Annotated in this window: 48 protein-coding genes, 16 tRNA genes, 3 rRNA genes and 1 other annotated feature (2 of these 68 only partly in view); of the genes, 9 read left to right on the forward strand and 58 right to left on the reverse strand. The window is 31.1% G+C overall.

The window, feature by feature from the left end:
• A protein-coding gene (locus tag L6653_RS04610) for an ABC transporter substrate-binding protein (protein WP_236785725.1) crosses the window boundary here: on the reverse strand, positions 1–1006 show its 5' portion. 110 nt of this gene lie to the left of the window's left edge; only the first 1006 of its 1116 coding nucleotides appear in the window; it begins with the start codon at positions 1004–1006; its stop codon lies beyond the left edge, outside the window.
• Positions 1007–1058: 52 nt separating this feature from the next.
• Positions 1059–1279: a binding site (T-box leader), on the reverse strand.
• Positions 1280–1446: 167 nt separating this feature from the next.
• Here L6653_RS04610 and L6653_RS04615 point away from each other — a divergent pair.
• Positions 1447–3567: a metallophosphoesterase family protein gene (locus L6653_RS04615; RefSeq protein WP_236785726.1), complete on the forward strand. Its 2121-nt coding sequence runs from the start codon at positions 1447–1449 to the stop codon at positions 3565–3567.
• Between the two features lie 132 nt (positions 3568–3699).
• Here the strand turns inward: L6653_RS04615 and L6653_RS04620 are convergent, their stop codons facing one another.
• The 8 genes from L6653_RS04620 to L6653_RS04655 form a co-directional block, all read right to left on the reverse strand.
• Positions 3700–4290, reverse strand: coding sequence for a putative periplasmic lipoprotein (locus tag L6653_RS04620; RefSeq protein ID WP_236785727.1), 591 nt, complete (start codon positions 4288–4290; stop codon positions 3700–3702).
• Between the two features lie 239 nt (positions 4291–4529).
• On the reverse strand, positions 4530–5306 hold the full coding sequence (locus tag L6653_RS04625) for an enoyl-CoA hydratase-related protein (RefSeq protein WP_236785728.1): 777 nt from the start codon (positions 5304–5306) through the stop codon (positions 4530–4532).
• 375 nt (positions 5307–5681) lie between these two features.
• A complete protein-coding gene (locus tag L6653_RS04630) occupies positions 5682–7160 on the reverse strand; it encodes a DUF1846 domain-containing protein (RefSeq protein ID WP_236785729.1) in 1479 nt (492 codons plus the stop codon).
• Between the two features lie 86 nt (positions 7161–7246).
• Positions 7247–8395, reverse strand: coding sequence for an FAD:protein FMN transferase (locus L6653_RS04635; protein ID WP_236785730.1), 1149 nt, complete (start codon positions 8393–8395; stop codon positions 7247–7249).
• A gap of 2 nt (positions 8396–8397) precedes the next feature.
• Positions 8398–8868, reverse strand: coding sequence for an acyl carrier protein (locus L6653_RS04640; RefSeq protein WP_236785731.1), 471 nt, complete (start codon positions 8866–8868; stop codon positions 8398–8400).
• A complete protein-coding gene (gene glgB / locus L6653_RS04645) occupies positions 8861–10666 on the reverse strand; it encodes a 1,4-alpha-glucan branching protein GlgB (protein ID WP_236785732.1) in 1806 nt (601 codons plus the stop codon). Before glgB ends, L6653_RS04640 begins: the two co-directional genes overlap by 8 nt.
• 1 nt (position 10667) lies before the next feature.
• Positions 10668–11282 (reverse strand): uridine kinase, encoded by a 615-nt coding sequence (gene udk / locus L6653_RS04650; protein ID WP_236785733.1) that lies wholly within the window; start codon positions 11280–11282, stop codon positions 10668–10670.
• Position 11283: 1 nt separating this feature from the next.
• Positions 11284–12228 (reverse strand): NAD(P)-dependent oxidoreductase, encoded by a 945-nt coding sequence (locus L6653_RS04655; RefSeq protein ID WP_236785734.1) that lies wholly within the window; start codon positions 12226–12228, stop codon positions 11284–11286.
• An 89-nt stretch (positions 12229–12317) separates the two neighbouring features.
• Here L6653_RS04655 and L6653_RS04660 point away from each other — a divergent pair, with 89 nt between their 5' ends.
• Positions 12318–12716 (forward strand): VOC family protein, encoded by a 399-nt coding sequence (locus L6653_RS04660; RefSeq protein WP_236785735.1) that lies wholly within the window; start codon positions 12318–12320, stop codon positions 12714–12716.
• 37 nt (positions 12717–12753) lie between these two features.
• On the opposite strand, the gene L6653_RS04665 is transcribed toward L6653_RS04660, so the two are convergent.
• The 5 genes from L6653_RS04665 to L6653_RS04685 all read right to left on the reverse strand — a co-directional run bounded on the left by L6653_RS04665 (position 12754) and on the right by L6653_RS04685 (position 16280).
• Positions 12754–13218, reverse strand: coding sequence for a nucleoside deaminase (locus tag L6653_RS04665; RefSeq protein WP_236785736.1), 465 nt, complete (start codon positions 13216–13218; stop codon positions 12754–12756).
• A gap of 75 nt (positions 13219–13293) precedes the next feature.
• A tRNA-Arg gene (locus tag L6653_RS04670) sits at positions 13294–13370 on the reverse strand.
• A 184-nt stretch (positions 13371–13554) separates the two neighbouring features.
• Entirely contained in the window at positions 13555–14781 is a 1227-nt protein-coding gene (locus tag L6653_RS04675; protein ID WP_236785737.1) for a D-alanyl-D-alanine carboxypeptidase family protein, read from the reverse strand.
• 8 nt (positions 14782–14789) lie between these two features.
• Positions 14790–15623: an aminoglycoside 6-adenylyltransferase gene (locus L6653_RS04680; protein ID WP_236785738.1), complete on the reverse strand. Its 834-nt coding sequence runs from the start codon at positions 15621–15623 to the stop codon at positions 14790–14792.
• A 75-nt stretch (positions 15624–15698) separates the two neighbouring features.
• Positions 15699–16280, reverse strand: a complete 582-nt coding sequence (locus tag L6653_RS04685; protein ID WP_236785739.1) for an NUDIX hydrolase — start codon at positions 16278–16280, stop codon at positions 15699–15701.
• Positions 16281–16384: 104 nt separating this feature from the next.
• On the opposite strand from L6653_RS04685, the gene mscL reads away from it, so the two are divergent.
• Positions 16385–16792 carry a large conductance mechanosensitive channel protein MscL gene (gene mscL / locus L6653_RS04690; RefSeq protein WP_236785740.1) on the forward strand — a complete coding sequence of 136 codons (408 nt, stop codon included), beginning with the start codon at positions 16385–16387 and terminating at the stop codon, positions 16790–16792.
• Positions 16793–17034: 242 nt separating this feature from the next.
• On the opposite strand, the gene topA is transcribed toward mscL, so the two are convergent.
• From topA to ylqF, 5 genes are read right to left on the reverse strand one after another with little or no spacing between them, the layout of a single operon-like run.
• A complete protein-coding gene (topA, locus tag L6653_RS04695; RefSeq protein WP_236785741.1) occupies positions 17035–19092 on the reverse strand; it encodes a type I DNA topoisomerase in 2058 nt (685 codons plus the stop codon).
• Positions 19093–20172 (reverse strand): DNA-processing protein DprA, encoded by a 1080-nt coding sequence (dprA, locus tag L6653_RS04700; RefSeq protein WP_236785742.1) that lies wholly within the window; start codon positions 20170–20172, stop codon positions 19093–19095.
• Positions 20173–20529: a YraN family protein gene (locus L6653_RS04705; protein WP_236785743.1), complete on the reverse strand. Its 357-nt coding sequence runs from the start codon at positions 20527–20529 to the stop codon at positions 20173–20175.
• Complete coding sequence (rnhB, locus tag L6653_RS04710; RefSeq protein WP_236785744.1) at positions 20526–21158, reverse strand: ribonuclease HII; 633 nt, start codon at positions 21156–21158, stop codon at positions 20526–20528. The genes L6653_RS04705 and rnhB overlap by 4 nt, the downstream gene beginning before the upstream one ends.
• The gene (ylqF, locus tag L6653_RS04715) at positions 21145–21981 is read right to left on the reverse strand and encodes a ribosome biogenesis GTPase YlqF (protein WP_236785745.1); all 837 of its coding nucleotides are present in this window, start codon (positions 21979–21981) and stop codon (positions 21145–21147) included. Before ylqF ends, rnhB begins: the two co-directional genes overlap by 14 nt.
• 394 nt (positions 21982–22375) lie before the next feature.
• Between ylqF and L6653_RS04720 the strand changes: the two genes are divergently transcribed.
• The 4 genes from L6653_RS04720 (at position 22376) to L6653_RS04735 (ending at position 27281) form a co-directional block, all read left to right on the forward strand.
• Positions 22376–23035, forward strand: a complete 660-nt coding sequence (locus tag L6653_RS04720) for a response regulator transcription factor (protein ID WP_236785746.1) — start codon at positions 22376–22378, stop codon at positions 23033–23035.
• Positions 23028–24005 carry a sensor histidine kinase gene (locus L6653_RS04725; RefSeq protein WP_236785747.1) on the forward strand — a complete coding sequence of 326 codons (978 nt, stop codon included), beginning with the start codon at positions 23028–23030 and terminating at the stop codon, positions 24003–24005. The genes L6653_RS04720 and L6653_RS04725 overlap by 8 nt, the downstream gene beginning before the upstream one ends.
• Before the next feature lie 101 nt (positions 24006–24106).
• Positions 24107–24796: an ABC transporter ATP-binding protein gene (locus tag L6653_RS04730; RefSeq protein ID WP_236785748.1), complete on the forward strand. Its 690-nt coding sequence runs from the start codon at positions 24107–24109 to the stop codon at positions 24794–24796.
• Positions 24783–27281, forward strand: coding sequence for an FtsX-like permease family protein (locus L6653_RS04735; RefSeq protein ID WP_236785749.1), 2499 nt, complete (start codon positions 24783–24785; stop codon positions 27279–27281). Before L6653_RS04730 ends, L6653_RS04735 begins: the two co-directional genes overlap by 14 nt.
• Positions 27282–27389: 108 nt before the next feature.
• On the opposite strand, the gene rplS is transcribed toward L6653_RS04735, so the two are convergent.
• The 13 genes from rplS to L6653_RS04800 form a co-directional block, all read right to left on the reverse strand.
• A complete protein-coding gene (gene rplS, locus L6653_RS04740) occupies positions 27390–27737 on the reverse strand; it encodes a 50S ribosomal protein L19 (protein WP_040396696.1) in 348 nt (115 codons plus the stop codon).
• Positions 27709–28428, reverse strand: a complete 720-nt coding sequence (gene trmD, locus L6653_RS04745) for a tRNA (guanosine(37)-N1)-methyltransferase TrmD (protein ID WP_236785750.1) — start codon at positions 28426–28428, stop codon at positions 27709–27711. The genes rplS and trmD overlap by 29 nt, the downstream gene beginning before the upstream one ends.
• On the reverse strand, positions 28421–28906 hold the full coding sequence (rimM, locus tag L6653_RS04750) for a ribosome maturation factor RimM (protein ID WP_236785751.1): 486 nt from the start codon (positions 28904–28906) through the stop codon (positions 28421–28423). Before rimM ends, trmD begins: the two co-directional genes overlap by 8 nt.
• The gene (locus L6653_RS04755; protein ID WP_058990098.1) at positions 28903–29127 is read right to left on the reverse strand and encodes a KH domain-containing protein; all 225 of its coding nucleotides are present in this window, start codon (positions 29125–29127) and stop codon (positions 28903–28905) included. Before L6653_RS04755 ends, rimM begins: the two co-directional genes overlap by 4 nt.
• A 4-nt stretch (positions 29128–29131) precedes the next feature.
• Positions 29132–29377 (reverse strand): 30S ribosomal protein S16, encoded by a 246-nt coding sequence (rpsP, locus tag L6653_RS04760; RefSeq protein ID WP_236785752.1) that lies wholly within the window; start codon positions 29375–29377, stop codon positions 29132–29134.
• Positions 29378–29392: 15 nt separating this feature from the next.
• Complete coding sequence (gene ffh, locus L6653_RS04765; RefSeq protein WP_236785753.1) at positions 29393–30730, reverse strand: signal recognition particle protein; 1338 nt, start codon at positions 30728–30730, stop codon at positions 29393–29395.
• Positions 30731–30741: 11 nt separating this feature from the next.
• On the reverse strand, positions 30742–31065 hold the full coding sequence (gene ylxM / locus L6653_RS04770) for a YlxM family DNA-binding protein (RefSeq protein ID WP_236785754.1): 324 nt from the start codon (positions 31063–31065) through the stop codon (positions 30742–30744).
• A gap of 286 nt (positions 31066–31351) precedes the next feature.
• The gene (locus L6653_RS04775; RefSeq protein ID WP_236785755.1) at positions 31352–32320 is read right to left on the reverse strand and encodes a peptidase; all 969 of its coding nucleotides are present in this window, start codon (positions 32318–32320) and stop codon (positions 31352–31354) included.
• A 198-nt stretch (positions 32321–32518) separates the two neighbouring features.
• Positions 32519–33739 (reverse strand): S1C family serine protease, encoded by a 1221-nt coding sequence (locus L6653_RS04780; RefSeq protein ID WP_236785756.1) that lies wholly within the window; start codon positions 33737–33739, stop codon positions 32519–32521.
• A 161-nt stretch (positions 33740–33900) separates the two neighbouring features.
• A complete protein-coding gene (locus L6653_RS04785; protein ID WP_236785757.1) occupies positions 33901–35406 on the reverse strand; it encodes a YfcC family protein in 1506 nt (501 codons plus the stop codon).
• A gap of 9 nt (positions 35407–35415) precedes the next feature.
• The gene (arcC, locus tag L6653_RS04790; RefSeq protein WP_236785758.1) at positions 35416–36351 is read right to left on the reverse strand and encodes a carbamate kinase; all 936 of its coding nucleotides are present in this window, start codon (positions 36349–36351) and stop codon (positions 35416–35418) included.
• Between the two features lie 26 nt (positions 36352–36377).
• Positions 36378–37382 carry an ornithine carbamoyltransferase gene (gene argF, locus L6653_RS04795; protein ID WP_236785759.1) on the reverse strand — a complete coding sequence of 335 codons (1005 nt, stop codon included), beginning with the start codon at positions 37380–37382 and terminating at the stop codon, positions 36378–36380.
• A 59-nt stretch (positions 37383–37441) separates the two neighbouring features.
• On the reverse strand, positions 37442–38668 hold the full coding sequence (locus tag L6653_RS04800) for an arginine deiminase (RefSeq protein WP_236785760.1): 1227 nt from the start codon (positions 38666–38668) through the stop codon (positions 37442–37444).
• A 297-nt stretch (positions 38669–38965) separates the two neighbouring features.
• Here L6653_RS04800 and L6653_RS04805 point away from each other — a divergent pair, with 297 nt between their 5' ends.
• Together L6653_RS04805 and L6653_RS04810 are read left to right on the forward strand one after the other, a co-directional pair.
• Complete coding sequence (locus tag L6653_RS04805; RefSeq protein ID WP_236785761.1) at positions 38966–40228, forward strand: helix-turn-helix domain-containing protein; 1263 nt, start codon at positions 38966–38968, stop codon at positions 40226–40228.
• 11 nt (positions 40229–40239) lie between these two features.
• Positions 40240–40944, forward strand: coding sequence for a B3/B4 domain-containing protein (locus tag L6653_RS04810; protein ID WP_236785762.1), 705 nt, complete (start codon positions 40240–40242; stop codon positions 40942–40944).
• A 311-nt stretch (positions 40945–41255) separates the two neighbouring features.
• Here the strand turns inward: L6653_RS04810 and L6653_RS04815 are convergent.
• From L6653_RS04815 to L6653_RS04940, 26 genes are all read right to left on the reverse strand, one after another.
• Positions 41256–41332: transfer RNA gene (locus L6653_RS04815), tRNA-Arg, on the reverse strand.
• Between the two features lie 20 nt (positions 41333–41352).
• A tRNA-Arg gene (locus L6653_RS04820) sits at positions 41353–41429 on the reverse strand.
• Between the two features lie 26 nt (positions 41430–41455).
• Positions 41456–41532 (reverse strand) — tRNA-Arg (locus L6653_RS04825).
• Between the two features lie 27 nt (positions 41533–41559).
• Positions 41560–41636 (reverse strand) — tRNA-Arg (locus tag L6653_RS04830).
• A 91-nt stretch (positions 41637–41727) separates the two neighbouring features.
• A tRNA-Gly gene (locus tag L6653_RS04835) sits at positions 41728–41801 on the reverse strand.
• 7 nt (positions 41802–41808) lie between these two features.
• Positions 41809–41883: transfer RNA gene (locus L6653_RS04840), tRNA-Gly, on the reverse strand.
• Between the two features lie 85 nt (positions 41884–41968).
• Positions 41969–42044 (reverse strand) — tRNA-Thr (locus L6653_RS04845).
• 50 nt (positions 42045–42094) lie between these two features.
• Positions 42095–42171, reverse strand: a tRNA-Asp gene (locus tag L6653_RS04850).
• A gap of 29 nt (positions 42172–42200) precedes the next feature.
• A tRNA-Val gene (locus L6653_RS04855) sits at positions 42201–42276 on the reverse strand.
• Positions 42277–42279: 3 nt separating this feature from the next.
• A tRNA-Glu gene (locus tag L6653_RS04860) sits at positions 42280–42354 on the reverse strand.
• Positions 42355–42545: 191 nt separating this feature from the next.
• A tRNA-Glu gene (locus L6653_RS04865) sits at positions 42546–42620 on the reverse strand.
• 44 nt (positions 42621–42664) lie between these two features.
• Positions 42665–42741 (reverse strand) — tRNA-Met (locus L6653_RS04870).
• Between the two features lie 3 nt (positions 42742–42744).
• Positions 42745–42821 (reverse strand) — tRNA-Met (locus L6653_RS04875).
• Between the two features lie 64 nt (positions 42822–42885).
• Positions 42886–42960 (reverse strand) — tRNA-Asn (locus L6653_RS04880).
• Positions 42961–43023: 63 nt separating this feature from the next.
• A 5S ribosomal RNA gene (gene rrf, locus L6653_RS04885) occupies positions 43024–43140 on the reverse strand.
• Between the two features lie 49 nt (positions 43141–43189).
• Positions 43190–46251 (reverse strand): 23S ribosomal RNA (locus L6653_RS04890).
• Positions 46252–46492: 241 nt separating this feature from the next.
• A tRNA-Ala gene (locus L6653_RS04895) sits at positions 46493–46568 on the reverse strand.
• A gap of 100 nt (positions 46569–46668) precedes the next feature.
• A 16S ribosomal RNA gene (locus L6653_RS04900) occupies positions 46669–48194 on the reverse strand.
• The 16S, 23S and 5S rRNA genes sit together here with 15 tRNA genes alongside, the layout of an rRNA operon.
• Before the next feature lie 361 nt (positions 48195–48555).
• Positions 48556–49011, reverse strand: coding sequence for a redoxin domain-containing protein (locus L6653_RS04905; RefSeq protein WP_236785763.1), 456 nt, complete (start codon positions 49009–49011; stop codon positions 48556–48558).
• A gap of 11 nt (positions 49012–49022) precedes the next feature.
• The gene (locus L6653_RS04910; RefSeq protein WP_039920558.1) at positions 49023–49397 is read right to left on the reverse strand and encodes a RidA family protein; all 375 of its coding nucleotides are present in this window, start codon (positions 49395–49397) and stop codon (positions 49023–49025) included.
• A 99-nt stretch (positions 49398–49496) separates the two neighbouring features.
• A complete protein-coding gene (locus tag L6653_RS04915; protein ID WP_236785764.1) occupies positions 49497–50597 on the reverse strand; it encodes a tetratricopeptide repeat protein in 1101 nt (366 codons plus the stop codon).
• Position 50598: 1 nt separating this feature from the next.
• Positions 50599–51300 (reverse strand): hypothetical protein, encoded by a 702-nt coding sequence (locus L6653_RS04920; RefSeq protein WP_236785765.1) that lies wholly within the window; start codon positions 51298–51300, stop codon positions 50599–50601.
• Positions 51300–53000 carry an arginine--tRNA ligase gene (argS, locus tag L6653_RS04925; protein WP_236785766.1) on the reverse strand — a complete coding sequence of 567 codons (1701 nt, stop codon included), beginning with the start codon at positions 52998–53000 and terminating at the stop codon, positions 51300–51302. The genes L6653_RS04920 and argS overlap by 1 nt, the downstream gene beginning before the upstream one ends.
• A 13-nt stretch (positions 53001–53013) precedes the next feature.
• On the reverse strand, positions 53014–55359 hold the full coding sequence (locus tag L6653_RS04930) for an endonuclease MutS2 (protein ID WP_236785767.1): 2346 nt from the start codon (positions 55357–55359) through the stop codon (positions 53014–53016).
• Entirely contained in the window at positions 55359–57575 is a 2217-nt protein-coding gene (locus tag L6653_RS04935; RefSeq protein WP_236785768.1) for a peptidase U32 family protein, read from the reverse strand. The genes L6653_RS04930 and L6653_RS04935 overlap by 1 nt, the downstream gene beginning before the upstream one ends.
• On the reverse strand, positions 57575–57671 hold the 3' end of the coding sequence (locus L6653_RS04940; protein WP_236785769.1) for a cell division protein ZapA. Its footprint extends 428 nt past the window's final position; 97 of the gene's 525 nt are visible here — the last part of the coding sequence; its start codon lies beyond the right edge, outside the window — the gene reads right to left on this strand; its stop codon occupies positions 57575–57577. Before L6653_RS04940 ends, L6653_RS04935 begins: the two co-directional genes overlap by 1 nt.

The raw sequence follows: 57671 nt of genomic DNA on the forward strand, positions 1-57671 counted from the left end.
ATTTTAAAGTTTTTTCTGCAAGTTCATTTTTTACAGAATAATCATAAGATTTTATAAGCTCAAGCCCTGCGTCAAAATCTCCACTTGCAAGCTTATTATCATATAATTTTTGAGTAGCTTCTTTCGGATTATTTTGCATATAAGAATTTGCTTCTTGGATAGCAGATGCTACTTTTTCAGCTATTAATGGATTTTCTTTTGCAAATTTTCCATTAAAGGCAAGGACACAGCAAACTTCTTTTCCAAAATCTTCATCGTGAGTCATAGATCTTATCGCTCTAATTTCTCCCTTATCAACAAATTTTTTTGCAAATTGATCATCCAAAACTGCAGAATCAATCTCTCCATCTTTCATTGCTTGGATAATTGCTGCATTATCAACTTGTTTGTAGCTAATCTTGTCAGGATCTACATTATCGTGGTTGAAAAATCTTAGGGCTGTATTGTGGTTTGAATTTCCTATTCCATTTGTAATTGCAAGATTTTTTCCTTCAAGCTCTTTTGTTTTTGTAATTTTGCTTTCATTTAAAACATAAAGTGATTTACATCCTGTGTGAGATGCTGAAGAAAATACTATATCAAGTCCTTTTGTTGCAGGAACAACCATTCCTGCAAATTCTCCAACTAAACCGTCAAGCTTTCCACTTCCAAGGGCATCTTTTGGATTTTTTGTGTTTACAAATTCAACTTCAATATCACGATCTTTAAAATATCCATTTAAATTTGCAATATTTGGTCCTCCCAAGCACAAGTCACCAGAATATCCTAATTTTATTTTGTCCTTGTATCTTGGTTCTTCTTTTATATCCTTTTTTGCATTTTCATCTGCAATTTTTTGTACATCTTCAAATTTTTTATCTTTTTTACTTTTTTTATTTGAAAATGTGCTTTTGTTTTCGGATAAATTATTTGATGAATTTTCTCCGGTATTTATTTGACTTTGGCATCCTGTAAATATAAGAGATCCAATTAGTAACGCTCCAACAATTTTTGATTTGATTTTCATAAATCCTCCTAAAATTTTTTATATAAAAAACAATAGAAAAAGCCCGTCCCAAACAAAGGACGAGCTACCGTGATTCCACCTTTTTATTTTCATTAAATAATAAAAACCTCTCAGGGTCTATTAACCCTTATCTCTATAACGGGAGAAGCCGCTGCAGCCTAATATCGGTGCAGAACTCAAAGATGCATTTCAATTTGTTTTAACTTGGTTAATCTCAGCAAATAACCTCTCTGTAAAGTATGACAAATCTACTCTTCTTTTCATTGTTTTTTTATATTACGAAACTATTATACAAATTCATACTAATTTAGTCAAGATTAGATCCGAAATTTTAAAAAATTTTTTTCAATCTTTTTTCATTTCAAAACACACATTTTAAATATATTTTATTTGCTTATATAGGGTATATTTAAATTAAGAAGAAGAGGGAAGTGAGATTTATGGAAAATGAAAAAAATATAAAATTAAGCATTATCTCTGATACTCATATTTTGGCAAGGGAATTGATGGCTGATAATAAAGAATTCAATATGGCTATTAAATATGATAGAAAATTTTTGGTTGAAGGAAAAGGACTTTTGAAAGAAGCTTTGAAACTTTCTAGTTTAAATGACAGCAAATATATACTAATTCCAGGAGATTTGACAAAAGATGGGGAAAAACTTTCTCATTTAGAAACAAAAGAAATTTTAAAAGCTTGGATAGATGAAGATCCTTCAAGAAGAATTTTTTTAATTCCAGGAAACCACGACATAAACAATAAGCAAGCTTTTGACTATAAAAATTTAAAAAATACAGATTATATTAGTCCAAAAGATTTTTTTGAAATTTATGATTTTTTATACCAGGATAAAGTTTTAGAATTTTATAAGGATACAGATATTTTTAAATCCTATCTTGATTTTATTAATAAAAAATACAACAGAAATTTCGAAAATTCTTATTATGGACAAGGATACGGATCTTATCTTGCAAGAATAAACACAAATTTGAAAGAAAAAAACTCCCTATCCTTAATTTTTCTTGATACTTCAATTTATTCTTGTGATTATGAACAAAATCACAAAGACGCAAAAAATAATGTAGTTGGAGCCCTTGATAAAAATTTAATAAAATGGGCAATAGAAAAAATAGACGAGGCAAAAAAAAGAGCTGACATGGTTTTTGTAATATCTCACCATGCCTTTATTCCAAATTTTAGAGATCAAAGACTGGTTTTGGGACCATTTATTATAAAAAATTGGAATGAAAAATACAAAGACTGTGACCCAAGAATTAACAACAAACTTCCAATAGAAGTTTTGGCAGATATGGGAGTAAAATTTTTGTTCACTGGTCACTTACACGAAAATGGAACTGCAAAATATAAGTCAGTTTTGGGAAATGAAATTTTTAATATTCAAACGGGATCAACTGTGACCTATCCCCTTCCAATAAGACACCTTAATGTTTTAGATGATGTAAAAGAATTTCAAGGCTTCTCCCTTGATTCAAAAACTCAATTAATCAAATCCTTTACCTTTACAAATTTATCGGGCGAGAAAATAAAAATTGATAATTCAATTGCATATGCCCTAAAAAATCAATTATCCTTAAAGGATGTTTTGTTTAATTATGTTCATTCAATGGCAAAAAATCCTTTAATTTCTGAAATGGATATAAAAAAATTTGCCCTTGAAAGGCTAAATTCAAATTTAAAAATAAAGCTTCCGGAAAATGGCTATATAAATGAACTTCTAAAAATTTATAAAAATAAATTTCCTATTCACGTAAAAAAATTAGGTTTTATAAATATCCTTGAGGCTAATGGAGAAATTTTTATAAAAATAGATTCATACAAATCCCATGCCTTGATTAAGGCAAAAAATTTGGAAGAATGTTTGGAAATTTTGATAAAACAATTTGAAGAAAAAATTATGACCACCGATAATATGATTTATTATTACGATAAAATCATGAAAAAAGGGCTTTCTATGAAAATTTCAGAAGATGGCCATACTCTTTACAATTTCGCAAATTATATTTACCAATACAGGGCTCTTGATGAGAAGACTACTCCTTCTTTTGTAGTTGAATTTATGGCAAAATTAAATAATCCACAATATTCAATCACAGATGAAATTATAAATTATTGCCATGATGAAATAAATGAAATTTTTGAATTTTTGACAAAAAATATAAGATTTGAAATAGACGGATCAAAAGATGATTTTTTTGATAAACTTGTTTCAATAAAAGGATTATTCTTTAGAAGCCTAATAAGGTATTTAAAAAGAAAATCAAATACACTTTTTGATCTTTTGACCTTTATATCAAAATTTATTCTTAAAAAAAGAAATGTTCAAGGCGTTGACCTTGCAAGATATATAGTAAATTATAAAAAAGTAACGAGCATCAAACAAAATATAGGCAAAAAAATGTTTGGTAGGGCAAATCTAAGATCATATATAATAGACTTGGTAAAATCAATCAACAATGAAGTAATAGAAACTTACGAAAATGAAGATTTAAACGAAAGAGACCACTACTTTTCATATGTGGAATATGAAGATGAAAGATAAAATCCTCTTGCAAAAATAATAATCATTTCAAATTCTTAAAAAAATTCTACTAGGATTAGAATCAAAAAATGCAATATATGCAAAAATCCTAGTAGAATTTTTTATTTCTAATAATTTTTTTATACATCTTTTTTAACTTGCTATAATAATTTCTTTTGCAAGAGAATCTTCGACATTTATAATAAATTCAAGACCATTTCCCATACATTTATTTACATAATCCAAAAATTCCTCTTGGTCCATATACATAGGATCTGCCAAGCCACTTCTTGCAAATAATTTCACATTATCATCAAGTTTAAATTTGTACTCACCTCGATCTAGAACTGTATCTCCACTTCCTTCATTTATATTTTCATTATAATTTAAAACACCAGTGAAAATTAAATACCCATCTTCAAATTTTACATGGTCAATAAAACCAAATCTAGGATCTGCTTTAGAATTGTCAATTAAAACCGCTGAATAAGATCCTGAATCAGTCAAAATATTTAAATCTTCTTTTTGATCTTCATTAGCCTTATTTTCAGTTTTTTTAGATGAATTTTTTTGAATATTATTACTTTTTATCGAAGACTTATCATCTGAAATATTTTCACTTGAAATATTTGAAATGATTTTTTCATTTATATTTGAATCATTTTCTATAATTCTTGTAGATTTTTTTGAACATCCAGATAAAATAATGGATAAAAAAAGTAAATATATTAATTTATTTTTCATAATTTTTCCTTTAAAAAAAGCCCAGCTAAACTGGGCTCAGGCTGTTGACAAACTCAAAAATTCCCCATTTCGACCGAGTGAAACGAGCGGAGAAATCTCATGAGATCTCTCCGTGCGTTCGTTTCACTCGCTTAGTCGAGATGGGTTTTAACTTAATTTTATTTTTGAATTGTTAATGAATTATTAAACTGACTTTGTCTACGCTCTGAGCTCAGCTAAACTGGGCTAATAAATTTCAATTAAAAATCAGATAAATCTGCTTTTCTTTTTTCTAAAAAGGCTGTCATGCCTTCTTTTTTGTCGTGAGTTTCAAAAGTTGATGCAAAAGTGTTTGCTTCTAATTGGATTCCTGTGTGAAGATCAGATTCTAATCCAAGGTTAATAACTTGTTTTGCAAGAGTTATTGCATATGATGCTTTTGAAATAATTTTTTCTGCCATTTTTGTACAATAATCCATTAATTCTTCTTTTTCAACAACATGGTTTACAAGACCAATTCTGTAAGCTTCATCAGCTTTTATAGAATCTGTTGTAAAAATTAATTCTTTTGCAATTCCTTTTCCAACAAGTCTAGGAAGTCTTTGAGTTCCACCAAATCCTGGAATAATTCCGAGACCTACTTCTGGTTGACCGAATAGAGCATTTTTAGATGCTACTCTGATATCACAAGCCATAGAAATTTCACAACCACCACCAAGAGCAAATCCATTTACAGCTGCAATTGTAACTTGTGGCATCTCTTCAAGCATATTAAAAGTTTCATAAGCAAGCATACTCATTGCTCTTCCTTCTTGAGGTGTAGCATTTACCATTTCAGAAATATCAGCTCCAGCTACGAAAGATTTTTCTCCACCACCTGTAAGAATTAAAACTTTTACATCTTTTCTATCTCTTATATCGGAAAAAGTTTCATTTAATTCTTTTAAAGTTTCTGAATTTAAAGCATTTAAAGCTTTTGGTCTATCAATTGTTACATAAGCAATTTCATTTTTTACATCTACTTTTACGTTATTCATATTTTCTCCTTTTAGATTTTTTTAAAAAACGCTTTCTATAAAATCATCTTATAACATTGATTAATTTTTGTCAAGCAAATATAGTAAATAGAATTGAAATCATTTGAAATTTTCAAAAAAACTTTACAAATAAAAAATCCCCTTTTTGGGGAAATCAGACTGTTGACAAAGTATACAAATCCTCATGCTAAGAATATCATACGGAAAAAATTGATTTGATTTCAAATTTTAAAATTCGTCAAAAAAACGCACTGTTTGAGCGTTAGCGAGTTTGCGTTTTTAGAATTTTGGAATTTAGAAATCAACAATTTTTGAAGTCCGATATTCGTGCTTGAGGGTTTGTCTACGCTCTTAATCCCCTTTTTGGGGGAATTTTTAAATATTTAAATGTTCTTGTGATAAAACTGGGTCTTGGGTGAAATTAAAATGCATTTTTAATAAAGTTTTTTTGTCACTTTCATCCAAAATTATTGTTGAATGAGCGTCAAGTCCCTTTAATTTATTTAAATTTTCAAGTGCCAAGTGACTTACTGGATTGGTTGTCGCCGATATTGAAAGAGCAATTAAAACATCATTTACAGAAAGGGATTCATCTCTTTCTTTTAATATATCTTCTTTTAGTTTTATTACAGGCTCTAGGATATGTGGAGATATTAATGGTATTTCATCATTTATTCCAGAAATTTCTTTTAATGCATTTAAAATGCATGCTGCAGGTGATGACATTAGTTTTGATTTTTTTCCTGTAACAATTCTTCCTTCACAAAGTTCAATTGCAAAAATTTCTGCATTTTTTTCTTTTTGTTTTTCTCTTGCTTTTTCAGCAACTTGTCTGTCGCTTTTTTCAAGATTTAAACCACTCATCAAAATTTCAATTTTTTCTACTGGTTTATAATCTGATTTTGCAAGCTTATAGTCGACAAGAGCATTATAATATCTTCTTATAATTTCGTTTTTACAAGCTTTTATAGTTTTTTCTTCATCGTCAATACAAAAACCAACCATATTTACTCCCATATCAGTTGGTGATTTGTAAGGGCAAGATCCAGAAATTTTTTCAAACATTTGTTTTAAAATAGGAAAAGCCTCAACGTCTCTATTATAATTTACAGTTGTTTTTCCATAGGCTTCAAGATGATATGGATCAATCATATTTACATCATTTAAATCTGCTGTTGCAGCTTCATAGGCAATGTTTACAGGATGTTTTAAAGGAAGATTCCAAACTGGAAAAGTTTCAAATTTTGCATAACCAGCGTTTACTCCTCTTTCATTTTCAAGATACATTTGAGAAAGACAAGTTGCAAGTTTTCCACTTCCTGGTCCTGGGCCTGTCAAAACTACCAAGTCTCTTGTGGTTTCTATATAATCATTTTTTCCAAATCCATCCTTGCTTATAATATGAGGAATATTATTTGGATAGCCTTCTATATCATAAGTTTTATAATTTTTTATATTTAAACTATCAAGATACTTTCCATATTTTATGGCTGATGGTTGATTATCAAATTGAGTAATGACTACAGAATTTACAAAAAATCCCAAGTCTTCAAAAGAATTTTTTAGTCTTATTACCTCGCTGTCATAACCTATATCAAGATCTGATCTTATTTTATTTGATTCAATATCATTTGCATTTATTACAATTACAATTTCTGTAATATCTTTTAATTTTTTTAACATTTGTAATTTAGAATCAGGCAAAAATCCTGGCAAAACTCTTGATGCGTGAGCATCATCAAATAATTTTCCACCAAATTCCAAGTATAATTTATCAAATTCTTTAATCCTCTCTTCAATTCTTTCTGATTGGATTTTTATATATTTATCGTTATTAAAAGCATTTTCTACCATTCTTACCTCCTAATATAGATAATATTATATACTAGTTGAAAAAAATTTTGAATATCTAAATAAAAAAAGATGCGAATTTTCGCACCTTAATTTTCTTCATCTATTTCATATTTATCCCAATTATCAGTTTTAAATGTATTTCCGTCTTGATCAATCCAATAAGCTTCTGCCTTGAATTTTTTAGCTAGTTTTTTTCCTTCTTCTAAATCTTTTATAAAAAGAGCTGTTGAAAGAGCATCTGCTTCGGCAATATTATCGGTTATTACAGAAACTGATTTGAATTTTGTTGAAGGATAATTTGTTTGTGGATCAATTATATGGTGGTATCTTTTACCATTTAATTCAAAATATCTTTCATAATCTCCGCTGGTTACAACTGAAGTATTTTTTACAGAAACTATTGAAGCGTATCGGTGATCTTCTGAAAGAGAAGGATCCTTTATTGCAATTTTAAAAAGTCCAGATTTTCTCGTTGGGTTATCTCCAATTATTGCAACATCTCCACCAACTGACAAAATTCCTGTTTTAAGTCCTTTTTCCATTAATTCTCTTTTTATTAACTCTGTTGCGTAGCCTTTTCCAATTCCTCCAATATCAATTTGAACTTCCTTGTCATTGATATAAGCAGTTTTGTTTTCCTCATCAATTTCAATTGCATCAATGTTTTTGTGCTTGGCAGCTTCTTCTAATTCTTTATCGCTTGGAAGTTTTATATTATCTTTGTCTTTTTCATAAGCTTCTCTTAAATCTAGCCAAATTTTCAAAACTCTTCCATATGCAATATCAATATCCCCATCAGTTGCTTCGTACCATTTTTTTCCTTCTTTTAATAAATCTATTATTTTTTGATCAACCTTAACTTTTTCTTTTCCAGCATTTTCGTTTATAGTTGTAAAATTATTTACATTATCAAATTTATCATAATTATTGAAAAGTTTATGGTATTCTGCCATTCTTTTATCAACTAAATCCTTGTACTTATTAAATTCTTCTTCATTTTCACAATAAGCAGAAAATGTTGTAATTGTGTCAAAATAATTATAAATTGTTACATCGTATTTTTTTAGTCCCTCTTCATTTGAAATATTAGAACATTTAATATTTTCTTGACTAGACTCGCTTTTTATATTGCTTTTTGCCTCTGGTTTCACTTTTTCAATTTTTTTATTACAAGATGAAAGTGCTAAACACAAGCCTAGCACTAATACACTAAATTTTATTTTTTTATTTTTCAAAACTAATTCCTACTATATAAATCTATTACTTCCATATCTTTGTTTACTTTTATATTTTCTTCATTAGCCCAGTTTAAAAGGATAGCTCCAGCTATTTTTTCCCTAAATTCTTGAAGTTTATTTTCAAGACCTAGTTCATAAATTAGATCCAAAAATTCTTCGTCAGCTGAGTATTCATTGTAATTTTCAAATAGCCTGTCCTTATCAACACTATCCAAATAATCCATAAAAACTTCTCTGGCAAGTTTTTTATTCACGGCCTCACGACCAGGCATACAAACAAATTCATCCATATTATTTTCAATATCAATATAGGATTCTTCTATATCTTCATTGTCACTAATATCGTCATTAATTCTAACCAAATCCAAAGTATCAAGATTTAGCCAAATATTTTTCAAATATGAATTATCCCAAATTGTCCATTTTTCTACCAACCAAGAAAGATTGATAGCTTCCTTATTCCTACTCATTTTTTATTATTTCAAAAACCACAGCTTCATATTCCCAAAGCTCTAGCTTAAGATCTTCCCCCTTACTAATTTTTATATTTTCTCTTTTATATTTATCTCCGCCATATTTTTCACCCAAATTATTTATTTTTTCTACAAAAATTAATTCTTCATCATAAAAAATAGGATAAGATTTTTTGTAAGTATTCGTCATATTTAATACTATCAAAAATCTTTGATCTTCTGCAAGTCTTTCATAAGCAAAAACAGAATTTTTATTATCATCAACTACCTTCCACAAAAATCCTTTTTGATCAAAATCATATTTATAAAAACCAGGATTTTCCTTGTAAAGATGGTTCAAATCCTTTACAAAATTTTTGAAAGCTGAATGAATTGGAAATTTTAAAATATCCCAATTTAAAGATTTATTTTCATCCCACTCATCAAATGTCGCAAATTCATTGCCCATAAAATTTAATTTTTTGCCAGGGTGGGTCATTTGATAAACGTTTAATAATTTCAACTGTTTAAACCTATCTTCATAGAAACCATTCATCTTATTTATCATAGGTTTTTTTAAGTGAACTACCTCATCATGGCTTAATGGCAAGAGAAAATTTTCCCTATAATAATAAAACATAGAAAAATTAATTTTTTCTTGATACATATGCCTATTTATTGAATCAATTTCAAAATATTTACAAGTGTCATTCATCCATCCAAGATCCCACTTATAATCAAAACCAAGACTATCTTTAGAATTTTTACAAGTTACAAACTCATAATCGGAAGAATCTTCAGCAATTTTCATAAAATCAGGATAGTCTTTTGAAAGATTGTGGTTTAAGTCTTTCAAAAAATTAATATTATTTGGATTTTCTCCCCTAAATTTATTTCCATCATAAAAAATCATATTTGAAACCGCATCAATTCTTATTCCATCAAAATGGCATTTTTCTATCCAAAAATTTATAGCCGATTTCATAAAGCTTCTCACATGACCCTTGGAATAATCAAAATTCAAACTACCCCATTCCGAATATTGCAAATCTTCATAATCAGATTCATAAAGGCTGTGTCCATCAAAATATTTTAAGGCATAATAATCTTCTGCAAAATGAACTATTACAAAATCAAAAATAACTCCTATATCATTTTGGTGGCAAAGGTCTACAAACTTTTGCAAATCATTTATAGAACCATACCTTGATGATGAGGCAAAAAATCCAGAAACTTGATAGCCCCAAGATGGATAATATGGATGTTCTGTAATTGGCATAAGTTCAATATGAGTATAGCCCATATCCTTTACATAAGAAATTAATTTATCAACTATATCCAAAAAATTCGGGCTAGAATTATATCTTAACCAGCTTCCAGGATGGATTTCATAAATATTTACAGGCTTATCCAAATTTTTTTCTCTTTTTTTCATCCAATTTTCATCAGAAAATTTATAGGAAGTATCAATAATTTTTGTGGCAAATTCTGGCGATTCGTCAAAAAAATTTCCATATGGATCAAACTTTTCAAATTTATAACCATTATTTTCTATGACATACTTATAATAATCGCCTTCTTTTGCTTTAATAAATTTATAAAAATATCCATATTTTTCATTTTTAAACATAGGAATATCTTTCCAATTAGAAAAATCTCCCTTTATATAAACCATATCAGCTCTAGGTGCATATAATCTAAAAAGATAACCATCATCTTTTTTTATTGCCCCAAATATTTTGTGGCCTTCTTTGGAATTTCCATTTAAATAGGATTCAATTTTCCCATAATTTACATCAAATAATTTCACATCCATATCATTCCTCAATCAAATCTTCAATGTGTTTTATCAAAATTTCAATTCCTCTTGTGTTTTTTGCACCTCTAGGAATTATAATATCAGCATATTTTTTTGTTGGTTCAACATATTTTTCATGCATAGGCTTAACTTGCTTTATATATTGGGTCAAAACAGATTCCAAACTTCTTGATCTTTCCTTGGTATCTCTTAAAATTCTTCTTTGAAGTCTTACATCGCTATCCGCATCAATAAATACACAAGTATCCAAAATATCCCTGATTCTTTTATCATACAAGACCAAAATTCCCTCAATTAAAATTATTTTTTTGGGAGATACATGGATGGTTTCTTTGCTTCTGGTGTGAATATTATAATCATAAATTGGCATATCAATATCCTTACCAGCTTTTAAATCCAAAAGATCTTTTATAAACATTTCATTATCAAAAGAATCCGGCCTATCATAATTTAATTTTTCCCTATCTTCAAAAGGTAAATCATCATGTGCCTTATAATAATTATCGTGGCCAATAACGTACAAATCTTTTGAAAAATAATTTTTAATATATTCAACTATTGTAGATTTTCCACTAGCAGATCCGCCTGCTATAGCTATAATTTTTGTATCCATATTAATTCACTTTATTTACAATTTTTCCTTCAAGAAACTTATACAAGTTATCAAAAACAATTTCACATCTTATATCCATAGCTTCTTTTGTAAAAAATCCAACATGATTTGTAAGAAGAACATTTTTTGCATTTCTTAAAGGATAGTCCGCCTCAAGAGGAGGTTCCATATCAAAAACATCTATACCTGCCCTTAATTTATCCTCATTTAATAATTTTGCCAAGTAATCATTGTCAACAATAGGACCCCTTGCACAATTTATTAAAATAGCCTTATCTTTCATAAGATCAAGCTCATTTTTTCCGATAAATCCAAGAGTTTTTTCGTTTTGAGGAAGGTGAATAGAAACAATATCAGAATTTTTCAAAAGCTCATCAAGACTTACATATTTTGCACCAAGATTTTTAGCTTTTTCCTTTTCACTTCTACTGTATGCTAAAATATTTGCACCAAAAGCCTTAAATAATTCAATAACTCGAATTCCAATTTTTCCAGTACCAATAATACCAACAGTTTTTCCCCTAATAATTTGACCAAGAAGATTAAAAGATTCGTCTTCAAACATATTTTTCTTATTTTGATCAAATTTTCTCATAAGAGAAATTGTAAGGCCAATGACAAGTTCAGCCACAGAATCATCAGAATATCCACTGGCATTTTCAACTATAATATCATTTTCATTACAAGCTTCAATATCCACATGATTAAAACCAGTAAAAGCAACATCAATTAATTTTAAATTTGTATTATCTATAACTTTTTTTGAAAATTTATTATTAGTAATAATGGCAACATCACTGTCTTTTAATCTTTCAATTATTTCGTCATCAGAAGATGCACTTTTTTCAAAATATTCAAATTCATGGCCCAAATCCTCAATTTTTTTCTTGTGATTTTCAATTATTTTATTGTCAACAATTAAAGGATCAATTAAAGAAATTTTCATCTAAAACTCCAATTTTATTTTTTTTCATAATTTATCATCTTGAATTTATTATACCTTTATGTTAAATTTAAATAAAGAAAGGAATTATTATGGCTGTTGGCATATCATTTAAAAATGGAAAATGTTTGGAAGCAATAAAATATTATTGCGATATTTTTGATCTTGATCCACCTGATAAATTAATCAAATATTCTGATTTTGAACAATATAATTTCCCAAAAGAAGTTAGAGATAGGATTTACAATTCAAAATTAGAAATTTATGGAAATAATGTATATTTATTTGACACAACCGATGATAAGCATCGGATTAGTGGAAATAACGGAAGAGTAGTAATAGAAACAAATAGCGAAAATTTATATAAGGCTTATTCAAAATTAGAAAAAGAATCAAAAGTTTTGATGCAACCTCAAAGAATTAATAAGAAATTATTTACAACTTTTATAGATAAATACAATGTTTTTTGGCAAATTATTGCTACAGTTTAATTAAAAATTTATTTAAAAAAGATTCATAGCTTATAGGCTAAGAATCTTTTTTTCTTTCTCTCAATTTTTTAAAAAAACTTTGTAAGATTTCTAGGCTTTCTTCTTTCATAAGTCCAAATTCTGCGTCTAGGAAATGTAGTTGGCTCCTATCGCCTGTGATATTTGTATTTGATCCGCAGGCTCCTCTTTTTACATCGGGAAGGGCTATTACTAATCTTTTTATTCTAGAATTTATTATTGCTCCTGCACACATGGAACATGGCTCCATAGTTACATACATGGTGCAATCTTCTAGCCTAAAATCTCCAATGTATTTGCTCGCCTTATCTATTGCAAGAATTTCTGCATGTTTAAGAGCTGATTTACCCTTATAAGTATAGTTGTGACTTCTAGCAATTATTTTTTCATTCTTTACTATAACACATCCTATGGGAACTTCTTCTTCAAGCCTTGCAAGTTTTGCTTCGTTTATTGCTTCTCTCATATAAAAATAATCGTCCATATTTTTCCTCTCACTTTTATTTTAAAATATAAAAAAAGACTATTGCTAATTTTATTTTGCAATAGCCTAATGTTTTGGCGTCCTGAAGAGGATTCGAACCTCCGACACCCGCCTTAGGAGGGCGGTGCTCTATCCAGCTGAGCTACCAGGACCTACTCCAACATTATAGCAAAAATGATAGAAAATGTAAAACTTTTTTAAGATTGTTGAAAAAGTATTCAAACCTTCAAGCAAAAAATATCATAGAAAAATTGATTTAAATTCAAAAATCGAAAATATCTATAGTTTGATACTTATGCTTAAAGATTTGTCTACCTTCCAAAAAATTGTAATTTTCTATCTTGCTATTATACATTCCACCAAAAAATTGCAGGCATCTGTTATGGTTCTTTTTATTTTTGTAAAGTTTGATGCTTTTTCTTGGTCTTTTTTACTGACTAAATTTACTTGGTAAGATTTATCCTTATAACTTATGTAGGATTTTCCAAGAACATCACCTTTTTTGATTGGCGCTTTTATATTTTTATTGATTTGTGTTTTTACACTTGGCATTTCCTTGTCTTTTATTATAAATCCAACATTTTTATCTGGATACAATTCTACATATCCTTCTTTAACTGAATTTACTTTTATTGAATCGCTTGGAAGATTTGTATCTGCAAGCTTTTTGTAATTAAAATATCTTGATACATAATAAATTAAATCTACCATAGCTGAATCTCTAAATTCATTTTCTTCAGCACCCATTACAATTCCTATTGCCCTAAATTCATTTTTCGGATCAAATTTGTTCATATCAATTGTTGTTGTAAGGCAATGACCTGCTTCTTCAGTTGTTCCTGTTTTTAATCCGTCCACTCCCTTTACTTCATCTCTTAAAGGAATTGTTGATTTTTTGTGGATATTTTTTTCATTATCATCTATTCCATCAAGTTTTGTATATTCTAAGATATCTGGATATTTCTCAAGTATTATTCTTGTAAGTTCAAATAAGTCCTTGGCTGATGATGAATTTTGTGTATCTTCTTCTGTATTTATGCCTGATGCATTGTAATATTTTTGGCTTTTTAAATTTAATTCTTGGGCCTTTTTATTCATTTCATTGGCAAACTTATCTTCACTTCCTGAAATTTTACTTGCTAAAAGATTTGCACAATCATTTCCACTTACAACCATAAGGCCTGTTATTAATTCTTTTACTGTATAACTTTCTCCCTCTTTAATTCCCATTGAAGAATATTCAGGTCCAGTTAAATCTTCAGCTTCTTTTGTTCCCTTTACTTTTGTATCATAGGAAATTTTTCCACTGTCAATAGCTTCTCTTGTAAGTAAGAAGGTCATAAGCTTACTCATTGAAGCAATAGGATAAGTCTTATCTGCATTTTTTTGATAAAAAATATCTCCACTTTCCTGATTTCCTATAAGATAGGCCTTAACATATTGGTCGGCTCCAACAATATTATCACCTTCTTTTGCAACTGTATCGTCTGCAAAAGATACAATAGGAGAAAATACAAAAAAAAGGGCCAAGATAGATATAAATAATTTATTTCTTCTTTTCATTTATCCCCCTAAATTTGCAAAGATTCCATTTTTTTGAAATTCTTTCTCAAAAGTTTCAATGTATAAACATCATCTTTTTTTGGATAAGAGAATTCAAATTTTTCAGCTAATTTCATGCCAACTTTTCTAAATAATTGACATGCAGCAAAAATAGAACTATAAAAATCCATAATATCATTGGATCTAAAAGTTAAAATCAATTCCTCCTTAAGATCAGCCTCCAAGGTATGGATAAAGTTTTTTCCACTTTCACCCGCATCCATTCCCTTGTTAAATTTATCGATTATATACCAATTAAGCAATTTATAAAGCTCATCCCTCATCTCTTGCATCTTAAATCCTGCACTTATCATATCCCTTGACATGAGATTAAATGAAGTATCCAAAGCAAGTGAGAAAAAATTTTTCCCACACTCATCAAATTCAAATTCCCTAGGAAGCTTATAGTCAAGTTTTTGCTCTTCTACTTCTTCCTTTAGACTTATTTCATCACAAATAAATTCAATATTTCCAGGACAAAGTTTTATAAATTCACCCGCCCTATCTTCCACAAGAATATTTACAGAAATTTTTGTAGAATCATTAGTATAAATCTCAAATTTTGTGAATTGCTGATTTTTTTTATCAAATTCAAATGAATCTTTTTTCTTATTAATTATCGCATAATCATCAAAAACTTTTTCCAAATCTTCTTTGATTTTTGAAATTATAATTTCAGAAAAAACTGCATAAACATTTGTAAAATGCTCATTATTATTTTCTTCTTTTATGAAAAAAATCGCCTTGACCTTTTCATTTGATTTAGAATAATCTTTAAATTTTTCTATAATATAACTTTTCATAACCACATCTTTCTCTTAAACAAATATTAGTCCTATACACTAATTTTACCACAAATAACAAATCTTTATAAGAAATTAATTTTCATAAGATTTCAAAAAATCTTTCAAAACTTGTGCAGTCATTCCCCAAATTACCGGTTTGGTATCATAAAAATAAAAAGTATGATACCTTTGCCAAAAATTATAATTTTTCCCATTAGGTATCTTTTCAAAAGGAAAATCATCTGGCAAATCCATCATAAGTTTGGCCCTGTATTTTTCTGGTGGATTATTTTTTAAATAATCAATAGAAACTGTAAAAATTGAATCAACTTCCATATTATAAGAAATATTTTCAAAATCTTTATTAATTCTTCCATAATATGCTTTAATAATCCTATTAGAAGAAGACAAAATCATAGAAGAATAACCCAACAAGGAAATATCCTTCTCATCTAAATTCAACTCTTCCCTACACTCTCTTATGGCTGCCATTTCAAAATTTTCACCTTCATTAAGACCTCCTCCTGGAAGAGAAACTTCCCCAGCTTGTGAAATCATTTTGCTTCTAACTTCAAATAAAATATGGTCTTTGCCATTAATATATATTATAGGAATAAAAACTGCATATTTAGATAATTTTTTATAAAATTCGTCATCAACTTGTAAATTTTTCATATATCTGCTCCTTATCTTTATTATACTATTTTAAAAATATTTTCTATCATGGAAATTTTCGAAATAATTAGTATAATGAAAAAGAATAAAAAAAAGGAGTTATTATGTGGAAAGAATTTAAAGAATTTATATCAAAAGGAAATGTAATTGACATGGCAATAGGTCTTGTAATGGGATCTGCTTTTACTGCAATTGTAAGTGCAGTTGTAGATGGAATTTTAATGCCAATTATTTCAGGGCTTACAGCAGGAGTCGATTACGAAGACTTAACTGTTAATTTTTTTGGATCAAAATTATTAATAGGTAGTGTAATTAATGCAATTATAACATTTTTAATAATTTCATTATTTTTATTTATAATTGTTAAAACACTAAATAAGGCAAAAAAAGAAGAAGTTGTAGAAGAGACAACAAAAATTTGTCCTCACTGTAAAAGTGAAATAGACATAGAAGCAACAAGATGTCCTAACTGTACATCAAAGCTTGAAGGATTTTCTGAAGAAATTAAATAATTTTTTTAAAAAATAAAGCAGGCTAAAGCCTACTCAGACTGTTGACAAACAAAAAAAATTTCCCATTTCGACCGAGTGCAACGAGCGGAGAAATCTCATGAGATCTCTCCATGCGTTCGTTTCACTCACTTAGTCGAGATGGCTGTATCGTAATTTTATTTTTAAATTAATAATAAATTACTAAACTGACTTTGTCTACGCTCTGAGCAGGCATAAAGGCCTGCTTTTTTAATACAAAAATTTTATCTTCTTTTTTCTTTTACATAATCACAAGAGTTGCATTTTATTTCATCAGTTGACCTGTTTTTTTTGTGAACTAAAAGGTCACCACATTTTGGACATTTTTCTCCTGTTGGTGGATCCCATGTTGCATAGTCACATTTTGGAAAATTTGAACAACCATAAAATCTTTTGCCTCTTTTTGAAACTTTTTCAATTATTTCTCCATCTTCACACTCTGGGCATTTTACTCCAGTTGTTTTTATTATAGATTTTGTAAAATCGCAATCTGGGAAATTTGTACATCCTATAAATTTTCCATTTCTTCCATGTTTTTCTGCAAGTGGGTGGCCACATTTTGGACATTTTTCATCCAAAATTTTATCTTTTACCTTATAATCTTTTGTATCTTTGGAAACTTGTTTTAAATCTTTCTCAAATCCTTTATAAAAAGATTTTAAAACATCTTTCCAATAAACTTCATCTTGAGCAATCTTATCTAGTTCATCTTCCATTTTCGCTGTAAATTCTACATTTATAATATCGTCAAAACTTTCTTGTAAAAAATCATTCACTCTTATTCCAAGTTTTGTTGGGATAATTTTTCTTTGCTCAAATTCAACGTAGTTTCTTGAAATAATTGAAGCTATTGTTGATGAATAGGTTGATGGTCTTCCTATTCCATATTCTTCCAATGTTTTTACAAGACTTGCTTCTGTGTAATTTGCTGGTGGTTTTGTAAAATGTTGGTCTTTTTTAATATCAATAGCCTTTATAATATATCCCTTTTTTAAGTCTGGAAGTATATTTTCATTTTCTTTTGCATTTGAAACTTTCATAAATCCATCAAACAAGGTTATTTTTCCATTTGTTTTAAAAATTACCCCATTTGTATCAAAAGAAATAGATGTTGACAAATATTCATAATCTGTCATCTGACTTGCTACAACTCTTGTCCAGATTAATTTGTAAAGTTTATATTGTTGGTCTGTTAAATATTCTTTTACACTTATTGGATCGTTATAAATTGAGGTTGGTCTGATTGCTTCGTGGGCATCTTGACTTGTTTTTGATTTTTTAGAATAAGAATTGCCTTTTGAAGCGTATTTTTCTCCAAATTTTTCCTTTATATATGATAAACTTTCTCCAATAATTTCATTTGAAAGTCTTGTCGCATCAGTTCTCATATAGGTAATAAGACCTACTCTTCCCTTTTGTCCAAGGTCAATTCCTTCAAATAATTGTTGGGCAAGTGACATAGTGTATTTTGTTGAAAATCCCAATTTATTTGATGCATCTTGTTGGAGAGTTGAAGTTGTGTATGGCTTTTGTGGTTTTCTTTTCTTTTTTATTTTTTGAATGTCAATAACTTCAAACTTATCATTATCAATTCTATTTAGAATTTTTTCTGCCCCATTTTCATTTGAAATTTTCATTTTTTTGGACTTTGAACCATAAAATTCCGATTCAAATTCGATTTTACTTTCCTTGTGTTTTGCAGTAATTGTCCAATATTCTTCTGGAACAAAAGAATCAATTTCTCTTTGCTTATCAACTATTAATTTTAAAGCAACTGATTGGACTCTTCCTGCAGAAAGACCAGATTTTACTCTTTTCCACAAAATAGGCGAAATTTCATAACCTACAATCCTATCCATAACCCTTCTTGCTTGTTGGCTATCAACCAAATTTTGGTCGATTTTTCTTGGATTTTTGATAGCATTTTTTACATTATTTTTTGTAATCTCATGAAATTCTACCCTATTTAATTCATTTTGATCAAGGTCCAAAAGATATTGTAAATGCCAGCTTATTGCTTCACCTTCCCTATCAGGGTCTGTTGCAAGATAAACTTTATCCACACTTTCTGCTTCTTTTTTTAAGGCATTTATTGTTTTTGCCTTTCCACGAACTTTTATATATTTTGGTTCAAAATTATTTTCTATATCTACTCCAAGCTTAGACTTTGGTAAATCTCTAAGATGACCATAGGTTGCTCTAACCTTATAATTTGAGCCCAACATCCTAGTGATTGACTTAGCCTTGGTTGGAGATTCTACTATTACTAAATTTTTTGCCATTTAATCCCCTTTACACACATACTCATTGTTTCCCATATTTTCTATATAATCATTTAACTCTAAAAATATCAAAATATAATTTACATCCTCAATCGACATAGATAGATTTTGAGAAATCTCATCTGCACTTGAAGATGGCTTGTCGATTATATACTTTACTACATTTGCAGCCTCTTTATCAAGTCCATCAAGATTTATTTTATATTTTTCTTTATTTATATTTTTAAAATCTTCAATTTCATCTATTATATCACTTGCATCCATTACAAGTTTTGATCCTTCTTGAATTAATTTATTGCAGCCTTTTGAATAAATTGAATTTATATTTCCTGGAAGACAAAAAACTTCCCTTCCTTGTTCTAGGGCAAAATTTGTTGTAATCATTGTTCCTGATCTCTCTTTTGCTTCAATCACACAAACTCCCTTACTTAATCCTGATATTATCCTATTTCTTCTTGGAAAATTATAGGCATTTGGCGGAGTTTCTAGGGGAAATTCTGAAATAATTACTCCTTTTTCTTGCATTTTTTCATACAAATATTTATTTGCCTTGGGATAAATTATATCAAGACCTGAACCTATCACCCCAATTGTTTTAATATTATTTTCAAGGCTAACCTTATGACTTATCGCATCAATTCCATAGGCAAGTCCCGAAACAGTTCTTATATTTGTACCCTTAAAACCCTCAACAATTTTTTTACAAGCCCATTTTCCATAGTCAGTACATTTTCTTGCCCCGACAAAGGCTATGGCGTTTTTGTCCTCTTTTTCCAAATTTCCCTTGTAATAAAAAATAGCAGGCCTATCTTCTATGTAGGATAAATTTATCGGATAATTTTCGTCATAAATAGTACAAATCTTATAAGGACCCTTAAAAACTTTTTCCCTATAAGCCTTAAAATTTTCTAAGTTTTTTGAAGAAAATATCTTTTCTTTATTTTTCTTAGATAAATTATCAAAAATTTTCCTATCAAGGTCAAAAAAATTATCTATATCAAGATTTTCGCAAAAATCTAAGATTATTTTGTTGGATAAGTTTATAAAATTAAAATATAATAATAAATCTTTTTTGTCCATCTAATCACCAAAAGCGTTTTTTATGTAATGAATCGTCTTTTCTTCAAGATAAACTTCGCACACATCAAAAGAAATCAAAAATTCACTCAAATCATTTTCAATAATATAGGCTTGAGCTGTTTTTTTGATTCTTTCTTGTTTATTAAAATCTACATCCAAACTTGCAGGTTTAAATTCATCATTTTTTCTTGTTTTAACTTCAACAAAGGTTAAAATATCATCTTTTATGCAAATAATATCAATTTCTCCGTAGGGTTTTAGGAAATTTCTTTTTAAAATTTGATAGCCTTTTTTCTCCAAATATTTTGCAGCTATATCCTCCCCAAAATCTCCTATTGACCTTTTCTTGCTTTTCATAAAAAAGATAATTGCCTTTCATGAAATTTTTTTAGAAAAGTTTTTCTATGAATTGGACATTCTCCATATTTTTCAAGGCCCTCATAGTGTTTTTTTGTTCCATAGCCTGCGTTAGTTTCAAAAGAATAATAAGGATAAATTTTCGAAAAATTTTCCATAATTTTATCCCTCCTGACCTTTGCAAGAATTGATGCACAAGAAATGGCATATTCATACAAATCGCCCTTTACAATATTTAATTGCTTAATATCAGTATCAATTCTTTCAGCATCGATCAAAACAATTTGAGGTTTTTTTTCGAGGTCTTCAAGGGCATTTTTCATGGCAAGTTTAGTTGCCTCTTTTATATTTATTTTATCAATAAGGATATTATTTGCATAACCAAAAGAATAAGAAATAGAATCATCAATAATTTTTTGGTAGAGTTCTTTCATCTTCTTTTTGGATAATTTTTTAGAATCAGTGACACCCTCAATATGAGAATCTTTTTTCATTATAACTGCACAAGCTACAACAGGTCCTGCCAAGGGACCCCTTCCAACTTCATCGATTCCTGCAATTAAATCATATTTTTCGTGTATTTCATTTTTGATTTTGTCGTTAAATTCAGAATACCTAGGCTTTTTCAATTGTTATCCTTCCAAGTTTTCCACTTCTAAAATCATTAAAAATTAAATTTGCACACCTTGTATAATCAACTTCACCTTTTCTAATAATTGCCCCTCTTTTTATTCCAATTTCTTCATAAATTTCAAGAGCAGTCTTATCAGAATCTATCTTATACCTTTCTTCTAAATTTTTTGGATAAGATTCTTTCATAAATTCAATAAATTTAAGGCATAATTCCTCAATATTTAAAATTTCATCTTTAATTGCGTTTGTAAAAGATAAGTGAAGACCAGTATCTCCTTCAAGCTTTGGCCACAAAACACCTGGAGTATCCAAAAGCAAAATATTCTCATTTGTTTTTATCCATTGTTTTTGTTGGGTAACTCCAGGTCTATTTCCAACCCTTGCTCCCTTTCTTTTGGCAATATTATTAATGAAAGTAGACTTTCCAGAATTTGGAACACCAACAACCATAATCCTAATATTTTCATTTTCAATATTCTTTTCTTCGTTTTTCCTAAATTTGTCAGACAAAATTTCTTTTGCTATATTATAAATTTCTTTTGTATTAATTTTTTCCTTAGAATTCATTTTTATAGCTTTAGTCCCTTCCGCTGCAAATTTTTTAATCCATTTCTCATTTTCAACTGGATCTGATAGGTCTGTTTTATTCATTATTATTATCCTATCTTTTTTTTCAGTTATTTCTGAAATCAAGGGATTTCTTGATGATTTTGGAATTCTTGCATCTATTACTTCTAAAACTATATCAACAAGTTTTAGGGAATTTATTATTTCTTCTTTGGTCTTTTTCATATGACCCGGATACCAATTTATATTCATATATCCTCCTAATCTTTATTTTATATTCTATCACAAATATTTGTGATTTATAAAATAAAACACCTTTGTAATCTAATTAAGAATATATTTCTTTCATAAAAATTTTCAAAAATTTCCAATACCAAGACAGCCTTAAAGATTATTTTTAAAATATGATATAATATTGTAGAAAAAATATAGAAAATAGAGGCTTAATCTGAAGTATATTATGATATTATCCTATGATAATTTTTAAAAAATTAATAGCTGAAAGATAAATAAATTAGACCTACAAAAAGCCATAAACACAACTTTCTACACCATAAAAATATGTCGATATGATAATGTAAGTATAAAAATATAAGAGGATTTGTAGGCATTTTAAATGTTATATCGCAATTTTTGGAGCATAAAATTGAAAATATTAATGATTGAAGATGACAGCACAATTGCTTTTGCTGTTAAAACTTACTTAAACAAAGAAAATATTGAAACTATTATTTATAACAATCTTTCTCAGGCAGAAAATATAAATTTTAATGACTGTGATTTAATTCTTCTTGATGCCAATCTCCCAGATGGGTCAGGCTTTAATTTTTTAAATTGGCTGAGAGGATTTTCTGACCTTCCTGTAGTAATGATTACTGTAAAAGACGAAGACGAGTATGTTATCAAAGGTCTTTCTCAAGGGGCAGATGACTATATTACAAAACCTTTTTCTCTCCCTGTCCTAAAGGCGAGAATAGACAATGTTTTTAGTAGAAAAATTAAAAAAGTGAATGAACTGACTTTTGAAAATTTATCTTTAGATCTTATATCAAAACAAGCTTCAATAGATGGAAAAGATTTAGACCTTAACTTAAAAGAGTTTGCTATATTGGAAATGCTTTTAGAAAACCAAAATATAAATCTACTAAGAGAGCGAATTTTAGATTATGTTTGGGGTTATGATTTTTATGAAGTAAATGACAATACCCTAACTGTCACCATAAAAAGACTCAGATCTAAACTTGGAGATTATGGCAGTCATATAAAAACACTTAGAGGGATAGGATATAGGTGGGACAATGAGTAAAAACAAAAATTTTTTACTTGTCTTAATTTTAAATTTGATAATGTCTTTGTTTGTAGTTTATCTCAATCCAAGATTTGATATTCTAACACTTATTGGCTTTCTAGCTATAAATATAATTCTGTTTATAGTTATTTCAAAAATTGAAAAGAAAAAAGAAAAAGCTCTTGAGGATAAGATTAATAATATATTTAACCTACTACATTCGCTTGATATAAACTCTGATAATTACGAAATTATTGACGATGAATTTGGCAAACTCAGAGATGAGATTATTAAAATTATTATAGAAAACAAGAGAATAGCTGAAAATGCTGAAAAAAACAAAGAGATCTTAAGAGAATATACTGAAGACATTGCCCACCAAATAAAAACTCCTCTAACTGGATCTCTATTATTACTTGACTTATTAGAAGACGAAGAAGATGAATCGGCAAAAGAGTATATATCTAGACTTAGGGACAATCTCCTTAGACTTTACAATCTATCCGATATTTTATTAAAACTTGCAGCCCTTGATTCAGGTACAATAGAAATGACAAAAGATAGGATATCTGCTCGAGGATTAATTGAAGATATCATACAAAATCTAAAAGATTATTTTATTAATGATAATGTTGAAATTCCACTTTATGGAGAAGATTTTGATCTTATATGCGATAAGAAATGGACTTATGAAGCAGCATTTAATGTGATGAAAAATGGTCTAGAAGCAACAGAAGATAGACATATAGAAATTCATCTAAAAGATACAAACTTATATAAGAGCATATTAGTAGAAGATTTCTCAGATGGCTTAGATCGAAAAATGTTAGAAAAAGTTTTTAGGCGTTTTTATAAAGCGAATCCAAATTCAAAAGGCTATGGTATTGGACTTCCTATGGCAAAATCTGTAATGGAAAGACAAAATGGAGAACTTTTATATCATAAAGGTAAGAAATCAAATGCATTTGAACTGAGATTTTATAATTAAATTTTAAGACTGTGTCTAAATATAAGGCATAGTCTTTTTTTCTAGTCACTTTCCAGTCACTTAAGCCTAGTATTATATAGATAAGTTAAGGAGGATACAATATGAATATAGTAAAAACAGTTGATTTAACAAAAACATATAAGGGCGGAGTAGAAGTAAATGCCCTTTCAAATGTAAACTTTGAACTAGAAAAAGGAGACCTTGTTGCCATTATTGGAGACAGTGGCTCTGGCAAATCTACTTTACTTCATTTACTTGCAGGAGTAGATACACCAACAAGTGGTGATATATTTATTCAAGATAAAAATATTACTAAGTTTAACAAAGACGAAATGACAGTATTTCGCAGAAGAAATATTGGCGTTGTCTACCAATTTTTTAACCTCATTCCAAATATTAATGTGAGAAAAAATATTTTACTTCCTCTTTTGTTAGACAATAAAAAGGCAGATGAAGAATATTTAAAGGAAATTTTATCGATACTAGGAATAGAAGGAAAGCTCGATAGGTATCCAAAGCAATTATCAGGTGGTGAGCAACAAAGGGTTGCTATTGCTAGAAGTCTTATTACAAGACCTGCCATTATCCTAGCAGATGAGCCTACGGGAAATCTTGATAGGAAAAACTCAGAAGAAATTACAGGACTTTTTAGACTTGTAAATAAGAGATTAAATTCCACAATTATGATAATAACTCATGATGAAAAAGTAGCAAATTCTTGTGATAAGGTCTATAGAATGGTAGATGGTAGGTTAAATTTCTTAGGAGATGGAACTTATGAAAATTATTAATGACCTAGCTGATGGAGCTGTAAAAAATAATAAGAAAGACAGTTTTGCTATTAAAATTTCCATACTTTTAGCAGTTATATTGCTAGGTACAGTTGTATTTATTGTAGGATCCTTAAAACATGACAAGTATAACTACGTAAGAAAAACTATTGGAGACTACCATGTAGCAATTACTGAAGTTGATGAAAAACTATATGATAAATTAATAAATGATACGGATATAGAAAAAATTTCTTTTAATAAAATCATAGAGACAGATTTAAATGCAAATATTTATGAAAATGGAAAATGTAGCAACATATTAACTGGCTACGAAATAAAAAAAGGAAGAGAACCTAATAATTCAAATGAACTATTAGTACCAGAAAGATTCTTAACAAAGAATAAAACTTATGATATAGGCTCTAAAATTACTGCAAGTGATAAAACTTATACCATAGTTGGAGCCTATGATGATTATGGATATTCTTTTGAAAAGTCTATGTTACTTACTATGGCTGATAGTGATAAAAAGATAGACTTATTAAAAAATAATGGAGGTTTAGAAGCCCTAATATGGTATAAGCATCCAAGAGATACTTATACAAAGACTAGAGAAATTTTATCTACTATGAATATTGACGAGAAGTCTTCAATAAACATAGGAAGACTATCTTATAACACAGATATTTTAGAGTATAAGTTGATTTATCCTCAAGGAATATTTCCGCCTAAGACAGTGATAAAATCTGCTGTAGAAGAGTATAGTGCGTATTTCTTTCTCGTTCTTCTATTTGCTTTTATTATCTATGGTGCTTTTAATGTGTGGAACAATAGGGATTTAAAGGAAATTGCTCTATTAAAAAGCACAGGTATGACTGCAAAACAAGTTAAAAAAATGATAAAAAAGAAAGCCTTTAAACTATCTGCATTGCCAGTAGCCTTAGGTACACTTCTATCCTGGGTTTTCGCAAACTTATTAATGTATTTAATGTGGCTTAATAACTCAGTATCCTATAAGAATATGTCTGAGATAATTGGAGAAAGTTTTAAGGCACCAGATTTTCACCTAGTTTATTTAGATCCTACTTCTATTTTAATAATTATTTTATTATCGCTTTTGACAGTATATTTATCTGCGACAATCCCTGCTAGGAAAGGTGCAAAATTAAAGATAATAGAAGGTTTAAATGGAATTACAGAAAAAAATATAAAATTAGGAAAATCAAAAATAAATGGACCTATAGAAAAGACTTTAGCAAAAGATTATTACAGGTCTTATCGTTCAACCTATCGAATTATTGTAATTTCAATGGCTCTTTCTGCATTTGTACTGACCACAGTCTTAGTTAGCCAGTCCTATAGAGCTTTGAATGAAAAATATAACTCTTATAAGAGTCCTTACAGTTTTAATTCAAGTATTTACACTGATAAGAATTTAGATGAAAACTTATTAGCTGATTTAGAAAAAGTTGACGGAATAAAAGAGCTTCACCTATATCAAAGAAATGACACAAAATTTTATGTTGACGATAATAAAGATTTGATTTCTAAAGATTTAAAAGATTCTTTAGCTAGTGGCAAAATAGAAAATGATAGACTATATGCAAGTTTATATGCTTTAACAGATGAAGATTTTGAAAAAATTTTAAAAGAAAATAACATACCTAATGCATCTTACTTATTGCTTAATAAGATAAGAAAAGACAATAGAACGCCTTACGCTTTTAGCGAGTATATAAAAATTTCTGAAAAGGATACAGGAAAAGTTACTTTAAAATATAATGCAGAAGGCAAGCCAATAAATATAAAAATTGACGCAAGTATTGATGAAATGCCTTATGACTTAGAAGCTTATGATAATAATGAAATACCCATCTACACAAGCACAAGTAATATGAAGAAATTTATTGATGAGTATGGAATAGATAAAAGCAACCCAGTTTATTATTATTTTGTAAAAATAAAAGCTGAAAAAAACAAGGAAAAAGTATTTGAAGATGCCGAAAAAGTAATTTCAAATTATGTACCAAAGTCTGACCATGGAACATCTACAGAAATTTTAAGAGAAGCAACAAGTAAAGAGCAAACAAGGAATGAAAGACTTTTAAACCTAGCTATTCAAATCATTCTAATAACAATCGCTCTTTCCAATGCCTATAATAGTTTTAAATGCAACCTTAGGGCAAGATCCAATGACTTTAAACTTCTATCAACAGCAGGTATGACAGAAAAACAAATGGAAAAGATGGTCTTTGGAGAAGGGAAAATATTGTTTAAAAATATTTTCTTAGCCTATATCTTTATGTTCATTATTGGAATTGCATTGAGATCCTATAGAAGTAACTATGAATTAGCATTTGCGATAAAAGGTCTGATAACAAATATGAATTATATCCCTCTAATAATAGTATTTGTATTTATGATTGCAGGAGTTTTATTTGCAATAAAAAGTGGTCTTAAAACAATAAACGAAAACTCAGATAATACTTTCAAGAGTATATAAGAAAAAGGCTATGAGCATCGAACTCATAGCCTTTTTCTTGCCACCTAAAGACTCTTTAAATCAGTTTTCTCAAATCCCTAATTCAATTAGCCTTTTGGGACCTTATCTTTAATAATTTGTTTTTTCTTTAACTTTAGCAGCCTTACCTTGACGTCCTCTTAGGTAATTTAGTTTTGCACGTCTTACCTTACCACGTCTAACGATTTTGAATGCTTCAAGTCTTGGTGAGTGATAAAGGAATGTTCTTTCAACTCCTACACCATAAGAAAGTCTTCTTAGTGTGAAAGTTTTTCCAAGATTTCCTTCTTTTATTTTGATTACTACACCTTCAAAGTCTTGGAGTCTTGTTTTGTCTCCTTCTTTGATTCTGTAGCTTACTCTTACAGTATCTCCAACTCTAAAGTCTGGATTATCTTCACGTAGTTGTTCATTTTCTATTTTTTTGATTAATTCCATCGTGATCCTCCTTGATATATCTATCGTATAAATCTCTTCTAACTCTTTTGGTTTTTTGAAGAGATGATTTAATCTTCCACTCTTCTACCTTTTTATGATCTCCACTGTATAGTTCTTTTGGAACCATATAACCATTAAAATTTCTCGGCTTTGTGTACTCATCATATTGAAGTAGACCATTGTAGTGTGAATCTGTAACTAATGATTCTTTTTTTCCAACAACTCCTTCAATAAATCTTGAAAGAGAATCTATTAATACCATGGCAGGGATTTCGCCACCGGTTAAAACATAATCTCCAATTGAAACTTCATAATCAACATAGTGGTTGGTAATTCTTGCATCAATTCCTTCGTAATGACCACAAAGTATTACCAAATCTTCAAAATCTGCAAATTTGATTGCTAATTTTTGGTTTAGGATTTCTCCTGCTGCAGACATGTAGACTACTTTTGATTTTGAAGTTTTATTTGCTATTAGAGCATCATAAATTGGCTGAGGCCTCATAAGCATTCCTGCTGCCCCTCCAAAGACTGTATCATCAACCCTGTTGTGTTTGTCCTTGCTATAATCTCTTATATCAACAAGATTAATTTCAATTAGTCCTTTTTCAATTGCCTTTCCTATTACTCCATAGCTTTTTAGAAATTCGAAAGATTCTGGAAAAAGTGTAAGTATAGTTATTCTATTCATAATCTTTGAAGTTTTCCACTTCTATTTTTTTATTTTCTAAGTCAACATTTTTTACTGTAGCATTTAAGGCTGGAAAATAAATTTCTTTCCCATCTTTTTCTATTACATAGATATCATTTGGATAAACTCCAGTGATAACATCCTTTATAAAACCAATTTCTTGGTTTTTTTCATAGACTTTTAGGCCAATCAAATCAAATAAATAATATTCTCCATCATTTAATTTTTCCAAGTCTTTATCTTCGATAGTAAGTTCGTGTCCAATAAACTTTTCTACCTCATTAATATCATCATAGTCCTTGAGTTTTATGATAATACTACCCTTGTGCTTGAAAGATGATTCGATTGTCACTTCTTTTCCATCAAGTAAAAGTTTTGATCCTTTTTCAAATCTTTTTTCATTGTCTGAGTAAGATTTTATTTTTAGATTTCCTTTTATTCCATGTGTCGTAAGTATTTCTGCTACAGTTATTTTCATATTCTTATATTAACCTTAACGTCTTCTTTGACTGCACAAGCACGAGCAATAGTTCTAATGGAATTGATAATATTTCCACCCTTTCCTATAACTCTTCCCTTGTCAGCTTCTGCTACGTTGATTTTTATGTTAACTTCACCGTTGTCTTCTTCTAATATTATTCCTACAGCATCCTTGTTTTCAACAAGTTCTGTAACTATTAGTTTGACTAATTCTTTCATTTTATTAAGCTAAAACGTTGTTGTCGTTAAATAATTTTTCAACAATTGATGTTGGTTTTGCACCATTTTTAATCCATTGTTTAGCTTTTTCGTTGTCAATTTTGAATTCTTTTGGTTCAGCTACTGGATTATATGTTCCAATTTCTTCGATGAATTTTCCATCTCTTGGACTTCTAGAATCTGCTACAACTACTCTGTAAAATGGTCTTTTCTTTTGTCCCATTCTTTTTAATCTAATTTTAACTGCCATCATAACCTCCGTTTTTTAGAAGAAAGGCATATTGAACTTTCTTTTGCCTTTTCTACCTTTTTTCATATTAGTAAATTGTTTCATCATTTTCTTTAGTTCTTTGAATTGCTTTAATAATTTATTTAGTTCATTCATATCAACCCCAGATCCCTTGACAATTCTTTCTTTACGACTTTTGCCAATAATCTCAGGTTTTTCTCTTTCTTCTTTTGTCATAGAAGATATTAAAGCTTCAATCCTTACAAATCCTTTTTCATCAACATTTACATTTTTAAGCATCTTGTTGTTTACTCCAGGAATCATAGCAAGTAAATCTTCAAGCGGTCCCATATTTCTTATTTGATTTATTTGTTCAACAAAATCATCAAGAGTATAGGATTGGTTTCGAATTTTTTCTTCAAGTTCTCTTGCATCTTTCAAAGAAACTTGTTTTTCTGCCTTTTCAATTAAAGATAAGACATCTCCCATACCAAGTATTCTTGATGCCATCCTATCTGGATGAAAGGCTTCAAGATCATCAAGCTTTTCGCCTGTACCAATAAATTTAATTGGTTTTCCTACAACTTGTCTAATTGAAAGGGCTGCTCCACCTCTTGCATCACCATCAAGTTTTGTTAGTATAACGCCAGTAATATCAAGATATTCATCAAATGTTTTTGCAACATTTACAGATTCTTGACCAACCATAGCATCAACTACCAAAAGTATCTCGTCAGGTTTTACAGCTTTTTTAATATTTTTAAGCTCATCCATCAAACCTTCATCGATTTGAAGACGTCCGGCCGTATCCATAATAACAACATCATTGTTATTTCTTCTAGCATATTCCTTAGCTTCATTTGCAGTTTTTACAGGATCTTGCTTTCCTTTTTCAAAAACTTCAACCTCAGCTTGTTTACCTACAACCTTCAATTGTTCGATTGCTGCAGGTCTATAAACGTCAAGGGCTACTAGGAGAGGATTTCTGCCTTCCTTTTTTAATTTCCTGACAAGTTTACCAGAGTGAGTTGTCTTACCTGAACCTTGCAAACCTACCATCAACACAACGTGAGGAGTAGATCCCTTAAGCTCAAGCTTAGAATTTTCCTTACCCATAAGATTTGTAAGTTCTTCATTTACAATCTTAATAACAGTTTGACCTGGAGTAAGAGATTCCATAACATCTTGACCCATAGATCTTTCTTTGATTTTTTTGACAAATTCCTTAACCACCTTGTAGTTAACGTCAGCTTCAAGCAAAGAAAGTTTAATCTCTCTGGCTGCATTATTGATGTCTTTTTCGCTTAATTTTCCTTTTCCTGTAAGTTTACCTAAAGTGTCTTGTAACTTCTCAGAAAGATTTGAAAAAATCATATTTTCACATCCTAAATTTTATTTATCATTTCATCGATCATATCTATAGCTTCACTTTGATTTGAACTTTCGATCAACTCTCTTAACAAAGATAAATCATCTCTAAGCTGATTTTTTTTCTTTATTAAAGAAAGCTCATTTTCAAACTCAAATAACTTGTCAACCGACCTTTGAATCATATCCGAAATGGCCTGTTTAGATTTATTGTTATTTTCTGCTATCTCGTTTAATGATAAATCTTCATTGTAATAACAATTTATGACGTCTTTTTGTTTTTCATTCAAAAGCGATCCATAAGTGTCAAACAATCTTGCAACTTGTACTAATTTTTCCATATTCTCACCCGTCAAGTAATTTTCTTGACCTATAAAGTATACTAGAAAAATTTCCTAGTGTCAAGTAATTTTCTTGACTATTTTTTTATTGAAATTTCAATAACATATAAAATTTTAAGCTAATTAAAATAAAAAATATTGCTTATATTTTTTCTCTTATTTTAGAAAAATTAATTAATAAATTAAATATACTTCTATACTAAATATTAATAAAAAATTAAGCATCAACATTAATTCTAAATAAGAAAGGTTGATGCTTAATTTTATCTATAAATTTATAAAATATTTATTTTCTTTTACTTTTAAATAATCCTAGGCTTGATGCTCCTAACAATCCCAAAACTGCTGATAAGCTACCAACTCCAGTTTGAACATTGTCTCCAGCATTGTTTACTTTATTGCCTGTATTTATTGTCTTTTGTGAATTTGTTGTAGCTGTTTTTTTATTTTTTCTAATAGAATTTTTTTGGCTTGGATTTTGTGGATTTTGATTCGCCATATCGTCTATAATTTTTACTAAATTTTGATCATAGGCATCTTTTTCGCCCTTCATTGACAAAAGACTTCTTGCAAAATATTCTTTATGATAACCAAGTATTTCTCCCATTTCTTCCCAAGTTGTAGCTTTAGGTAACTTTTCATATTGGAGTTTCATCTTCCTGAGTGTTTCCTCATTACGACCCACCTCACTACGTTCCTCATTATAAATTTCAAATCTTAAAAAGTTTAGTTCTGCTTGTTTACTTTTTTCAAAAGCACCTTTTTCATTTAAAAGTTCACTCATTTTATATTCTTTAGGCTTTGCTTTATTTTCGTCTTTTGGTTTTTCTTCGTCATTTTTTTGATTTTCTGTTTTGTCATCTGTTTTTTTTGTGTCGCCTATTTGATTTCCTTCTTCGCCTGCTTGATTTCCTTCTTCACCTGCTTGGTTTCCTTCTTCGCCTGCTTGGTTTCCTTCTTCGCCTGCTTGATTTCCTTCTTCGCCTACTTGATTTCCTTCTTCGCCTGCTTGGTTTCCTTCTTCGCCTGTTGCGTTTTCTTCTCCGCCTTCTTTTACTGGAGCATTCTTTATAGTGATTTTTTCATTTACAACATCTGATTTTTCTTCTTTTTTTGCCTTTTCACTTGTTTTAACTGGCTCTTTTAAGGCTTTTTCTACTGTTTTTTCTTCATTTGCTTTTGCATTAGGAATTAATAAGCTTACTCCAAGTGCCAAGGCTAGACTAGCGCTTATAATTTTCTTATTTTTGTTCATAAATTTTCTCCTTTTATTTATTTTTTTAAATATTCTTTCACTAAACATTATATATATATATATATATATATATTGTCAATTATTTTAAATATTTATCCATACAAAAGAAAGAAAAATTTCTTCTATATAAATTCTGAAAATAAAAAACACATAGGCAACAGTATCATACTTTTACCTATGTGTTTTCATTTTTTTATTTTATGGTCTTAACCAATCAGGAAATATTTGATTGTTATCTTCTTTTTCTTCCTTGTTTTCATTTTTTGGATTTGCTTCTTTGAATTCTTCTATATTTGATGAATCAGTCGTAAATTTAAATTCAAACTCTTTTATATCTCCTGCTCTTACGATTTCAATTTTGCATGTATCGCCTACATTGTAATTTAGAAGAATTTTCTTTAAATTTGACATATCTTTTACTCTTTGTCCATCAATTTCTGTAATTATGTCGCCTTTTCTAAAATAATTTTTAGCATCATCTGAAATTGATTGAACATAAACTCCATCTTCGCTTCCTACTGTTTTTGGGTCAATATTATTTGATTGTAAAAGTAGGTCTAGATTTATTCCTGTAATACCCAAATAAACTGAATTAAATTTACCATTTTTGGCAATTTCTTTTATTACTTTTTTTGCTAAATTTACTGGTATTGCAAATCCTATTCCATCAGAATTTCCAGCCTTTGCTGTATTTATTCCTATTAGTTCACCCTTTGAATTTAATAAGGCTCCTCCTGAGTTTCCTGAATTTATTGCAGCATCGGTTTGCATTAGTCCATCCATCCTTGCTCCATTTTGAAATGAAACTGTCCTTCCAAGTCCTGATATTATTCCGCTTGTAACTGTTGATTGTAGTTCAAGACCTAGTGGATTTCCGATTGCTACGGCCTTATCTCCAACATTTACCTTATCACTATCTCCCAAATCTATTGGGTTTAAATTGTTTGCTTCAACTTTTATTACAGCAAGATCAAGAGTGGTATCATTCCATACAAGTTTTGCTTTTTTTGTTTTATCGTCTGAAAATAAAACATTTATCTCGCTTGCATCCCCATTGCTCACAACATGGGAATTTGTCAAAATATAGCCATCTTTTGTTACAATTGATCCCGAACCAACTCCTTCAACATAACCTGTTTGTTGACCAAAAATTGTATTTTGAGTTGCCTTTGTCTTGGTTGTAATTCCAACTACAGAATCTATGCTTTTTTTAACAACAGCTCTTTCCATTGTTATATCGTCTGTAGGATTTATATTTACAACACTTTTATTTTTAGATTCTTTTGGTATTCCATTTTTATTTTCATTTTTTAAAGAACTGCCCAATAGGGAAAAAACCAAAAATCCTCCCAAAACAGCTCCAATAAGTCCTGAAAGAAAATTAGAAAATCCTCCTGAACCATTATTTCTTCTAGCCATAATTCCTCCTTTTAATTCTCCTATATTATTATATAAAAAATTGTAAATAATATGTTATAATCTTTATTTTCAAATTTCTATATATTTATCAAGAATTTTCCAATAAATTTTGGCACAAAAAAACAAACCCAGATAAAACTGAGTTTGTTTTAAAATTTTTATTACATTACAGCCATTGCAATTGATAAAATAATTATATTTGCAATCATTACTATAAAGAATGGTTTCTTTACCCATTTTAAATATGATGAATATTCTACTTTTGCTGCTGCAAGTCCACCCATTACAACTCCTGATGTTGGTGTAACAAAGTTTACTAGTCCGCAGGCACCACAGAATATCATTATCATTATATTAGGATCATATCCTAATTGATGAGCAAGAGATCCCATAATTGGTATTGATAAAGCTGCAAGTCCTGATGTTGATGGTACTAAGAATGATAATACCATATAAATCAAGTAAGCAAGTGGAGCAAATACGAATGGTGATACTCCTCTTAATAATTTTGCTGAATTTTGTAGGATATAGAAATCTAAGTGGGTAGCACTCATTACTACTGTAATTCCTCTTGCTACTGCTATGATTAAACCTACTGATAATAAATCAGCAGCTCCAGCTATAAATCCATCTACAAATTCTTTTTCACCAACTTTAGCAACTATAGCAATAACTATACTTGATAAAGTAAATAGTGCTGCTAAATCTTTAAAGTACCAGTATCCTAAAGGTTCTCCTGTTAGGAAATCTGACCATCCAAATGCTTTCAAATAAGCTTCCTCATCTCCGTGGAAGTTGATGTCAACGTATGAGATAAGTGAAACTATCATTATTACAAATGTTATTGCAAATACAGTTAAAACTGCTTTATGAGTTCCAGTAAATTCTAACTCCTCTTCGTTATCTTTTGAGAAGTGTTCTTCCATTGCATGTTTTTCGTCTAAACTTAATACAGAATTTTCTTTATTTTCTAATAATTTCTTAGCATAATTTAATACAAATTTTATAACAATTAAATCTGTTGATAACCAAAGGATAACACCTATTACCATTACTGTTGTTGCATTTGATTTAATTCCTACAGATTCTAGAGCTCCCATAGCTGCTGATGTTGCAAATGGGTTGATTGTTGAACCAAGTACTCCGGCTCCAGCTCCGAGAAGAACTGTACCAACTGCTACCATTGTATCAAGTCCTGCTGCAACCATTGCTGCTGTGATTAATGGATAAAAACCTATTGTTTCTTCTGCCATTCCGTAAGTAGATCCACCTACTGAGAATAGGAACATTAATACTGCAATTAGTCTTCCTTCTTTACCTTTATTTTTTCTTACCAATGAACGTATTCCAGCTTCCATAGCGCCAGTGCTCATAACTATACCAATGAATCCACCAATACATAAAATAAATATGATAAGATCAGCGGCATCCATAAATCCATTAGGAATAGCCATAACAAAGTCACTTAAGCTTGCACTTTGTACAGTAACTGTTTCTCCTGCCTTAACTGCATTAATAAGGTCCCCATATTTTCCTGGATCTAATGATTTAATTATATCTTTTTCAATAGGTTGACCACTTGCTACTAATGTAATTAGACATACAACAGCTAGAACTATCATTAAGATAGAAAACGCACTAAGTGATTTTTTCTTCTTCTTTTCCATAGAAAACTCCTATTTTTTGATTATAGTTCCTGTTTTTCCTTCTAATGCTTCAGCTGCTTTTTCTAAAGATGTAATAAGTGCTTGGCCTTGATCTGAATTTTCAACAAATTCTAAACAAGCTTCTACTTTTGGAAGCATTGAACCAGGTGCAAAATGTCCTTCTTCAATGTATTGTTTAGCTTGATCAATTGTCATTTCTTTAATTTCTTCTTGATTTGGTTTGTTGAAGTTAATCATAACCCTGTCTACTGCTGTTAGAATTACTAACATATCAGCGTTTAATTCTTTTGCTAATAAAGCAGATGATCTATCTTTATCGATTACAGCTGGCACACCTTGTAAACCTTCTTCTGTGTTTATTACTGGTACACCACCTCCACCTACTGTTATTACAATATTTCCATTTGAAACTAAATTTTCTACAACGTTTATTTCAACGATTTCTTTTGGTATTGGGCTTGCTACAACTCTTCTGTATCCTCTACCAGCATCTTCAACGTATTCATATCCGTTTTCTTTTTCTTTAGCTTCAGCTTCTTCTTTTGTTAAGAAACTTCCTATTGGTTTTGTAGGTTTGTTGAAAGCTTCATCGTCTTTATCAACTAAAACTTGTGTAACTACACATGCAATTTCAGAATCTTTGCCTCTTTTTTTAAGTTCATTTCTGATTGATTGTGATAAATGATATCCAATATATCCTTGGCTCATTGCTCCACATTCAGGAAAAGGCATCTCAGGTGTATTTCCACCATTATTTGCTGAAAATTCCATTGCATTGTTTATCATTCCAACTTGTGGACCATTTCCATGTCCAACTGCTACGTCGTAGTTTTCTGATAAATCTACTATTGTTTTAGCTGTCTTTTTAACTAATTCTAATTGCTCTTCAGGGGTATTGCCTAAAGCATTACCCCCGAGAGCGATAACTAATCTTTTTTTTGTCATCTGTTATATATAATCCGTTTCTTTTTCTACTTTAATGTTGCATACATTATAGCTTTGATTGTATGCATTCTGTTTTCTGCTTGATCAAATACTTTACTTTGTTTTCCTAAAAATACTTCGTCTTTTACTTCCATACCATCAAGATCGTATTTGTCTCCGAATTTTTCGTTAACGTCAACACCTGTTGTTGTTTCAAGATCGTGGAATGATGGTAGACAGTGTAGGAATATTGCATCATCATCAGCAAGATCCATAACTTTTTGGTTTACTTGGAATGGGTGAAGAATTTCAATTCTCTTTTCCCAAACTTCTTTTGGTTCTCCCATAGATACCCAAATATCTGTATAAACTGCATGAGCACCTTTTGCTGCTTCTTCTACGTTTTCTGTAAATTCTACTTTTGATCCGTGAACTTTTGCAAATTCTTTAGCTTCTGCAACTAATTTTTCATCTGCCCATAATTCTTTTGGACCACAACCTGTGTAGTTAATTCCAAGTTTAGCACATGCAACCATTAGTGAGTTACTTACGTTATTTCTGCAATCACCCATGAATACAAAGTTTAATCCTTTTAGGTATCCAAAGTTTTCTTTGATTGTTAGCATATCTGCTATCATTTGTGTTGGGTGGAATTCATCTGTTAGACCATTCCATACTGGAACTCCAGAGTATTTAGCTAATTTTTCAACTAATTCTTGGTCAAATCCTCTGTATTCGATTCCATCATAGAATCTTCCCAATACTTTTGCTGTATCTTCGATTGATTCTTTGTGTCCCATTTGGCTTGAACCTGGATCAAGGTATGTTACTCCCATTCCTAAGTCCATTCCTGCAACTTCAAATGAACAACGTGTTCTTGTTGAAGTTTTTTCAAATAATAATACTATATTTTTTCCTTCAAGATATCTGTGAGGAGTTCTTGTTAATTTTAATTTTTTGAATTGTTCACCTAAATCGATTAGGTATTTAATTTCATCTTCTGTTAGGAATTTTAATCCTAATATACTTTGTCCTTGTAAATTTACTGGCATGTTTTTTTCTCCTTAATTGTTTTTCTTTATTAATTTTTAGTTACTAACTTACTTTTTTCTTATAGTTCTCTTTCAAGAGGCATTGACATACATCTTGGACCACCACGACCTACTGTTAGGTTGGATGCATCTAATTCTAGTACTTCAATTCCTTCTTTTCTTAGTACTTCGTTTGTTACAATGTTTCTCTTGTATACTAAAACTTTTCCTGGAGCAAGTGTTAATGTGTTTGATCCATCATTCCATTGTTCTCTTTCAGCAGCTATTGGGTCTCCACCACCACATGGAATTAAACGAACTTTTTCAATTCCTAATGCTTTTGCTAGGATTTCATCTAATTTTCCTGATGCTGTTTCAATGTGTAAATCATTGTTTTCTTCATCTTTTGTAATGATTTTAACTTCCATTTCTTTGATGATTGCTGGATGGTATGTGAATGCATCATAATCAATTTGTGTAAATACAGTATCTAAGTGCATGAAAGCTCTGTTTTCGTCAATCTTTAATGCATAGATTTTTTCAATTTTATTTTCTACATCTCCAAAGAATAATTTTTTAGCTAATAATTTGATAGCATCATATTGAGTTCTTTGAGAAATACCAATTAAAAGTGTATTTTCATTACCGTTGAATGTATCTCCACCTTCTATATGGAATTCATTTTTTCTTCCATAAAGATCTGGAACTTCTTTATATTCTGGATGGAATCTAAAGATATAGTCACAATAAATTGTTTCTCTGTTTCTTGTTACAGAATACATTTTATTTATAACTGCACCGTTTCCTACTGATGAGAATGGATCTCTTGTAAAGTATAGGTTTGGCATTGGGTTAATTGCAAGGTAAGATTGTCCAACAACCATTTCGTGTAGGTCTTCTTCTTTGAAAAGTCCTAATTCTTTAAGTGTTAAACCAGCCATTGTTTTTTCAACAAATTCTTTTGTATCTTCAATTTTTTCTAAATACTCTTTAGCTTTTGCTAGGATATCCTTATCCTCACAACCAGTTTCGCTTAGATATTCTTCTAAGAATTTTTCTCTTAGTCCTTCATTAGCGTCTAGTGTTTCAGCCATTAAATCTTCAAGATAAACAACTTCTACACCGTTGTCTCTCATGATATCTGTGAATCTATCATGTTCTTCTTGAGCTAATTTTAAATCTGGAATATCATCGAATAATAATTCCTCAAGAGTTGATGGTGTTAAATTTAATAATTCTTCGCCTGGTCTGTGTACCAAAACTTTTTTTAGTGGCTTAATCTCACTTGTTACTTGTATTTTTGTCATACTTCCTCCTAAAATATATATAAATAGAGTGAGTTTTAAATTAAAAAAAGGCTACGCTTAAATACCTTTTTAAAATTGATTTTTTAAATCACTCATATCGTTTACATCAATAGTATACTCTAATCATTTTATTTTTCACGACAAATTTTTGATTCTTTATTGTAAAATATATTCAAATGAAAAGATTTTCATAAGGGAAATTTTGGAAAATTATTAATAAATGGCTAAAAATTAGTAAAAAGAGTCAAAATATTATATAATATAGATAAATAAGAAATTAAGATAAAGAGGTTATTTATGGTTATTAGTAATATACAAACCAAAATTTCTGCAATTTCAGATTTATCTAAAATTTGTAGTTTTGAAGTAGAATTTCAAGATAATTCTACAACAACATTAATTCATAGCACTGCAAGACTTCTCTTGTTTAAAAAGGGAAAGGGCAAGTTTATGATAAATGGAGTTGAATATATCATAGAAAAAAACACTATGATATCTATACTACCTTGGGATATTACTACAATTACCGATGTTACAGAAGATTTAGAATTCTATAAAATTGTCTATAATTTTCAAATAATAAACGATGATCTTAGAAATATTTGTAACTTAAGAAAAGATCAAATTAACTCAATAGAATCATTATCAAAAAATCCTATAAAAATTTTGGATAATGAGTCTTTTCACTATATGAAAAATTCTTTCATTGAAATAAAAAATGAAGTAGGAAATAATTCTTTCCACGAAGAAGTTCAAGAAAAACCATATAAAGATGAATTTCTCATATCATCTATAATAAGGATATTAATAAAATTTATAAGATTTGAAAATAAATGTGAAATAAATACAAATGAAAACTATGATCACCAAACTAAAATCAACCAAATATTAAGATATATGTACTCACATATGAACGAAAAACTTACTTTAGACAGACTTTCTTCAACATTTTTTATTAGTAAATCAAGTCTGAGCAAATATTTGGAAGAAAATACAGGTTTTACATTTTCTGAATTGCTAAATAGGATTAGATTTTCAAAAGCAATAGACCTATTAATGTTTTCAGAAAAAAGCCTAAATGAAATAGCAAAAAGTGTAGGCTATACAGATTCATCCCACTTTACAAAGATATTTGAAAATACTGAGGGAATAAATCCGGGTGAATTCAAAAAATACTACAATATAAAGCAAGTAAGCTTAAAACAAAATGAAGTTAAACTATTAGACAATGTTATAAAATATGAAATTAGAAATTTCACAGACTCTGACCTTACAATCGGAAAAGTAGCAAAAAAATTTGGTATATCAACATCAGAAGTAAACAGACTTATCTATTTTCAATTTGAAAAAAATTTCTATGAATTTTTAGATTCACTAAGAATCTCAAAATCCTGTGAACTTCTAAAAACGACAGATTTGAAAATAATAGATATTGCCATGAAAGTCGGGTACAATTCAACAAGAACCTTCCAAAGAGCTTTTAGGAGAATTGTAGGCCTATCCCCTAACGATTTTAGGACAACAATAAACTTCCAAGACTCTGATGGAAATATAATATAAAGGAGAAAAATATGAAATTTATTGCAAGCGAATCTTTTTGGGAGCTTTTCCCAGAAGCTGAAATAGGAATTATTCTATTTAAAGACATAAAAATGGAAGAAAAATCAAGTAGGGAAATAAAAGATAAACTTGATGATGCACACGATAAAGCCCTAACTTATCTTACAAAACCAGTATTTAGCGAAAATCCAGTAATAAAAGTATGGAGAGATGCCTTCAAATTATTCAAAACAAAAAAAGGAGCACGCTGTTCAATAGAAGCCCTACTAAAAAGAGTTTCAAAAGATAAAGACGTTGGAAGCATCAATCCCCTAGTAGATATCTATAATACAACATCACTAACATACGCACTCCCATGTGGAGCAGAAGATATGGACAAATTTATCGGAGATATAAAACTAGAAATCACCCAAGGTGGAGATGAATTTCAACCTATAGGAGATGATAAAAATTCCCCAACTCTTGAAGGAGAACTTTGCTATAAAGATGATCAAGGTGCAATTTGCAGATGCTTCAACTGGAGAGATGGCCAAAGAACAATGATAACAGAAGATACAAAAAATGCAATATTGTTTATGGAAAATATAGATCCAGAAAGAAAAGAAGACCTAAAAGAAGCAATAAACTATCTAGCAGAAAATCTAGATAATCACCTAGAAGGAAATTTAGAAATCCACTTTATAACAAAAGACAATCCAAGTATAGAAATAAAATAAATAAATTAGATAAAAAAACTGAAATCAAGCAGAATAAACTGACCTCAAAAAGTTAGACCTAAAATTAACTCAATGAGGTCAGTTTTTTATTTAAATGATAAGAAATTTTTATTTTCGAGAAAATATACAGAAAAATCAATTTAAAACAAATATCACTATAAACTTAAAAAATAAACGAAATTCAATAAAAAATAATTACATCAAAATATAAAATAAATTTATAATTCAAAAATGAAATAATAGTGTAACACAAAATGTAACAATAAAAAAGATAGCTTATAAACACTATAAATAAGCTATCTAATAAAACATGGCGCGGCATTGAGGATTCGAACCCCAGGCCTACTGGTCCGTAGCCAGTCGCTCTATCCAACTGAGCTAATACCGCTCAATATATAAATAAAATATTGGCGCGCCTGAGAGGAGTCGAACCTCTGACACACGGATTAGAAGTCCGTTGCTCTATCCAGCTGAGCTACAGGCGCAAGTTAAAATAAAATATAAAAAAATTTGGCGCGCCTGAGAGGAGTCGAACCTCTGACACACGGATTAGAAGTCCGTTGCTCTATCCAGCTGAGCTACAGGCGCAGGTTCAAAATAAAATAAAAAGATATTTGGCGCGCCTGAGAGGAGTCGAACCTCTGACACACGGATTAGAAGTCCGTTGCTCTATCCAGCTGAGCTACAGGCGCAAATTCAAAATAAATATCTAATACTAAAGTAATACTTTAATCTAATACAATTATAGCATAATTTTTAAAAAAATAAAAGTATATTAAAAAATGGAGCGGGTGAAGGGAATCGGACCCTCGCAACCAGCTTGGAAGGCTGGGGCTCTACCACTGAGCTACACCCGCAAATTTTTGGAGCGGAAGACGGGATTCGAACCCGCGACCCTCGCCTTGGCAAGGCGATACTCTACCACTGAGCCACTTCCGCAAAAGAAAATATGAAATTGATTTCATTTTTTTATAAAATCTATTAACCAAGCTATTTCTCTATAAATTTTATTTCACAATAAAATTGGAGCTGATGATAGGACTTGAACCTACAACCTATTGATTACAAATCAATTGCTCTACCAATTGAGCTACATCAGCACATTGGATCTCTACTGAAATCCAAGTCCTATATCAGCCGGACTAGCAGTTGGCGACTTAGATGGGATTCGAACCCACGACCTCCGCCGTGACAGGGCGGCATTCTAACCAGCTGAACTACTAAGCCATAAAAGGTTTAAATAATAAAAAATGTATTGGTGGAAGTAACAGGGCTCGAACCTGTGACCCCCTGCTTGTAAGGCAGATGCTCTCCCAACTGAGCTATACTTCCATTTGGTGACCCTACCGGGATTTGAACCCGGGATACCGCCGTGAAAGGGCGATGTCTTAACCGCTTGACCATAGGGCCTCAATCAATATTATATTTATAAACTATACTTTTTTAATCTTGCAGCAAGCTGCAAATGTCTTAGTCGGCTTGTTGACAAAGTTTCAAACAACTTTGAAACACCGCTACCATCTGACCTACCATCAATTTATTTCATAAATTGGGTTAGGATCATAAACCGCTTGACCATAGGGCCTTACAAGAAAAAATAGTGGTGACTCCACCGGGATTTGAACCCGGGATACCAGCGTGAGAGGCTGGTGTCTTAACCACTTGACCATGGAGCCAAAAAGCTCCATGCTGGTTAATAAGCTAAGAGCTTATAAAAAAATGGTAGCGAAGAAGAGACTTGAACTCTTGACACTCCGGGTATGAACCGAATGCTCTAGCCAACTGAGCTACTTCGCCACATGGTTGCGGGAGTAGGATTTGAACCTACGACCTCCGGGTTATGAGCCCGACGAGCCACCAAGCTGCTCCATCCCGCGACATAACTTCTAAGAAGTAAATGAATTGAGCCACTTGTTTACTCTATTTAGTAAAGGATAATGTTGGCGCTCAGGGTGGGGCTCGAACCCACAACCTACCGGTTAACAGCCGGGTGCTCCACCATTGAGCTACCTAAGCACTATAAACAAAAAAATCTTATATAAATATCCTCTATTACTTAAAATAGAAGATATTTTATAAGTTTGGCAACTTCCTAGTCTCCCGGGAGGTCTCCCTCCGAGTACCATCGGCGTTAGAAGGCTTAACTTCTGTGTTCGGTATGGAAACAGGTGTATCCCTTCTGCTATTGTCACCAGATATTTTATATTCTTTTTTTAAACCTCTTAATCAATAGCTATAAATATTTCCAGTCAAGATTTAAAGTTTAGTATCCATTAGCTTAATACATTACTGCACTTACACCTTGGACCTATCTAAGGTATTTTCTTTACCTACTCTGAGAAATCTTATCTTGAGGCCTGCTTCGTACTTAGATGCTTTCAGTACTTATCAATCCCGCACTTAGCTACCGAGCCATGCTAGTGGCCTAACAACTCGTACACCATTGGTGCGTCCATCCCGGTCCTCTCGTACTAAGGACAGCTCCTCTCAAATTTCTTACGCCCACGCTGGATAGGGACCGAACTGTCTCACGACGTTCTGAACCCAGCTCGCGTGCCTCTTTAATGGGCGAACAGCCCAACCCTTGGGACCTACTCCAGCCCCAGGATGAGACGAGCCGACATCGAGGTGCCAAACCTCCCCGTCGATGTGGACTCTTGGGGGAGATAAGCCTGTTATCCCCGGGGTAGCTTTTATCCGTTGAGCGATGGCCCTTCCATGCGGTACCACCGGATCACTAAGTCCGTCTTTCGACTCTGCTTGAGTTGTAGCTCTCGCAGTTAAGCTCGCTTGTGCCTTTATACTCTACGAATGGTTTCCGTCCATTCTGAGCGAACCTTTGAACGCCTCCGTTACTTTTTAGGAGGCGACCGCCCCAGTCAAACTGCCCAACTGACAATGTCCCATGCCCTGATTCAAGGGCTATGGTTAGAACTTTGATATTAAAAGGTTGGTATCCCACCAGTGACTCCTCCTAGATTGGCATCCAGATATCTCAGTCTCCCAACTATCCTGTACATTTAATCTCAAAATCCAATATCAGCCTACAGTAAAGCTCCACGGGGTCTTTCCGTCCTAGCGTGGGTAAGTCGCATCTTCACGACTACTACAATTTCACCGGATCCTTTGTTGAGACAGTGCCCAAATCGTTACACCTTTCGTGCGGGTCGGAACTTACCCGACAAGGAATTTCGCTACCTTAGGACCGTTATAGTTACGGCCGCCGTTTACTGGGGCTTAAGTTCTAGCCTTCGATTGCTCTAAGCCTTCCCCTTAACCTTCCAGCACCGGGCAGGTGTCAGCTCCTATACTTCATCTTGCGATTTTGCAGAAACTTGTGTTTTTGGTAAACAGTCGCTTGGGCCTGGTTTCTGTGGCCAAATCTCTTTGGCTCCCCTTCTCCCGAAGTTACGGGGACATTTTGCCGAGTTCCTTAACAAAGGTTCTTCCGCGCGTCTTGGTATTCTCTACCTCCCTACCTGTGTCGGTTTTGGTACGGGCGCTTTGGTCTGGATAGTGACTTTTCTTGGCAACATGGAGTCATCAACTTCTCTACTTATGTTTTCGATACCTATCGGCTTTCAGAATTTGTGAAAAGCGGATTTGCCTACTTTTCTTCCTACGGCTTTAGACCATCATCCATCGGATGGCTTTGATTATCCTTTTGCGTCATCACGTCTCTCTTAACGACTTCAAGCGGTACAGGAATATAAACCTGTTATCCATCGCCTACGCCTTTCGGCCTTGGCTTAGGTCCCGACTTTCCCTGAGGGGACGAGCCTTGCTCAGGAGTCCTTAGGGTTTCGACGGGAGTGATTCTCACACTCCTTCTCGCTACTCATGCCAGCATTCTCTCTTGTATTAGATCCACTTTTGCTTTCGCCTTGGCTTCGTCTCTAATACAATGCTCCTCTACCACTAATAGAGGTATTAAGTTTAGCTATGAGTCCTAGTTTTTAACTCTTAACCAGTGATTGTTAGTTCATAATTTCTTATGTTACTCACTTTGACTTTAGACTTGTGTTTTTTTGAATATTTTTCTTTAATATCCTATCTTTATGTCTGCGTCTGAAATTTGTATTTTCTTAATCTCTTCTGTTTTTGTTAAATATTTCCTAGTCTCATTTGTAAACTTAATCCCTCTATTAATCCGAAGCTTCGGTATTGAATTTAGCCCCGTTCATTTTCGGCGCAAACCCACTTGACCAGTGAGCTATTACGCATTCTTTAAATGCATGGCTGCTTCTAAGCCAACGTCCTGGTTGTCTTAGTAGATTCACATCCTTTTCCACTTAATTCAAATTTTGGGACCTTAGCTGTCGGTCTGGGCTGTTTCCCTTTCGACTTAGAAGCTTATCCCCCTAAGTCTGACTCCCTGACTTGATTTTTTGGCATTCGGAGTTTGATAGGTTTTGGTACGGATCTCCGCCCTAGACCATTCAGTGCTCTACCTCCTAAAATCTTAGGTCAGAGGCTAGCCCTAAAGCTATTTCGAGGAGAACCAGCTATCTCCGGGTTCGTTTGGTTTTTCGCCCCTATCCACAGTTCATCCGATGCGTTTTAAACCGCACCCGGTTCGAGCCTCCATTGAATTTTACTTCAACTTCACTCTGACCATGGATAGATCACCCGGTTTCGGGTCTATTCTAACTTACTTTGGCCCTATTAAGACTCGCTTTCGCTACGGCTTCTGATCTTAAATCATTAACCTTGCAATTTAGAATAACTCGCTGGCCCATTCTACAAAAGGTACGACATCACGTTCTCTCACGCTCTGTCTGCTTGTAGGCACTAGGTTTCAGGTTCTATTTCACTCCCCTTGCGGGGTTCTTTTCACCTTTCCCTCACGGTACTTGTTCACTATCGGTCACATGTTAGTATTTAGCCTTAGGGGATGGGCCCCCTATCTTCACACCGGGTTACTCGTGCCCGGTGATACTTTCCCTCTTACTTTCTTAAATCTTTCGTTTACAAGACTTTCACTTTCTTTGGTTTAGCTTTTCAGATAATTCTACTAGATTTAAAATCGTTTAATGAGTTAGGCTCTTTTCCGTTCGCTCGCCGCTACTTAGAAAATCGATGTTTCTTTCTTTTCCTCCTGCTACTTAGATGTTTCAGTTCGCAGGGTATCGCCTTACTAAGCTATGTATTCACTTAGTAATGATTGTGTCTTCCACAACCGGGTTGCCCCATTCGGAGACCTAGGGGTCAATGCTTTTTGTGAGCTTACCCTAGTTTTCGTTCACTTACGTCCTTTTTCGCCTTCATGTGCCAAGGCATCCACCTTGTGCCCTTGCTTTCTTGACTGGAAATATTTATAGCTATTTAATTTTATTAGGTTCTAATGGAATTGTCACAGCAAATTTATGAGTTGATGAAATTCCTTATGCAGGGATTTTTGGTTTTCCAAAAATCATCGCATTATTGCCCTGTTCGAGTTTTGTCTGGTTATTTACTGTAATCTAACGTTATTTTTCTTATTTGCTTCGCAAATGTCGAAAAATAATGAAAGATTTCTTTGAAATCTTTCACCCCTCGATTATGGGCTTGGTGGAGATGAAGAGATTCGAACTCTTGACCCCCTGCGTGCAAGGCAGGTGCTCTCCCAACTGAGCTACACCCCCATGTAACCTTTAATTTTACTACAAAGTTTACTTCGTTCCAAACAAAGTTTTTTTTAAATTTTCTTTGGTAAAAGTCAGCGTACCGACTTTTTACTCTTAGAAAGGAGGTGATCCAGCCGCACCTTCCGATACGGCTACCTTGTTACGACTTCACCCCAGTTACTGACCCTACCTTCGACTGCTGCGTCCAAAAGGTTCGCTCACAGGCTTCGGGTATTGCCAACTCCCATGGTGTGACGGGCGGTGTGTACAAGACCCGGGAACGCATTCACCGCGACATTCTGATTCGCGATTACTAGCAACTCCAACTTCATGTACTCGAGTTGCAGAGTACAATCCGAACTGGGACAGGTTTTGTGAGTTTCGCTTCAGATCGCTCTTTCGCTGCCCTGTGTACCTGCCATTGTAGCACGTGTGTAGCCCAAGTCATAAAGGGCATGATGATTTGACGTCGTCCCCACCTTCCTCCGGTTTATCACCGGCAGTATCGCTAGAGTCCCCAACTTAATGATGGTAACTAACGATAGGGGTTGCGCTCGTTATGGGACTTAACCCAACATCTCACGACACGAGCTGACGACAACCATGCACCACCTGTATTACAGTTGACCGAAGTCATAGAAAATTATCTCTAATTTTCGCCGTAATATGTCAAGACTTGGTAAGGTTCTTCGCGTTGCGTCGAATTAAACCACATGCTCCGCTGCTTGTGCGGGTCCCCGTCAATTCCTTTGAGTTTCACACTTGCGTGCGTACTCCCCAGGCGGAGTGTTTAATGCGTTAGCTGCGGCTCCCAGATTATTCCAAGAACCTAACACTCATCGTTTACAGCGTGGACTACCAGGGTATCTAATCCTGTTTGCTACCCACGCTTTCGTACCTCAGCGTCAGATGATGACCAGAAAGTCGCCTTCGCCACCGGTATTCTTCCTAATATCTGCGCATTTCACCGCTACACTAGGAATTCCACTTTCCCTTCCATCTCTCAAGCCTTGCAGTTTTAAAAGCTTTATATAGTTGAGCTATATTATTTCACTTCTAACTTACTAGGCCGCCTACGTACCCTTTACGCCCAATGATTCCGGACAACGCTCGGTCCATACGTATTACCGCGGCTGCTGGCACGTATTTAGCCGGACCTTATTCTTATGGTACTGTCATTTTCATCCCATAAAAAAGATTTTTACAACCCGAAGGCCTTCTAAATCACGCGGCGTCGCTGCATCAGGGTTTCCCCCATTGTGCAAAATTCCCCACTGCTGCCTCCCGTAGGAGTTTGGGCCGTGTCTCAGTCCCAATGTGGCCGTACACTCTCTCAAGCCGGCTACTGATCGTCGCCTTGGTGGGCTTTTATCTCACCAACTAGCTAATCAGACGCAAGTCCATCTTACACCGATAAATCTTTGGTCACTATATCATGCGATATTTTGACGTTATAGGGTATTATTCTTCGTTTCCAAAGGCTATCCCCTTGTGTAAGGCAGGTTACTCACGTGTTACTCACCCGTTCGCCACTAATTCACTTAAAATCATTCCGAAGAAATCAACTAAGCTTCATCGTTCGACTTGCATGTGTTATGCACGCCGCCAGCGTTTATCCTGAGCCAGGATCAAACTCTCAATTATAGTTTGATCTTGACTTTTGTCATTTTTCGTTTGGTCTCAAAGTAATTAACTTTGTAGTAGTATTTATTTGTTTAAAGGTTCATCGTCAGTTGTTACTGACTATTTAAGTCTACCACCTTTTTTATTACTTGTCAAGTTTTTTTGTAAATATTTTTCTTTTTATTTACTTTTCTCGACTGCTTTTCTGGTGTCGACTTTTTTATTATATCTCGTTTATTTTTATTGTCAAGTTTTTTTTGAAAGTTTTTTGAATCTTTTTTCTCAATCTTCTTTCTTAACTAATTTAAACGAGGTAAAAAAATATAGCTGTTTCAAACAGCTATATTAGTATATTATTATTTTTTTATTTTGTCAAATATTTTTATAGATTTTCTATTACTTCTTCTATATCCGGTAATTGTGCTTGTGGATATTCTTTTGACCACTTAACAATTCCCTCTTCATCTATAATTATATTTGCTCTTTTGCTTGCGGAATTTTCTTCATTGAATATTCCGTAAGCTTTTGCTACTTCTCCTAATGGGAAAAAGTCTGATGCAAATTTTACATTATCGATGTTTAATACTGCAGCCCATGCTTTTTTTGATGGTTGTGGATCTATTGAAAGTCCAATTACTACAGTTTCTCCTTTTTCTTGAATTCTATCGAAATTTCTTTCTAATGATCTCATTTGATCTGCGCATACTGATGTGAATGCTAATGGGTGGGATGAAAGTATTACTTTTTTTCCTCTATATTGTTCTAAGTTTACATCTTCTGCGTTTTGATCTTTTATATTAAATAATGGTGCTTTTTCACCTTTTTTTATTATTGACATTTATTTTCCTATTATATTTCTGCTATTGCTTCAATTTCTAATAGACCGTTTTTTGGAAGTTTGCCTACTTCTACACAGCTTCTTGCTGGTTTATGATCTCCGAAAAATTCTGCATAAGCTTCATTTACTGCTGCAAAGTCATTTACATCATCTAAGAAAATATTTACTTTTACAATTTTTTCTACTGATGATCCGCCTGCTTCTACTATTGCTTTTACATTTTCTAATGATTGTCTTGTTGCTTTTTTAACATCATCTGAAATTAATTCACCTGTTTCTGGAACTAATGGTAGTTGTCCTGATGAATATACAAAGCCGTTTGATACTATTCCTTGTGAATATGCTCCTACTGCTCCTGGTGCATTTTTTGTTTCAATTATTTTCATAATTTCCTCCTTAATAGTAAACGTTATTATATTATAAACATACTTTTTTTCTATTTTTATTCAACTGAAATAAAAAAAATCTCAAAATTTAATTTGAGATTAATTTAGGTTAAATTGATTTTTTATTATTTGTAGATTTCTTGTAATTTCATCGCTTAAGTCATCGTAGCTTTCTAGATTTTCTATATCTTCTTTTGCCTTGTTGATGTTATTTAATGATAAATTTATTTGTAATCTATTGTAGATCATTCTTGGATCTTCTGGATATTTTTTTAAGCCTTGGTTTATTATTGCTATTGCATCGGTTGGTTTTTCTGATGCGTATAGGCTTATCGAATAGTCATTGTAAAGCTCTCTAAATTCTCCGCCTTTTTCTAGGGAATTTTCAAAAGCTAGGTTTGAATTTTCGTATTGTCCTATATTTTGATAGGCTACTCCTAAATAATAGTAGGCATCTGCTCTTTTTGTTTTTGATAAGAGTCTGGTTAGAATTTGAATTGCCTTGTCGAAGTTTCCTTTTCCTATATAGTAAAGTCCTTCTTCGATTTCTGCATTATCAAATATCATTTTAATTTTATCTCTTATTTCATCTTGGGCTTCTATATCTTTTGTTCTTTGGAGGGCATTTTCATAATAAGATCTTGCTTTTATATATTCTCCAAGATTTGCATATATATTTCCTAATTCATAATATGAAAGTGGAAAATCTTCGTCTTGGCTAATTATATCTTGTAAAATTCTAAGGGATTCTTTGATAAATTCATCCTTATATTCTGTATCTTCATAGGCTTTTGGCCACAAAAGTCTAGCATAATTATAGGCGTTATATTTATCGAATGGGTTAATGATATAGCCTCCTCTTAATAAGAGGAGGGCCTTTTCATTTTTTTTGTCCAAATTTTTTAGGGCTTTTTGTGTAGTATAAGCTCCTATATTTTTTATATAATTTTCTATTATTTTTATATAGGAATCTCTGTATTTAAAGTCCTTGTCTATAGCAAGGTTCATTATTAGTCCGTCCAAAATTATATCTAGATTTATTTTATTTTCAAATTCTCCGCTTATTACATTTTCTGATAAGTCTTCTGTATAAAGTGCTAGGGGAGTTTGGTTTAATAAATCGTATGATGATTCTTTTTTTAGGTCTATATATCCAAGTTTGTCTGTAAAATTCAAAAAATATTGGTCTATTTTTGCCATTTTATCCTCTCATGAATTTTCTTTGTCCGTAGGAATGTTTTGATAAAATCTTATACAAATGTCCTTTAAACAATAAAAATAGGGTCTCCCAAATTGCTAATAGCATTACAAATATAAATTCATTTCCTAAAACCAAAGTATTTACTACAATTTTATTTATTAAAAATGTTTCTACCAAGGTATATATAAGGGCATAAATCCCCCATATAAATATATTGTTTTTTACAAAATTAAATGAATCTATAAGTATGGTAAATCCATAAACGCTATCTATATATACAAGTTCTATCACAGCTGATGTAAAAAATTTAAATAGGATTTTTAATGTGTATGAAACTGTAGGATTGATTCCGCCTAACAAATTGTCAAATATTAACTCAACTATATAAATTGAAAACATAGCAGCCATTATTAGATAGAAAAAATTCGATATGGAATTTTCTATAGATTTTTTTCCTGTATTATTGTAAAGAACTATTGATCTTAAAGCTTGTGCTACAAAACATAAAATCAAAATTTCTATTAGATAATTTATTAATGATGCTAGGTAAGAAGAGTTTAAAATTGATAAACCCTTCATGCCTTCAAATATAGACCTAACTATCAAAGATATGAAAAGAATATAGGATTTTTTTATTTTTTTTACACTTTCTGAAAATGCGTATTTAGAACATTCTAAAAAATCTATAATTCTTTCATTCATTACATTTGTTCCACTGTTTTGATTCCTAATATTCCCAAACCATTTTTAATTACTATTGATGTAGCTTTGGTTAGGGCAAGTCTTTCTTCTTTTAATTTTTCATCATCTACTAATATTTGTGTAGAATTGTAAAATTTATTGAATTTTTGAGCAATTTCCATTACTTTTCTTGCAACTACTGATGGTTCTAGTCTATCTTTAGCAAGGATTACTGCATCTTGGAAACTTTCAATAGATTTGATCAAGCTGTATTCTTCATCTGAATTTAATTTTTCAAATGTTAATTGTCCAATATCTTCTTTTCCGGCCTTTCTTAAAACAGATTTAGCTCTTGCGTATGTGTAGTGAACATATGGACCTGTTTCACCTTCAAAGTTTAATAATTCATCCCAATCAAAAACATAGTCTTTGATTCTTGAGTTGTATAATTCTTGGAATTTAACTGCACCGATTCCTACAATTCTTGCAGCTTCATCAAGATCTTCAATTTGATTGTCTCTATCTTTCATAATTGAATATGTTTTTTCAATTGTTTTATTTAAAACATCTTCCAAGAAAACAACGTGTCCTCTTCTTGTTGAAAGAACTTGGTCTTTTAATGAAACCATACCAAATTGTACGTGTAAAATTTCATCACTTACATCTTCGTGTCCCATTAGGTATAAAATTTTCTTTAATTGTTGGAAATGTAGTTTTTGTTGACTTCCTACAACGTAGATGTTTTTGTCTAGTCCGTAAGTTCTGTGTCTGTAAAGTGCTGTGGCAACGTCTCTTGTGATATAAGCTGAAGATCCGTTTGATTTTATTAACATTGATGGTGGTAGATTGAATTCACTCAAGTCTACAATATAAGCTCCATCAGATTCTACCAAAAGATTTTTTTCTTTTAATTCTTCAAGAGCTGCTGGCATCCATTTTGAATGGTAACTTTCTCCGTGATAGTTATCATATTTTATATCAAGCATTCCATAAACTTTATCAAATTCTCTCAAAGATAAGTCTTTAAACCATTGCCATAGGCTCATAGCTTCTTCTTCACCATCTTCAAGATTTTTGAATTCTTCTCTTGCTTTTTCTTGGTATTCTTCGTTATCTTCCGCTTCTTTTGTATATCTTACATATAAATTTAAAAGTTCGTTGATAGGATCTTTATCGATAGCTTCTTTGTCTCCCCAAAGTTTGTAAGCTGCAATCATTACACCAAATTGGGTACCATAATCTCCAATGTAGTTTGAAGCTGTAACATTGTATCCAAGGTATTCGTAAATGTTTCTAATAACATCACCAATAACAGTTGATCTAATGTGACCAATGTGGAAAGGCTTAGCAATATTTACAGATGAGAATTCAACAAGTTCGTTGATTCCCTTACCCATGTCACTTTTTCCATAGTCATCTTCTTTTTCTAAAACTTCGTTAATAACGTCATTAGATACTTTTTGTCTGTCTAAAAAGAAGTTTACATAGGCATTTTCATTTTCTACTTTTTCTACACCTTCAATTTCTAAACTTTTTGCTATTTCTTCTGCAATAAGTTTAGGGTTTTTTCTCATAGTTTTAGCTAGAGTAAAGCATGGAAATGCAAAATCTCCCATATTTTCTTGAGGTGGAATTTCAATTAAATCATAAATTTTCTCATAATCCAAGCCTAGGTCTTTTTCTTCTAGCTTTTTAGCTATTAATTCTTTAAAATCTTTCATATTTCCTCCAATATTATTTGAATTTTACAATTGTAACTCCATATCCACCTTCTTTTTCATTTCCAGGTCTATAGGAGTCGATCATTTTATTATTTTTTAAATAATCGTTTATGCCATTTCTCAAAGCACCAGTCCCCTTGCCATGGATGATTTTTGCTTGGTCAAGGCCTGAGAGCATAGCATCATCTAGGTATTTATCAAAATTTCTCAAAGCCTCATCATATCTTTGACCCCTCAAATCAAGAGTTGGTGAAATGTGCATGGCTTTTTTCGCCTTATAAATTCTGTTAGTATTTTCTTTAGTCTTGTTTTCTGACTTAACTTTTGTAACATTTTTAATATTAGAATCCATTTTCAAAATACCCATTTGTACTTTTATATTACCCTTTTCGTCGGGATTTTCAATTACTTGAGCCTTTTCATTTAAGCCCGCAATTATAACTGTATCTCCAACCTTTAAGGTATCTGGTGCATTTTTACTTCTTTTTTCTTTTATTATTTCATTTTCCTTGTCAATTTTTGAAGATTTATATTTATTTCTAATATCATTTAAGGACCTATCTATATCAGAAATATTGGCATTTTTTGATTTTTTGGCGATTTTTAGCATTTCTTGACTTGCCGTATTTGCTTCTTCTAAAATTTTATTTGCCTTAACTTCTGCCTTTTCAATTATTTCTTTTTCTTCTTTTTTTATTTTTTCTGAAAGAGCCAAAAGATCATTTCTTGCTCTTTTTATTTTTTTCTTATAGTCTTCTATCTCTTGATTTTTTATTTCCATTTCTTTTTTATTTTGGTCAAGCTCTTCAAGGATAGTGTTGAAATTTTTATTATCTTCCGAAAGAATTGATTGGGCGTTTGCTAATATCTCCTTATTTAAACCTAGTCTTTTCGAAATTTCAAAAGCATTTGACTTTCCAGGTGTTCCTATAATTAATTTGAAAGTTGGTGATAGAGTTTCAAGGTCAAATTCAACACTTGCATTCATTACCCCTTCTTTTTCTAAGGCATAGTATTTTAATTCTGAATAATGGGTTGTTGCAAAGGTCATTACATTTTTATTTTTCAAAAATTCCAAAATAGAGATTGCAAGGGCAGCTCCTTCTGTTGGATCTGTACCACTTCCAACCTCATCTAGTAAAACCAAAGAATTTTCGCTGACATTTTCTGTAATTTTTACAATGTTTGTTAAAGACGCTGAAAAAGTTGAAAGACTCATCTCTATTGATTGGGTATCACCAATATCTAAAAATATATCGTCAAAAACATTTACCAAACTATCCTCATCACAAGGAATGTAAAATCCTGCTTGGGCCATCAAGGAAACAAGGCCTACAGTTTTAAGTGATACAGTTTTTCCTCCTGTATTTGGTCCTGTGATTATTAAAGTTTTGTAGCCATCTCCAATTTTTACATCTATCGGAACAACTTTTCCTTTTAAAAGTGGATGGCGGGCTGACTTTAAATTTATGATTTTTTTATCTGTAAGTTTTGGCATGGTGTAATCGTGTGCCAAAAAATATTTTACTTTTGCTTGTAGAAAATCTATTCTTTGAATTAGTTTTTGATTTTCTAGAATTTCTTGGTCAAAGCCTTCAACAAATCTTGAAAGTCTATCCAAAATTCTTCTAATTTCATCGCTTTCTTCTATTTGTAAATTTGAAAGGTCATTGTTTAATTCGACAATGGCATTTGGTTCTATAAAAAGTGTATTTCCTGATTGAGATCTATCATGGATAATTCCATTTAAAACTGATTTTTTATTTGTTTTTACTGGAAGAACATATCTTCCGTCCCTAATTGAAACAACCTTATCTTGAAGAGATTCGTCAAATTTTGGAGATGAAATATAAAATGACAATTTATTTTTAATTTCAGCTTCTTTTTTTCCCATTTTTTTCCTAATTGACCTTAAATTTGAAGAAGCATTGTCTGCTATTTCATCTTCTGAAATAATTGACCTTTCGATTTCATCTTTTATAAAATCATTTGTTGAAATCCTATCAAACAAATCTTTTATGTAAGGATTTTCAATATTTTCCCCATATTCTTTCAAATAATTGCTTACCCTGAGTAGGTCCAAAATTTTTAAAAGTTCAAAGGGTTCTAATATTCCTTTTTTTCTTACATAGCCAATAATTTCTTTTAAGTCATAAAGGCCAAAAATATCTATATTTCCATTTTCTACTATGACATCTTCCATGGCTTTGGTTTTATCAAGTTCATCTTTTATTTCTTTTAAATTATTTTTTGGTTTTATTTTTGAAATTTCTTTTTTAACAAGTTCACTTCTTGCATAAGTTTGGAGCTTTTCAAGAATTTTTCCAAACTCCAAAATTTCTAAGGTTTTTTCCTGCATTAAATAACACCCCTGTCATATCCAAGATTGTTAATCTTATTTTTTCTTATATTTTTTAAATCTTCATCATCTCTTATAAGATACAATAAAGATACTGATTTTTCAATTTTTTTAAGGTCAATATTTGCTATTTCATTTGAATAAATTCGAGAAAGTCCATCCCTTCTTTTTATATCAAAAACATTGCCCTCCTCATCTTTTATTTTAGAATCAGAAAATTTACAGGACTCGCATCCCTTAAGTCCACATTTTTTTATTGCAGAAAATGGACAATGGCGCATATTCATAAGCTCAATTGGACCATATGCCAAAATTTCTGTAGGGTATCTTCTTGAATTTTTGTTTATATTTTCGAAAGAATTTTCAACTGAAGATGAAATCATTGAAGAAAAATCACTATAAAAATCAAAAGCATAGGAATTAAAAACATTTAAGTATCTACCAATCCTAATTTCAAATCCATTTTTTATAAGTTTATCTTTTAAGACAAAATCTTTGTAATTATTAAAAACTACTCCCTTAAAATTTTTCTCTTTCAAAAAGCTAATAAAGTCAATATCATATTTTTTATCAGCATCCATAACATAAAATAGGTTTAATCCATCAAACTTTTTATCGTATTTTCTCAAATAAATATTATCAAAATCTTTTAATAAGGATATGTCTATGTCATTTGACAAAAGTTCAATGTTTTTTTCTCTCTTAAAAGATTTTTTCTCTTTTAATTTTCTCTTTTCGATTTTTACTGGTTTATTTTTGTAAATAGCAAGCCTTTTTTCATTTAAAACTTCAACAGCCTTTCTTCGCATGGAATTTATATCTTTTTTTCTCAAAAATATATTTGAATCGATATCAATTTCAACCTTACCTGCCTCATAGATTGTATTCCCAAATTTCGTGAGATTTTCTTTTATATCTTCTTTATTTAGGGAAATATTTTTTCCTTCTTCTACTAAATTTTCACCCTCATAAGAAATTTTTGTATCCTTATATTTGAGGGTAATTTTTGGCTTTTGTCCAATCTTTGCTTCAAATTTTATATCCAAAGGCAAATTTTTATAAGTATTTAAACCATAATCCAGATTTTCCTTTAGAATTTTTGAAGAAAGAAGATAAATTTTAGAACCTATTTTTGCATCTTTGAAATCTTTTAATTCTAATTCTTGCTCTTTTTTTAAGTCTTCTGTCAAGGTCAAAGGAAGCTTTCTGTTTTTTTCGGTTGTAACTTGAAGGATTGACTCTTTTATCAAATTTGAATTTGATTTGAAAAATCTCTTGCCATTTTTTTCATAAACCTCGCCAACTTCTCTGTGTTTATTTTCATTTTCAAGAGCAAGGTAGGAAAATTTTTGTCCAAAAATAAAGCCTTTTGTGTAAGACCTATTTGAAATATCTCTCAATTGGTCCTTATCATAAAAGTTTTTCTCTAACTTTTGCCTATAATTTTTGACAGTGTTATAAACATACTCATCAGTTTTCATGCGTCCTTCAATTTTTAAGGAATCGACCCCAGCTTTTATCAAATCATCGGTAAAATCTATGGTTGATAAATCTTTCATTGAAAGATAGTAATCTTCTCCCAAAACTTTCCCATCATTAATAAGCTGATATTTTTTTCTACAAATTCCTGCACACCTGCCCCTGTTTGCTGATCTTTTTCCAAGATATGATGACATCAAACATTCTCCAGAAAAAGATACGCAAAGTGACCCATGAACAAAAACTTCTGTATCAATATCTAATTTACAAATTTTTTCAATTTCAGAAATTTCACTTTCTCTTGCAATTACCACCCTATCAAAACCTAATTTCTTTGCTGTAAGAGCTCCCTCATAATCTTTTATTGCCATCTGGGTTGAAGCGTGAAATTCTAATTTGTGCTTTGCATTTTTATTTATATTTTTTATCAATGAATATAGGCCAATATCTTGGATTAAAATTGCATCTGCCCCGTATTCAAAAAGTTTTTCAATATAAAAAATAGCCTTGTCAATTTCTTCATCTTTTATAAGGGTATTTATAGTTATAAAAACTTTCTTATCAAATAAATGCACATAATCAATCACTTCTTCAATATTTTCTAGCGTGAAATTCTTGGCGTAGGCCCTCGCTCCAAAATCATCAAGTGCCAAATAAAAACTGCAAGCCCCTGCAGAAAGTCCAGCATAAAGCATGGACATTTTCCCAACAGGAGCTAATATTTCAATATCTCTCATTATAAATCTCTTTTCAAATCTTCATTTTCTTTTTGTAGGTCTAAATTTTTTTCTTGTAAGGCCAAGAGATTTTCCCTGAGTTTTTGAAGATTTTCA

The organism is Anaerococcus ihuae, from assembly GCF_928368155.1.
GTDB classification, from domain to species: Bacteria; Bacillota; Clostridia; order Tissierellales; family Peptoniphilaceae; genus Anaerococcus; species Anaerococcus ihuae.

Coding starts and splice junctions, on each gene's coding strand:
- L6653_RS04615 (WP_236785726.1), top strand. CDS start 1,447: ATGGAAAATGAAAAAAATATAAAATTAAGCATTATCTCTGATACTCAT.
- L6653_RS04620 (WP_236785727.1), bottom strand. CDS start 4,290: ATGAAAAATAAATTAATATATTTACTTTTTTTATCCATTATTTTATCT.
- L6653_RS04625 (WP_236785728.1), bottom strand. CDS start 5,306: ATGAATAACGTAAAAGTAGATGTAAAAAATGAAATTGCTTATGTAACA.
- L6653_RS04630 (WP_236785729.1), bottom strand. CDS start 7,160: ATGGTAGAAAATGCTTTTAATAACGATAAATATATAAAAATCCAATCA.
- L6653_RS04640 (WP_236785731.1), bottom strand. CDS start 8,868: ATGAGTAGGAATAAGGAAGCTATCAATCTTTCTTGGTTGGTAGAAAAA.
- glgB (WP_236785732.1), bottom strand. CDS start 10,666: ATGGATGTGAAATTATTTGATGTAAATTATGGGAAAATTGAATCCTAT.
- udk (WP_236785733.1), bottom strand. CDS start 11,282: ATGGATACAAAAATTATAGCTATAGCAGGCGGATCTGCTAGTGGAAAA.
- L6653_RS04655 (WP_236785734.1), bottom strand. CDS start 12,228: ATGAAAATTTCTTTAATTGATCCTTTAATTGTTGACAATAAAATAATT.
- L6653_RS04660 (WP_236785735.1), top strand. CDS start 12,318: ATGGCTGTTGGCATATCATTTAAAAATGGAAAATGTTTGGAAGCAATA.
- L6653_RS04665 (WP_236785736.1), bottom strand. CDS start 13,218: ATGGACGATTATTTTTATATGAGAGAAGCAATAAACGAAGCAAAACTT.
- L6653_RS04675 (WP_236785737.1), bottom strand. CDS start 14,781: ATGAAAAGAAGAAATAAATTATTTATATCTATCTTGGCCCTTTTTTTT.
- L6653_RS04680 (WP_236785738.1), bottom strand. CDS start 15,623: ATGAAAAGTTATATTATAGAAAAATTTAAAGATTATTCTAAATCAAAT.
- L6653_RS04685 (WP_236785739.1), bottom strand. CDS start 16,280: ATGAAAAATTTACAAGTTGATGACGAATTTTATAAAAAATTATCTAAA.
- mscL (WP_236785740.1), top strand. CDS start 16,385: ATGTGGAAAGAATTTAAAGAATTTATATCAAAAGGAAATGTAATTGAC.
- topA (WP_236785741.1), bottom strand. CDS start 19,092: ATGGCAAAAAATTTAGTAATAGTAGAATCTCCAACCAAGGCTAAGTCA.
- dprA (WP_236785742.1), bottom strand. CDS start 20,172: ATGGACAAAAAAGATTTATTATTATATTTTAATTTTATAAACTTATCC.
- L6653_RS04705 (WP_236785743.1), bottom strand. CDS start 20,529: ATGAAAAGCAAGAAAAGGTCAATAGGAGATTTTGGGGAGGATATAGCT.
- ylqF (WP_236785745.1), bottom strand. CDS start 21,981: ATGAATATAAATTGGTATCCGGGTCATATGAAAAAGACCAAAGAAGAA.
- L6653_RS04725 (WP_236785747.1), top strand. CDS start 23,028: ATGAGTAAAAACAAAAATTTTTTACTTGTCTTAATTTTAAATTTGATA.
- L6653_RS04730 (WP_236785748.1), top strand. CDS start 24,107: ATGAATATAGTAAAAACAGTTGATTTAACAAAAACATATAAGGGCGGA.
- L6653_RS04735 (WP_236785749.1), top strand. CDS start 24,783: ATGAAAATTATTAATGACCTAGCTGATGGAGCTGTAAAAAATAATAAG.
- rplS (WP_040396696.1), bottom strand. CDS start 27,737: ATGGAATTAATCAAAAAAATAGAAAATGAACAACTACGTGAAGATAAT.
- trmD (WP_236785750.1), bottom strand. CDS start 28,428: ATGAATAGAATAACTATACTTACACTTTTTCCAGAATCTTTCGAATTT.
- rimM (WP_236785751.1), bottom strand. CDS start 28,906: ATGAAAATAACTGTAGCAGAAATACTTACGACACATGGAATAAAAGGA.
- L6653_RS04755 (WP_058990098.1), bottom strand. CDS start 29,127: ATGAAAGAATTAGTCAAACTAATAGTTACAGAACTTGTTGAAAACAAG.
- rpsP (WP_236785752.1), bottom strand. CDS start 29,377: ATGGCAGTTAAAATTAGATTAAAAAGAATGGGACAAAAGAAAAGACCA.
- ffh (WP_236785753.1), bottom strand. CDS start 30,730: ATGATTTTTTCAAATCTTTCTGAGAAGTTACAAGACACTTTAGGTAAA.
- ylxM (WP_236785754.1), bottom strand. CDS start 31,065: ATGGAAAAATTAGTACAAGTTGCAAGATTGTTTGACACTTATGGATCG.
- L6653_RS04775 (WP_236785755.1), bottom strand. CDS start 32,320: ATGAACAAAAATAAGAAAATTATAAGCGCTAGTCTAGCCTTGGCACTT.
- L6653_RS04780 (WP_236785756.1), bottom strand. CDS start 33,739: ATGGCTAGAAGAAATAATGGTTCAGGAGGATTTTCTAATTTTCTTTCA.
- L6653_RS04785 (WP_236785757.1), bottom strand. CDS start 35,406: ATGGAAAAGAAGAAGAAAAAATCACTTAGTGCGTTTTCTATCTTAATG.
- arcC (WP_236785758.1), bottom strand. CDS start 36,351: ATGACAAAAAAAAGATTAGTTATCGCTCTCGGGGGTAATGCTTTAGGC.
- argF (WP_236785759.1), bottom strand. CDS start 37,382: ATGCCAGTAAATTTACAAGGACAAAGTATATTAGGATTAAAATTCCTA.
- L6653_RS04800 (WP_236785760.1), bottom strand. CDS start 38,668: ATGACAAAAATACAAGTAACAAGTGAGATTAAGCCACTAAAAAAAGTT.
- L6653_RS04805 (WP_236785761.1), top strand. CDS start 38,966: ATGGTTATTAGTAATATACAAACCAAAATTTCTGCAATTTCAGATTTA.
- L6653_RS04810 (WP_236785762.1), top strand. CDS start 40,240: ATGAAATTTATTGCAAGCGAATCTTTTTGGGAGCTTTTCCCAGAAGCT.
- L6653_RS04905 (WP_236785763.1), bottom strand. CDS start 49,011: ATGTCAATAATAAAAAAAGGTGAAAAAGCACCATTATTTAATATAAAA.
- L6653_RS04910 (WP_039920558.1), bottom strand. CDS start 49,397: ATGAAAATAATTGAAACAAAAAATGCACCAGGAGCAGTAGGAGCATAT.
- L6653_RS04915 (WP_236785764.1), bottom strand. CDS start 50,597: ATGGCAAAAATAGACCAATATTTTTTGAATTTTACAGACAAACTTGGA.
- L6653_RS04920 (WP_236785765.1), bottom strand. CDS start 51,300: ATGAATGAAAGAATTATAGATTTTTTAGAATGTTCTAAATACGCATTT.
- argS (WP_236785766.1), bottom strand. CDS start 53,000: ATGAAAGATTTTAAAGAATTAATAGCTAAAAAGCTAGAAGAAAAAGAC.
- L6653_RS04930 (WP_236785767.1), bottom strand. CDS start 55,359: ATGCAGGAAAAAACCTTAGAAATTTTGGAGTTTGGAAAAATTCTTGAA.
- L6653_RS04935 (WP_236785768.1), bottom strand. CDS start 57,575: ATGAGAGATATTGAAATATTAGCTCCTGTTGGGAAAATGTCCATGCTT.